Below are 55,997 nucleotides of genomic sequence, written 5' to 3'. Positions count from 1 at the left end.
TTATTGGCGGTATCGGGGCGGCGCTGAGTGGAGTGATTTGAGACGTCTTTGGCTCAAATCCGTAATGAGGGAACGGCAAAGCCGCGCGACCTACGCCACGCGCGGGAGCATCTGGAAAGATCTACGGATTTAGTCCTCAAGTTGCAACTTTGGAAAAAAAGCTCGGATTCCAAAGGCCCGAGCGACTGCGGGCCTTTGGGCGGTATGGGCCGCCGCCCATTGAGCGAAGCGAATGCAGTTGAACTTGAACTTGAACTTGAATTTGAACTTAAATTTGAATTTAAAAAGTTTGCCTTAAGATTTCCAAATCTTAAGAAGGATTCTTAAGCTGCTGCTTAACCACCTCCGCGTAGAACCTAACCCCGTTAGGGATAATTTTGTCATTAAAGTCATACTTTGGATGGTGCAAAGGCGCTAACGGCTTAACACTTCCATCCCCTTGACCCAGCCACAAATACGCCCCCGGCCTTTCCTGCAACATAAATGAAAAATCTTCGGAGGTTAAAGCCGGTTTTGGCGCGACGCTCGTCGCAAGACCCGCACTTTTAGCGGCTTGCAAGGCAACTTCCGCCTCGGCGGCAGAATTCACCGTCGCGGGATAATAACGATTATATTTTACCTCGGCCTGTAAACCGTGACCGGCGGGAACGTGCTCGGCGAGGCGGCGCAGGCTGGCTTCGATGATGTCCTGCGCGCGTAGGTCAAAACTGCGGACCGTGCCGGTGATGCGCGCTTCGGCAGGGATCATGTTGTGCGAAAAACCACCCTGAACTTGCGTCACCGTCAGCAAAGCAGGATCGGTAGGGTCGATGCAGCGCGAGATAATGGTGTTTAACTGCACCACCAGCTCGCTGGTCGCTAGCATGGTGTCCGGTGAGAGATGAGGCTGCGCCGCGTGTCCGCCGCCGCCGAAAACGCGAATGTCAAAACGATCGGCTGCCGCCATAATCGGCCCAACGCGCGTTTGCGCTTCACCTTCGGCCAGCTCCGGCCAGTTGTGAACGCCAAACACCGTGTCACAAGGAAAACGGCTAAATAACCCGTCGTCGATCATCGCCTTCGCACCCGCCTGACCTTCTTCGGCAGGCTGGAAGATAAAGTTTACCGTACCGTTAAACTCCACGCTTTTCGTCAATAACCACGCCGCGCCGAGCAGCATGGTGGTGTGGCCGTCGTGGCCGCAGGCGTGCATCACGCCGTGATTCTGGCTCACGTATTCCGGCGCGCCCTGCTCGATAATCGGCAAGGCGTCCATGTCGGCGCGCAGGCCAATACTCTTGCTGCCGCTGCCTTTTCTTAGCACGCCCACCACGCCGGTTTTGCCCACGCCTTCATGCACTTCAAGGCCGAGCTCGCGCAGAAACGCCGCCACAATGCCCGCCGTGCGGTGTTCGTTGAAGCCTAATTCGGGATGAGCGTGAAGGTCCTGACGCAGCGCTATCAGGCGCGGCAAAATTTCTGAAATCAAAGACGCATCGTCGTGAGAAACGGCGTCTTGAGGACCGGAAAGCGTGCTCATATTAATACCCCTTGGTTTTATCGATTTCGCCGATCATTGGCTGTTGAGTCTCAAAACGTTGCAGATTTGCGAGCAGAGCATTCACCGCCGTGTTCGGCTGCGTCTGGCTGGCGATGTGCGGCGTGAGCCACACCGCCGGATGTTCCCACAGCGCACTATCAACCGGCAACGGCTCGGGATCGGTAACGTCCAGCACCGCAGCGCGCAGTTGCCCGCTCTCCAGCGCGGCCAGTAAATCAGCAGCGACAAGATGCGGCCCGCGTCCGGTTTGAATCAGCGCCGCGCCATTCGGTAATTGGGCAAACAGCGCGGCGTTTAGCATCCCGCGTGTCTCATCGGTTAATGGCAACAGGCAGACCAAAATATCGCTGTGCGCCAAAAACTCGGGCAGTTGATCGGCACCGGCCCAGCCCGTAACGCCTGCTATCGCCTTACCCGAACGGCTCCAGCCGTGGCATTCAAAGCCGAAACTCTGCAACGTGTTAAGTGTAGCCTCTCCGAGCTCGCCTAGCCCCATTACGCCGATACGACGTTTGGCGGCGCTGGCAACCGGATGCACTTTCCACTGGTGTTCGCGCTGCTGCTTCAAGTACAGCGGCATATCGCGATGCAACGCCAGCGCGGCGAAAGTCACGTATTCCACCATTCCCTGCGTCAGGCCGGGTTCGACCATTCTGACCACCGGAAGCTCGGCAGGAAGCTGACTCAGGTCGAATTGATCGACACCCGCGCCAATCGAAAACAGGACGTTTAAACGCGGGAAACGCTGCGCCAGATTTTCAGGCGGCATCCACGCGACCAGATAATCGACCTCGGCAAAAATCGCCGGATCGCCCTGCGATAAATCGAGGTCGGTCCACTGAATGAAACGATAATCAGGCGCGATGTCGGCAAAAATATCTTGCCACAGCTTGCCGCGCTTGGGGTCAGACTTATAAAGGATAGTTTTCACGGCCGCTCCTAACCCAGCGCCTGGCTGGTCAAGGCAAAGTTGCGCCAGCCGTCGGGCGCGCGCAGCGGCTCGCCGTCTTTGTACATGGTGACCGGTCGGTCAACGCACGGCACGCCCAGCGACTCCAGCCATTCGCCCAGCCCGCTGTCCGCCTCAACGTCGAGACGCACGAACTCGCCCGGACATTCGCTCAGCAGTTGGGAAATCAGGATTTTCGCGTCTTCGGCGCTGTCGGCAATTACCGGCCCGATAGCGTAACCGCGACCAAACTCGCGCAGCATCGCAAAGCCCGCAGGCTGGTTATCGCGGCTCAACAGCAGGCCTTTTTCCATGCGCAGCGGGCTGGTCGGATTGGCCAGCGCGTCATAGAGCACGCCGCGCTGCATGCCGCTCGACAGGGCATCCAGCTCGATTAAGGTCGAAATATCGTCGCCGTTCAGCGCGCGAAGCTGTTCATCTACCGTCAGCTGTGGCGGCGCAATGTCAGGCAGCTCGCGGCTCTGCTGCTGGCAAATGCCGCCGGTAGCCACAAAACCGAGTTTTTCATATAACGGACGGCCTTCCGGCGTGGCGTGCAGGCGCACCGTGCTGCCGTCGAGCGTGTCAATCAGCGTGGTCATCAGCTTTTTGCCAATGCCGCGTCCCTGACAGTCAGGGCTGACGATCACCAGCCCGAGCGTGGAATAATCACTGCCCCACGGCCAGCAGATAGCGCTGCCCACGACTTGCCCTGCCGTTTCGACCACAAAACCTGTGCCGCAATGCAAAGCAAGCTGCCAGTCTTCAAGACGATGCGGCCAGACAACCTGTTGAGACAGCGTGTGGCAGGCCGGTAAATCCTCGACCGTCATGGCGCGTAGAGTAATTTCGGAAGCATTCAGAGGGTGTTGTTCAGTCATTTACATCATTCCCGGTTTGTTGATTTCGCTACCATCGTTGAAACGGTTATAACGGAAAGGGGTCGGATCGACAACCGGCGCGCGGCCCGTAACCAAATCTGACATTAAGCTGCCCGCGCCCGGACCGATGCCAAAACCGTGCGCACTGTAACCGGCAGAGATAAAAAGCCCCGGCAGTTTATCGACGCCGGAAATCACCGGAATCGCGTCGGGCGTGCTGTCAATCATGCCGCCCCACGCCTGCACGACGCGCACCGCGCCGAGCGCCGGAAATTCGCGGCGCATTGCGTCGACGCCCTCTTTCACCATCGCCTGATCGGCAGCGGGGTCCAGCACGCGGACTTTTTCGAAAGGCGATGGCGCATCAAACTGCCATTTGCCGAGCGCCTCCGGACCCTGTAAAAAGGCGCTCGGGCTGAAATGCACCTTGAGATTTTTACGCCGCGCCTGAAAGGTCGGATAGAATTTTTTGGCGTAGCGCAGACCCTGTGGACCTACCGCCACGCGGCCACGGCCTGATACCGACAGCGTGTAGCTGCCGTCGAGCTGCGGACGACAGGCAAAACCTTCCGTGTAAAGAGGCATCTTGATCACCTGCTCGATAGGCGCGGTGCGCATCGCGGTGCCGATCACGTTGCCGAGCGGCAGGTCGATGCCGTGACGACGGCAGAACATCGAGCTCCACGCGCCGCCTGCACACACTACCGAGCTGGCGCGAATTAACCCGCGTTCGGTCCAGACGCCGCTGACTCTGCCCGCCGAAACATCAAGCCCGCGCACGGCGCAGTATTGAAACACCAAAGCGCCCAATTTTTGCGCGGCAATCGCCAGGCCCGGCGCGGCCAGCGAGGGTTCCGCGTGGCCGTCGGTCGGAGAGTAAACGCCGCCGCGCCACTCTGACACGCTGCCTTCGGTCAGGGCTTTGGCGCGCGCGGCGGTGAGGATTTCGCTGCTCATGCCGTAATTTTTTGCCATCTGGCCCCACTTTTCCCAGGCATCGATCTCTTCCTGTTTTTTAGTGGCATAAACCAGACCCGTATTGCGAAAACCGAGCTCTTCGCCGGTCTCTTGCTTAAGTTCTTTCCAACGTTGCAGCGCATGAATCGACAACGGCAGCTCGCGTTCGTCGCGATTTTGCTGACGACACCAGCCCCAGTTGCGGCTCGACTGCTCCGCGCCAATCAGCCCCTTTTCGAGCAGCACGACGGAGACGCCTTTGCGCGCCAACTCATAGGCCGTGGCGGCACCGGCAATGCCGCCGCCGATCACCACCACGTCTACCGCGTCGGGAAAAAGATGGCTGTCTTGTACAAATCGAATCGGTGCGGGCATGACAGGCGGTTCCTTGTTAAATCGTATTCTTGAGAAAAAGGGGTTTATCGCGCAAGGGTTACTCGGCCAGCGGCAGGCCGACAGGTTCGCCATCCTGCTCTTCGAGCCAGCCCTGACGCAGCTCCGGCACGGCGCGTTTGAGGCGCTCGTAGTAAAGACTGCTGGTCGGTTTGTCATAATCTGCGCGACTCACCTGAGTGACCATGCGGCCGTTATTGACCACGATCACGTCATCACACACGGAACGCACGGCGTGCAAATCGTGACTGATAAACAGGAAGGAGACGTTTAACTCGCGGCGCAGCTCGGAAATCAAATCCAGCACGGCGGCGGCGACCACGGAGTCCAGCGCAGAGGTGACCTCGTCACATAAAATCAGGTCCGGCTCGGCGGCCAGCGCGCGCGCTAAATTGACGCGCTGCTTCTGTCCGCCCGACAGCCCGGAAGGTTTGCGATAGAGCACGGTGTGCGGCAGACGCACCAGATCCAGCAGCTGTTTCAGCCTCGCGTCCAGCGCCTTGCCGCGCAGGCCGTGGAAAAACACCAGCGGACGTTTCAAAATCGTGGCGATAGTCTGGCTCGGGTTCAGCGCGGTATCCGCCATCTGGAACACAAACTGGATGCGACGCAGCTCGTCGAGCGTGCGTACGTCCATGTCCCCTTTCAGATAGGTTTCATTAAAGAGAATGTAACCGTTGCTCGGCGCGATCATGCCCGCAATCGCGCGCGCCAGCGTGGTTTTACCCGAGCCGGACTCGCCGATAATACCGATCGCCTGCCCCGGATAGAGCTTGAAATTGATATCCTCGAGAATGCTGATTTTCGGCTTGCCGTTGTCATCCAGCGGCCCGTAACCGGCGGCCAAATCGCGCACTTCGAGCAGGCATTTCACCGGCTCCTGCTCGGGCTGCCACGGACTGTTGCGCGGTTTGTGCTGCGCGGCGTCAAGCAGGCTGCGGGTGTAAGGCGACTGCGGACGTTGCAGCAGCGCTTCGGTGGTGCCGTATTCGGCGATATTGCCTTTCAGCAGCACCAGAATCTTGTCAGCCATTTGTGCAACCACGGCGAGGTCGTGACTGACATAAATCGCCGTGGTGCCGCGCTGTTTCACCACTCGACGGAATGTTTTCAACACTTCGAGCTGGGTCGTCACGTCAAGCGCGGTGGTCGGTTCGTCGAGAATCACCACTTCAGGGTCGCCAATCAGCGCCATTGCCGCCATCACGCGCTGCAACTGACCGCCCGAAACCTGATGCGGATAGCGGCTGCCAATGGTTTCAGGCGAAGGCAACGCCAGCTCGCGGAACAGCGCCACGGCTTTTTTCTCGGCATCGACGCGCTTCATGGTTTTGTGAATTAAAACGGGTTCGACCACCTGATCCATTAACGTCATGGCAGGGTTAAACGAGGCCGCCGCGCTCTGCGCAATATAGGCGACCGTCGAGCCGCGAAACTGACACAGCTGCGACGTGCTGAGACGCGTCACGTCAGTGCCGGCAAGCTCGATCTCTCCGCCGCTAATTCGACAACCGTGGCGCGCGTAGCCCATCAGCGCCAGCGCAATGGTCGTTTTACCGGAACCCGATTCGCCAATCAGCGCCAGCACTTCGCCCTTCCTGACCTCGAAATTGATATCGGAAACCAGCGTGATAACGTCGTCAGCCTCGTTTTTGGCCTGCACTTGCAGATTGCGCACGTTGACCACAATCGGCATTTCAGTTTGAGTAGCCTGTGTCATATCGTGATGACCCGCTGAATGGATAGATTGAATATTCATGCCGTCTCCTCTTCAAGTTCCAGACGAATCGTGCGACGCGAAGGCAGGCTGTCGATGAACAGGTTAACGCCGATAGTCAGGCTGGCGATGGCGATAGCCGGGATAAGCACGGCGGGCGAACCGTCGAACAGCGCCTGAAGATTTTCATGCACCAGCGTGCCCCAGTCGGCATAAGGCGGTTGCACGCCCAGCCCCAGGAAGCTCAAGCCGCTCAAAAGCAGCACGATATAAACGAAACGCAGGCCGAAATCGGTGAGCATCGGGTGCAGCATATTCGGCAGCACGTCGGTCAGCGCGATATAAAGTTTACTCTCGCCGCGCAGATGAGCGGCCTGCACGTAATCCATCGAACGCAGGTTCGAGGCCATCGCGTAGGCAATTCGATAGGCGCCCGGCCAATATGTGATGACGGCGGTGACGATCAGCATCGGCAGCGAGGAGCTGAACACGGCCACAATCAGCAGCGCCATAATTTTGCCGGGCATAATCAGCAGCGCGTCGTTGATTCGGCCTAGCAGCTCTTCAAGCCAGCGGCCGGACATTGCGGCCAGCAGCGCCAGTAAGGTGCCCAAGGTGCTGGCGAGCACGGCGGCGGAGAGTGCCAGTCCAATCGAATAACGCGCGCCGTAAAGCACGCGGGTCAGCATATCGCGGCCAAGATAGTCGGTTCCGAGCAGGAAGGTTTTACTAAAGCCTTCGTTGATGCCGCCAGCGCCGAGATCTTCGACGTTATAAGGAGAAAGCCAGCCGCCAAACAGCGCCATGCAGAGCCAGAACAGGGTGATCGACAGACCGACCCGCCCGGTTATGGACAACGAGAGCCAGAAGTTCAGCGCTTTTCTCAACACTCTTACCGTTTTTCGCATCACGAATCCCCTCTGGTAACTTACTGTTTCAGCTTTGGATTAAAGGCAATGGTGGCGACATCGGCCAGCAGCAGCAGCAGCAGATAGCAGGTGCTGAACAGCATCACGCACAGCTGCACAATGGGCAGGTCGCGGTTGCTCACGGCATCGACCATCTGGCTCGCCAATCCGGGATAGCTGAAAATGGTTTCGATAATAATGACGCCGCCGAACAGATAAGAAAGGCTCAGCGAAATCGCGTTGGCGATAGGTCCGACCGCGTTCGGCAAGGCGTGGCGCAATACGGCGCGCAGCGGGCTCACCCCTTTAAGCAGCGTCATTTCAAGATAGGAACTGTCGAGCTGGTTGATGATTGCCGAGCGCGTCATGCGCGCCATTTGGGCGATAATCACGCAGCACAGGGTAAAGACCGGCAGCGCATAGACGCGCAGATAGCCTAAAAAGTCCTGATTAGGGGAACCCAGCGACATCGCCGGGAACCAGTGTAAATGCACCGCAAACACCATGACGCAGACGGTCGCGACCAGAAATTCTGGCACGGCCACCACCGACATGGTGCCAACCACCAAAATACGATCAATCAGCGAACCCCGTTTCATCGCCGCCGTAATCCCGATAATCACCGCCAGCGGCACAGACACCAGCGTAGTGATGCCTGCCAGCTGGAACGTCGCCGGAATGCGTTGGGAGACCAGCTGGCTGACCGGCATATTATTGGCAAAAGAGAGGCCAAAATCGCCGTGCAGCATGCCGCCGAGCCACACAAAGTAGCGCTGCCAGATAGGCAGATTCAGGCCCAGTTGCTCACGCAGCGCGGCCACGGTTTCAGGCGTTGCGGCCTGTCCGAGCAGCTGCTGCGCCGCATCGCCCGGCAGCAGGCTGGTGATGAAAAACACCAGCGCCGAGACGATAAACAGCGTAACTACGCCAGAGCCGATACGACGGAGAATAAGGAACAGGATAAGCTGATTCATTGCTGCCTCCGGATTACGCGGTTAACCAGACTAATTCGGTAAAGCGATAGCCCATCATCATGCCGGACGGATAGGACTCCACCCCTTTCACTTTATTGCTATAACCATCCAGTGCGCTGATAAACAGAGGAATGATAGTGCCGCAGTGGTTGTAGACCAGCTCCTGCATGTCGCCATACATCTGCTTGCGCTTGGCCTGATCGCGCTCGCCGCGCGCTGCCGTCACCAGTTGGTCAAACTGTTCGTTTTTCCAGCCGGACTCATTCCACGGTGCGTCAGACTTGTAGAACTGGCTGAACAGCATGTCGAGCGTCGGGCGCGGGTTCACCGAGCCATAGCCCATCGGGTGTTTCATCCAGTGCTGCGACCAGTAACCGTCGTACGGTACGCGGCGCACTTTAAGGTTCATCCCGACCTGGCTGCCCAGCTGTTGCAGGAACTGCGCGCCTTCGATTGCGCCTTCGATGTTATCGGTAGCGACAATTTCCAGGCTCGGCTTCACCAGCCCAGACTTCTTGAGGTAAAACTTTGCCTTGTCCAAATCCATCGGGCGCTGCGGCAGCTCTTTGTTAAAGAATGGATGCCAAGGCGGAACCGGATGGTCATTGGCGATGGTGCCATAACCCTGCACCACGTTTTTCAGCAGCATTTCGCGCGGTTGCAGATATTTCATTGCCAGCACGAAATCAGGATTGCTGGTGATAGCCGCGTCTTGACGCAAAATCAGGTCGGAATACATGCCGGATTTGCTCTCGAGCACCGAACAGCTGCCGGAACCGTTAACGCGTTTCACATCGCGCGAGCTTAACGTCGAGACAAAGTGCAGCTCGCCGGAGAGCAAGGCGTTGACGCGCGCCGCAGGATCGGTTACGCCGAGCAGTTCGACTTCATCGAGGTGCGGCAGGCCCGGTTTCCAGAAGTTTTTGTTGCGCTCGCCCACGGTACGCGTGCCCGGAGAGAACTCTTTGCAGACGAAAGGCCCCGTGCCGATACCTTTGGAGAAATCTTTGGTGCCGTCTTGCAGAATAAGGAAGGCAGGCGTGCCGAGAATTGACGGCAGGTCGAAGTTGGCCTGCACCAGCTTCAGCTCGACTTCCATCAGACCCACGGCCTTGATGCTGGCGAACTGTTTTGCCAGCGCGATGGCGGTAGAGGCCGTGGCCGGATCCTGATGGCGTGCCAGCGAGAACACGACATCCTGCGCGGTCAGCGATTTGCCGTCGTGGAAGGTCACGCCCTGACGCAGCTTGATGCTCCAGACAATGCCGTCGGAACTGGTGATCGACTCGGCGAGACCCATCTGCGGGATGAGCTTGGTGTCTAACTCGGTTAAGCCGCTATAAAACATATACTGGCGCATGTAATCGCCACTGTTGTTAGCCTTGGCCGGATCCAGCGTATCCGCTGCCGAGGAGTTAGCCGCCGCCGCGCGCAGCTTGCCGCCTTTTACCGGCGTCGCCTCTGCGGCCCATGCGCTGTTAGGTAAACTGATAATGCCCGTGCTTAAGGCTGCACCGGCAGAAAACATCTTCATCACGCCGCGACGTGAAATATTAATGTCTGCCAGTGAGTTCACTGCCAGATTTGCTGCTGACTTCGGTGTAGCTGGACCTGATTCTTTACGAAATTTGCTCATTGAAATCTCCCCGAATGCGGTATTTACCGAAAAAAGCCGTTGATGTTTGTCGATACTTTTAGAACATGTTGTTGCCTATCATTTTTATTTATAACTTTCTGTTTAAAACCCCGGACTTATAAAATGTCTTACTTATTAAATCGTTAGATTACGAAACCTTGTCTTTGGCTTTGTAATACAGGCCCGCCATGGGAAGGAACCACGGCTTGCCAAAATATCCCGGCATCGCGGCCCAATTGCTGCGCTGCCACGGATTGCTTACCGGCTGTCCGGTAATCAACGCCGCCATCACTTTGCCCATGTAAACAGACATTTGCGTGCCGTGGCCGCTATAGCCCATGGAGTAAAACAGCCCTTCGTGCTCACCGGCGCGCGGCAGGCGATCGGCGGTCATGTCGACCAATCCGCCCCAGCAATAGTCGATTCTGACGTCGGCCAGCTGCGGGAAGAGTTCGCTTAATCCCTGACGCAGCACGGCACCGCTGCGCGCGTCTGAGGTGGGATTACTGATAGCAAAGCGCGCACGGCCGCCAAAGATCAGGCGGTTATCTGCCGTGGTGCGGAAATAGTTGCCGATATTCAATGAGGTGACGTAGGTGCGATTATTTTTAAAGGACTCTTGCAGCTGGCCCGGCGTGAGTGGCGCGGTGGCGATGATAAAGCTGCCGACCGGCACGATACGGCGCTGGAACCACGAGAACGGACCTTTGTCGGAGGTGCCGGTGGCGAGCAAAACGCGGCCCGCTTCAATGTCGCCGCGCGCCGTGCTGACGCGATAACGATGGCCATCAATCTGCTGCAAGCCTGTAACCGGAGTATGTGCGTGGATCACCGCCCCTTTGGCGACGGCGGCCTGCGCCAGTCCGACACCAAATTTACCCATGTGCATCTGCCCGCCGCCTTTTTGCAGCAGGCCGCCGTGGAAGGCATCGGAGCCGATTTCGTCGCGAATGTGGCTAGCGTCAATCAGCTCGACGTTGCTGTCTACGGTACGTTTAAGCAATTCGTAGGTTTTCACTAATGAAGGAAAATGCTTGGCCTTGCTGGCAAGTTTGAGTTTGCCGGTGCGAATCAGGTCGCAGTCAATAGTTTCTTCTTTAACAACCGAGTGAACATATTCCACCGCGTCGGCATAGGCGTGATAATAAATAGACGCCTGCTCAAGGCCCACGCTCTCGACCAATGAAGCAAAGTTTTGCGCCACGCCGGTGTTGCAGTGTCCGCCGTTGCGGCCCGATGCCTGACTCAGCACCTCGCCCGCTTCCAGCACCACCACATTTACGCCAGCCTTGGCGAGATTATAGGCTGCAGACAGCCCGGTAAATCCGCCACCAACGACCACTACGTCGGCCTTTGCCGGAAGCTCGCTCGCCGCCGCGCCGGAAAATACCGGCGCCGTTGCCTGCCAAAATGATTCAAGTTTCATGCTGTGCCTCATCCAGATTTACCGTGCCGTCAACCGTCTGCCCGCAGGCGTCGGGATTAAAGTCCTACTACACCCGGCAAATCGCCGACGCTTTTAATTTCGGTATATTCGTAAGCTGCACAGGCCGGATCGTGTCCGCGATTGACCCAAACCTTGTTTTTGATGCCCATGTCGTAGCAGGTCATCAGGTCGTAACGCAGGCTTGAAGAGACGTGCAGAATATCTTCAGGACCGCAGCCCAGCTGGTCGAGCATGTATTCGAAGCCCTGCTGTCTTGGCTTGTAGGACTGTGCCTGCTCGGCGGTAAACACGGCGTGAATTGGCGCGCCCAGACGCGGCACATGGTGGGTAATCAGGTCGTCCATAGAGTTGGTCAGCAGCACCAGCGGGAACTCTTCGGCCACTTTCGCCAAACCGGCAGGCACATCAGGATGTGGACCCCAAGTTGCACAGGCTTCCATGATGCCCGCGCCGTCGCTGTCTTTATATTCCACGCCCCATTTCTTGCAGGTGCGGATCATCGCGTGACAAACGACATCGGCGTAAGGTTTCCAGGCGCCTAGAACTTCGTCGAAACGATAGCGTGCGAAATCGGTGGTGAAAGCCGGCATCTCCTCAGGGCTAACGCGATCGGCGAAAATATTTTTAGCCGCACCGGCCATGTCGAAATTGATCAGCGTGCCGTAGCAGTCGAAAGTAATGAACTTAGGTTTGAATACCGCCATGATAATCCCCTTCTCCAATAATGTTGTCGTGGTATGAAAAGTCTTAAAAATCAATCAGTACACTTTTATAACGCAGGCAGGCTTCATACGCCTGACGGCCCAAATCCTTGCCAATGCCGGAGCCGTTGAAGCCGCCGGTTGGAATAATGAAATCGCCCGAACGGCCATAGCGGTTGATCCACACGGTGCCCGCCGCCAGACGGCGCATCGCACGCAGCGCGCGGTCGATATTCAGCGTGTGAACGCCCGCCGCCAGCCCGTAAATGGCGTGATCCGCCAGCGCTAAACCTTCTTCTTCGCTTTCGAAGGTTTGAATGGTCAATACCGGGCCAAAAATCTCTTCCTGCACGGCGGCAGACTCTGCGCCTACGCCCGCTAAGAGCGTGGGTTTGAAGAAATAGCCTTCATCGGTATTCGGGAAAAATTCGCCGCCGGCCAGCAACTGCGCGCCCTCTTTAACGGCGGATTGGACGATGGTTTCAATTTTTTTCGCCTGACGCACGTCGATAATCGGCGCGTAGCGGCAGGCGCTGTTCCAGGTATTGCCGGGTTCAACGTTTTCACACAGCTCAACCAGCTTGGCGATCAGCGCGTCGGCAATGCCGGACTGCACCACCAAACGGGTGCCCGCGACGCAGGCCTGTCCGCCGTTAGCCGTGAAGCCACGGAAGATGCGCGCCGCAACGACGTCGATATCACCGGCGTCATCAAACACTAACTGCGGGCTTTTGCCGCCAAGCTCGAGGGTGACGGGTTTCATGCCGTTTAACGCGGCCTGACTCATGATTTGCGCGCCGGTGGCGGTCGATCCGGTGAAGGAGATTTTGCGCACCAGCGGATGGTTGACCAACGCGCTGCCACAGCTCACGCCACGACCTTGAACGATGTTTAAAACGCCCGCTGGCAAGCCTGCTTCAATCGCCAATTCGGCTAAACGAACGGAGGAAAACGGCGTTAATTCAGAAGGTTTCAATACCACTGCGTTGCCTGCCGCCAGTGCCGGACCCAGTTTCCATGAGGCCATGGAGAGCGGGAAGTTCCACGGCGTAATCGCGCCGATCACGCCGTAAGGCTCAGGCACCAGCATGCCGAGGCTGGCGCTGCGGGTTGGCAGCACGTCGCCGCTGTATTTGTCGCAGCATTCGGCGTAGAAACGAATCGCTTCGGCGGTAAACGGAATTTCGTGGTTTACCACGTCAAAAATGGGGCGCGTCGAGCTGACAGCTTCGAGCTGGCCGAGCTCTTCGGCGTTGGCGTCAATTAAATCTGCCCAACGGCGCAGCACTTTGCCGCGCTCACGTGGAGGACGCGTGCCCCAGCCGCTTTCGAGCCAGGACTGATGCGCGTTGGTTACTGCCAGGTCAACCAGCGCGGCGTCAGCGTCGGGAATTTCGCCGAGAAATTGTCCGTCAGAAGGACGATTCACGCGCAGGCGCTCGCCGGTGCCCTCATGGATTTTGCCGCCAATCAGGTGCCCTTTCGGCAAAAACACGTTTTTGGGATCAAAACTCAACATAGTGAATCATTCCTTTTTGATTGCCGTTTTTTAGGCAGTAACTATTCGATAAAAGCCGTTTGATAAAACATCCTCGATAACACACTTCGTTATGAGGCATTGCTTTAAGGAAAAGGTGTTATTTCCCTTTGCTCGGCAGGGAGATCTTTTATAAAAACCTGCGTGCCGAAAATAAATATTTTGTTTGCTGTCTAGTTATTCATAACAACGACTGAAAACAGCAAATTTAAAACCTAAGAGAGTTATTACTTTTCTTTTTTTTCTTAGGTATCTACTAACTACTCCATTAAGTTCTCTATTAAGCTCTCTATTAACTACTAAGCACAAAGCGTGCCATATTCTTTAAAACGGAATATGCGGAAATTGCCTGCCAAAAAACGTTTTATGCCGAGTTAAGGGTTAAAACTTCACCTTTCCGTCGCAACATTATTCAATGAAAAATAAGCGAATGAAAAATGTACATTTACTGCACCAAAGCAGGGAATCTCTGCACTTTGTTTGCACTTTTATGATCTAAACAAGAATTCACCAAAGCCATTAGCTGCATTAAAGCATTATTTTTTATGAATAAATGAGAAATGCACCGCAAAAGTTCACAGGAGTTTAACAAGCACATTAAAACGGCAGGAGTAAAAGGAGGAAACTATTAGACAGGCTAAAAATGCGGCTATCGGGGAGGTGATAGCCGCGTTCCTAAGCATTAAAGGATAAACACAGAACCTACAACATAAAGCAAAAAATAGTCGCTAAACAAACTGCTAAAACTCATACCGATAATCTTGGCTAACGCTGTCTCAAAAAAGAACAGCCTGCTTATTAATTAAGCCCGCCAATATGGAAAGATTTCATTTCAAGATATTCTTCAATACCGGCTTTCGCGCCTTCACGGCCAATTCCTGAAAGCTTTATCCCGCCGAACGGCGCTATTTCTAGTGAAACGGAACCGGTATTTAAGCCGACCATTCCAAATTCCAGTTTTTCAGCCACGCGCCATGAACGACGTAAGTTTTCGGTGAAGTAATAAGCAGCCAAACCAAATGGCGTGGCGTTAGCCAAATCGATCGCTTCCTGTTCATCGTCGAAACAAAACAGTGGCGCGACCGGCCCGAACGTTTCTTCGTTAGCAATCAGCATCGAAGAGGTGACGTCGGCTAAAACGGTAGGTTTGGCAAAGTTGCTGTCGCCTTCGGCGATGCCGCCGGTCAATAAGCGCGCGCCCTGACTTAGTGCGTCATCGATGTGGCGATTGACTTTTTCGACCGCCGCCTTGTTAATCAACGGGCCAATTTGCGTGGTTGCCTCAAAGCCGTTACCGACTTTCAGCTTGTTGGTTTCTTCCACTAGCCGCGCGGCGAACTTATCGTAAATGCCGCGCTGTACCAAAATACGGTTGGCGCAGACGCAGGTTTGGCCGCCGTTGCGGAACTTGCTGACCATGACGCCAGCGATCGCCAAGTCGATGTCGGCATCGTCAAACACGATAAACGGCGCGTTACCGCCCAACTCAAAGCTGAGGCGTTTGACCGAATCGGCACACTGGCGCATCAACAACTGGCCCACGCGAGTCGAGCCGGTAAAGGATAATTTGCGTACCAGCGGATTGCTGGTTAACTCCGCGCCGATGCCCTGCGGCATGCCGGTCACTACCTGTAACACGCCTGCCGGAATGCCCGCGCGGGTAGCAAGCTCAACCAACGCCAGCGCCGACAGCGGTGTTAAGTCAGAAGGTTTAACAATAATCGGACAACCCGCCGCAATCGCTGGCGCGCATTTACGGGTGATCATCGCAATCGGGAAGTTCCACGGCGTGATAGCGGCGGCAATGCCAACCGGTTGTTTCAACACCAGAATTCGACGGTCACGGGTTGGCGCAGGAATAGTTTCGCCATAAATCCGTCGCGCCTCTTCGGCAAACCATTTAACGAAGCTGGCACCGTAGCGCACTTCACCGCGTGCCTCTTCCAGCGATTTACCCTGCTCCGCCGTCATGATAACGGCGAGGTCTTCGGTATTATCCAAAATCAGCTGATACCATTTTTCCAGCATCGCGGCACGATCTGCTGCCGGGGTTTCGGCAAACGCTTTGCGACACGCTTCCGCGGCCTGAATGGCGTCGCGAGTGTCCTGCTCGTCCATCGCGGGAACCTTGGCAATCACCTCTGCCGTGGCCGGATTGATCACATCAATCGTCTCGCTGCTGTGCGCGTCGACCCAGCGACCGGCGATAAACGCCTGCTGGCGGAACAGTGTTGAATCCTTCAAAGGCAGTTGCGACATATTTTCTCCACTCGGGCAATCAATTCGTTTGGGTATGAATTTACTCTACCGACAACGGCGAATTTTTTGTGGGGAATGCGCAGCTCGGCGCAGCAGATTCTGCGTTATCTCTCTGACAAAAAACATTTCGTGTTTGGCGTTGGGTCGATGTGACGGCAATAACGTTAATGGGAAACTGCTGGAATCAGCCTCTTAATTTAGGAGTTAATACTTAATATCACTATTTAATTCTACTTATAAGATCAAAGCGGACCATTGATCTCTACTTAATGCACTGAATAGCATAAAACTCCAAATCCGTATCTCAGGTGAGATTTAACACCGTATTTGGCTGGCAGAAAGGATGAACCCATCGTCTAAAGATAATGCACCGCCGATTAGTGCAGGTTGAAATCAAGGGTTGACGCTAGCAGCTTGAATTTAAGCATTTAATTCGCTCAAAGCACGATAGTTGGAATCCCGCAGGGCTTTGTGCTGCTTTCACACCAGCCGCCTAAAGTTAATGGCAGACCTCCGGTAGCAGCGCCGCTGTCCGATGACCGCAAGGTACGCCGCAGGGGTTGGCAATTCTCTTAAATGGAGATGACAGTCATGAAAGAACTTACGCTGAATGACGTTGAGTTGGTGGCGGGTGGTGATTTGGCATCAGATGTGATCAGTCAAGCTCAGACTGCTTTAAACGCTTCAGGTGGTTTGGTAACTCATAACTATAAATTAGTTGTCGGGTTTACAACCTCAGCAACTAATCAGGTAATAAACACTGTGAACGATGATATTGATTTTATTACAAATCCATAATAATTGTGAAGGTTTTTACTGCGGCCTAAAATGGCCGCAGTTTTCAAATTTTTATGCTTGAGACAAATCATGCCCCCACTCTTCCGCCCCGAAGTCGCGACGCAGCAGCAGTCCCAGTGGTTGGGCAAGGCGCTGCTGCTTAAAGGCTGGCCGCCGTGGATTACCGTTTTCGTTACCTTGATTTTCATCGCCTCCCTGCTCGCCGCGCTGATTTTTGCCAGCTATGCGCGACGGATTAGCGTTAGCGCCGAAATCATTACCCAGCCGCAAACCATCAATCTGTTTTCACCCGAACAGGGCGTAATTGCCAAACTGCTGGTCAGCAACGGACAGCAGGTTAGCGCGGGTACGCCCCTGTATCAGATTGATTTAAGTCGCATTACTCAGGCGGGTAACGCCAGCACCTCAACGCTGGCCGCCATTAATAAACAGCATAACCAGCTGGACGATATAATTGCCCAGCTTGAAAGTAATAAGCGCGCCACCCTCGCTAATCTCCAGCAGCAGCTCGAGCAGTATCAGCAGGCGCAGCTGGGGCTGAATAAAATGGTCGCCTCGTCGCAGGAGGGATTAAACGCGATGCGCGCCAGTTTAGCCTCTTACAATACGTCGTTGCAGCGGGGCTTAATCACCACCGATCAGCTCAACAACCAGCGTTATCTCTATTATCAGCAGCAAAGTTCGCTGCAAAGCCTCAATGCGCAGGTGATTCAGCAGTCATTGCAAATCAGCGGCTTGCAAAGCGCCAAGGTGACCAAAGGCGCGGATTTTGATAATCAAATCTTGCAATCGCGCTATCAGCAGCAGGGATTAGATCGCGAGATGGCGCAGGCGGACGTCAGAAACTTGTTGATGATCAATGCGCCGTCAGCAGGCAGCGTTTCATCGTTAAGCGTTACGGCGGGTCAGATGGTGAACGCCGGTGACAGCCTCGCGCAGCTGGTTCCCGCCTCCGGTTCGGCGTTTTATCTCATCGCCTGGCTGCCCGATGAAAGTCGCCCGTATGTAAAACCCGGCGACACGATCAGCGTGCGCTACGCTGCCTTTCCGTTTGAGAAATATGGTCAATTTCCGGGTAAAGTGCTGTCGATTGCCGCCGCGCCAAGCACGGATAAAGAGATGATCGGTTATATCAGCGCGCCGCGCGGCAGCAATGGCGCGATTAACGGTACCTATTTCAAGGCGCTGATTGCCCTTAACGAAGCCTCGGTAAGCTGGCACGGTCAAAAATTAACCCTCACCAGCGGCATGCAGGCGCAAACCACGCTTTTTCTCGAGCAGCGGCCGCTTTATCAGTGGATGCTGTCGCCCTATTACAGCCTGAAAAACAGCGTTATGGCCCCCGCGCCTAGCAGCTCAAATGGCCCGCTAAATGAATAAGAATTTAAAGGCGCTCACCGACAAGCTGCATTTTGGCTTTCGTCGTCGCGTGCCGCAAATTATTCAAACCGAGGCCGCCGAATGCGGGCTGGCCTGCCTCACGATGATCTGCGGCTTTCACGGCCTGCACACCGATTTGCTGACTCTGCGCCAGCAGTTTGAAGTCTCAACTCGCGGCGTCACGCTGCGAACCTTAATGAGTATCGCCAGCCAGCTGCACTTAAAATCGCGCGCGTTACAGCTTGATATGACTGATATTTCGGCACTCAAAACGCCGTGTATCCTGCATTGGGATTTAAATCACTTTGTGGTGCTGGTGGCGATTCGGCGCGGCAAGCTCGTCATCCACGATCCCGCGTTTGGTCGTCGCGTGCTGAGTTTACAAGAGGTTTCAGGGCATTTTACCGGCGTGGCGCTGGAGCTGTGGCCCGACGGCGAATTTAGCCAAAAGAAAAGCCTCAACCGATTGAATTTAAGACGGATGATAGGCAATGTCAGCGGGCTGATGGGCACGTTAACCAAGCTGTTTTGCTTTTCGTTATTGATTGAGTCGGTGAATCTGTTGCTGCCCGTCGGCATGCAATTAGTAATGGATCACGTGATTCCTGCGCAAGACGCCAACCTGCTGACGCTCATCTGCCTCGGGCTGTTTTTCTTCGTGCTGTTTCGCACCGGCGTCAGCATTCTCAAGTCCTGGACCCAGTTAGTGATGAGCACGCTGATAGACGTGCAGTGGAAAGCGCGACTGTTTGACCACCTGCTCGCCCTGCCGCTGGCCTATTTTGAGAAACGCAAACTCGGCGATATTCAGTCGCGGTTTCTCTCGCTCGATACCCTGCGCACCACGCTCACCAGCAACGTGGTCAACAGTTTGATGGACGGCATAATGTCGGTCGGGCTGGTAGTGATGATGATCCTGTACGGCGGCTGGCTGGTCTGGATAGTGCTCGGCTTTACCCTGATTTACTGCCTGCTGCGCCTCGCCACTTATCCGACTTATCGGCAGATTTCAGAGGAGCAGTTAGTTAAAAACGCGCGGGCCAGCTCCCATTTTATGGAAACGCTTTACGGCATGGGCACCTTGAAAGCGTTGGGATTATCGTCGAATCGCGCCCAGCGCTGGCTGAATATGAACATCGATAATGCCAATGTGGCGGTACGGAAAACGCGCTTTGAGATGATGTTTTCGGGCTGCAACACGCTGATCGCCACGATCGACCAGATTGTGCTGCTGTGGCTCGGCGCGACGCAGGTGATTGACGGCCATATGACGCTCGGCATGTTCGTAGCCTTTAACACCTATCGCGGCCAGTTTTCTGAACGCGCCGCCAACCTGCTGAATATGCTGCTGCAACTGAAAATGCTGTCGCTGCATTCGGAGCGTATTGCCGATATTGCCTTAAACGAGGTTGAACATCACCTGCCTGAGCGAGCATTGATGCGAGCGGGAGAGGCCGCGTCGCTGGAGGTAAAAGAGCTGTCGTTTCAGTATGATGCCCTATCGCCGCCGCTAATTAAAAATCTTGATTTGCGGGTCGCAGCGGGAGAAAGCGTGGCGATTGTCGGCCCATCGGGTCAGGGAAAAACCACGTTAATGAAGATTCTTGCGGGACTCTTATTGCCCACCTCGGGCGAAATTCGGGTCAACGACTTGGATATCAGCAAGGTCGGCGTTAATAATTATCGCGCCTGTATCGCCTGCGTGCTGCAAGATGACACCTTGTTTGCCGGCTCGATTGCGGAAAACATCGCCGGATTCGAGCCTTTGAGCGAGCCGGAACACCTGATCGACTGCGCCACGCGCTGTAATATCCACGATGACATTTTGGCGATGCCGATGGGTTATGAAACCTTGGTCAGCGAATTGGGCGGCAGCCTCTCCGGTGGTCAGAAGCAGCGCCTGTTGATTGCTCGCGCGCTCTATCGACGTCCGAGCATTTTATTTCTCGACGAAGCCACCAGCCATTTGGATATCAACAACGAACGGCACATAAATGACGCCATCGCAGCATTAAAAATCACCCGCATTATTATCGCTCATCGCCCCTCAACGATTGCCTCCGCAGACCGCGTTTTCGTATTGGGAAGTTAACGCCCTCCTTTCTTTTGCCTCACTTTCAGCTCGCTAAAAATTACACTTTGTCATAACTCGATTAATAAAAAACCAGCCGCCTAAAAATAGCGCAATACCCCTATATATTTAATGTATTTAATTAGTGTTAATTTTGATCATCAAATATTTCTTATGCTTTTACCTGAATACTTAAGCTTAAGAATGATGACAATAAAACCTTCACCTCTTTTGAAAATTGCTCTATATTCAGCCATTTATCTGACAAATAATTAATAAATAAGAATATTAATCTTTTTTAATAAAACCCAAAGTCAAACTTAACAAGATAGTTTAGAGTACTTTCCGTCATCGCCTGGCGTCGAAAATTCGCGGCGCAAAAAATAATCAGCGATTACAGTTAACTTTTACTTATGTATAAATGAGCTTTTCATTTAACTAATTTTATCTATAGCAGAGGTTACCATGAAAGAACTGAACACAATGGAAGTTGAGCAGGTTGCAGGCGGCGGTTTAATTTCAAGCCTGGTAAGCAACGTGGTAAGCACTGTTAGCCCACTGGTGAGCCCAATCGTTAACACCACTATTCCTAACGCTGTTAGCGCAGTCGCGACTGGCGTTTCTGATGTGGTAAAAGCGCTGGTTTAAGCCTTTTTCAACTCATCGAGCTGAATTCCTGTCAAAGAATGACTCGAGTGAAACACACTTTTTTTGGAGATAATGATGAAAGAACTGAATAGCGTTGAAGTTGAACAAGTTGCTGGTGGCGGCCTGCTTTCAAGCCTGGTAAGTAACGTTGTAGGCACCGTGGCAAGCACCGTAGGTTCTGCGGTGACCACGCTGGCAGAAACTACGATCCCTAACGCGGTTAGCAGTGTTGAAACCGGCGTGACTGACGTGCTGAAAGCGCTGGTCTAATAAGACGCAGGCTTTTAATTCTCTACAGGCTATTAAGTCTCTACAGGCTTTTAAGTCTCTACAGAATAGATGAATTTTCGGCGGGCTGATTATCGGCCCGCTGTTTTATCTCTTACAGAGTAATGTGATGTCCGCACTTTTCCGTCAGGAAGCCGCCACCCAGCAGCAAACTCAGTGGCTCGGCAAAGCGCTGTTATTAAAAGGCTGGCCGCTGTGGGTTACAGTCACGCTGACCAGCAGCTTTATCTTGCTTCTCATCCTGTTTCTGACCTTTGCAAACTATACACGCCGCATAAACGTTAGCGCTGAAGTTATCACTCAGCCTTATACAATCAATCTGTTTTCTCCGCAGCAGGGCGTGATTGCAAAACTGCTGGTGCAAAACGGGCAGCGCGTTAAAGCGGGCACGCCACTGTACCAGATTGACGTGAGTCAGGTTTCGCAATCGGGCAATGTCAGCACCTCTACGCTCGACGCCATTAACAAACAGCGCGCACAGCTTGACGATATTATCGCCCAGCAACGCAACAATAAAATTGCGACCCTCGCGAATCTGCAACAGCAGCTCGACCAGTATAAACAGGCGCAAACCGGCTTGAATAATATGGTCGCGTCGGCGAAAGAAGGATTGGCGTCGATGGGCAAAAGCCTCGACTCCTACACCGACTCGTTGAAAAAGGGGCTGATTACCACCGATCAGCTCAACAATCAGCGCTACCTTTATTACCAGCAGCAGAGCGCCTATCAGAGCCTGACTGCGCAGGTTATCCAGCAATCTCTGCAAATCAGTAACCTGCAAAGTGAAAAAGTGACCAAGGCCGCCGATTTCGACAACGAGATTTCTCAGTCGCTGTATCAACAGCAGGGGCTGGATCGCGAACTCGCGCAGGCCAACGCCAGAAATCTGATCATGATCACCGCGCCCACCGACGGCAATATTTCGTCGCTGAGCGTCACGCCGGGCCAGATGGTGAATTCAGGCGACAGTCTGGTGCAGCTGGTGCCGCAGAGCGAGCACGACTTTTATCTGGTCGCGTGGCTACCCGACGCCAGCCGCCCGTACGTGCAGCTCGGTGAGAAAATCAACGTCAGTTATGCCGCCTTCCCTTTCCAAAAATATGGCCAATTCCCGGGCAAAATCATTTCGGTGGCCAGCGCGCCAAGCACCGCCAAAGAGATGGCCGGTTACGTTTCCGCGCCGCGTACCAGCATTGAAACCGCGGACGGCAGCTACTTTAAGGCGATTGTGGCGCTCGAGAGAGGTTCGCTCACCTGGCACGGCCAGACCTTGGCGCTTTCGAGCGGCATGCAGGCCGAAACCACGCTGTTTTTAGAAAAACGTCCGTTGTATCAGTGGATGCTCTCACCTTATTACAGCTTGAAGAAAAGCATTACCGGACCCGTTAACGGCGGGGAAAATTAATGAACAAACAACAGCTAGACGAATTAGTCGGAAAATTACACTTTAGTTTTCGCCGTAAAGTGCCGCAGATTATTCAGACCGAAGCCGCCGAATGCGGGCTGGCGAGCGTGGCGATGATTTGCGGTTATCACGGCTTGCAAACCGATTTGCTCAGCCTGCGCCAGCAGTTTGATGTATCAACGCGCGGCGTGACGCTGAAAACGCTGATGGCGGTGACCCAGCAGCTCAACCTGAAATCACGCGCCCTGCGGCTGGATATCGACGAGCTGACCGAGCTGAAAACGCCCTGCATTTTGCACTGGGACATGAATCATTTCGTGGTGCTGATTTCGGCTAAACGCGGGCGCGTCGTGGTTCACGATCCCGCTTTTGGCAAGCGCGTATTGGGGCTGCAAGAGGTCTCGGCACATTTTACCGGCGTGGCGCTGGAGCTGTGGCCCGATGCCGACTTTAGCCATAAGAAGAATGTTAACCGGCTGAATTTACGGCGGATGGTGGGTAACGTCGGCGGCATTTTTTCTACGCTGACCAAGCTGTTTTGCTTCTCGTTATTGATTGAGTCGGTGAATCTGTTGCTGCCCGTTGGCATGCAATTAGTAATGGATCACGTTATTCCCGCGCAGGACCCGAATCTGCTGACGCTGATTTGCCTCGGATTGCTGTTCTTCGTGCTGTTTCGCACGGGCATCAGCATTCTCAAATCGTGGACCCAACTGGTGATGAGCACGCTAATTGACGTGCAATGGAAGGCGCGGCTGTTCGATCACCTGCTCGCCCTGCCGCTGGCCTATTTTGAGAAACGCAAACTCGGCGATATTCAGTCGCGCTTTATCTCGCTCGACACGCTGCGCACCACGCTCACCAGCAACGTAGTCAACAGCCTGATGGACGGCATTATGTCGGTCGGGCTTATCGTGATGATGATTCTCTACGGCGGCTGGCTGGTCTGGGTTATCCTCGGATTCACCACGCTTTACTGCCTGTTCCGCCTGTCAACTTATCCGACCTATCGGCAAATCGCCGAAGAGCAGCTGGTGAAATCGGCCCGCGCCAGCTCGCACTTTATGGAAACGCTGTACGGAATGGGCACCTTGAAAGCTCTGGGTTTATCGCCCAATCGCGCCCAGCGCTGGCTGAACATGAATATTGATACCGCCAACGCGACGGTGCGCAAAACCCGTTACGAGATGCTGTTTCAGGGCGGCAATACCTTAATCGCCACGCTCGACCAAATTGTGCTGCTGTGGCTCGGCGCGACGCAGGTGATCGACGGCCACATGACGCTCGGCATGTTTGTGGCGTTTAACACCTATCGCGGACAATTTTCGGAACGCGCCGCCAACCTGCTCGACATGGTATTGCAGCTGAAAATGCTGTCGCTGCACTCTGAGCGAATCGCCGATATCGCGCTGACCGAGGTGGAACATAACGTGCCCGAGCGCGCGCTGTTGCGTCTCGGCGAACCCGCCGCGCTGGAGGTGCAAAACGTCTCGTTTCAATATGACGTGCTCTCCGCGCCCTTGATTAACAATCTGAATCTCAAGGTTGCAGCCGGAGAAAGTGTTGCTATTACAGGGCCTTCCGGGATGGGCAAAACCACATTAATGAAGATTCTGGCGGGCCTGCTGCTGCCGACATCGGGCGAGGTGAAACTCAACGGCATGGACATCAGCAAGGTGGGTGCCAATAACTATCGTGCCTGCACGGCCTGCGTGTTGCAGGAAGACACGCTGTTTGCGGGCTCGATTGCCGAGAACATCGCCAGCTTCGAAGAGCAGCGCGACCCCGAACATCTGATTGACTGCGCCAAACGCTGCAATATTCATGAAGACATTCTGGCAATGCCGATGGGCTATGAAACGCTGATTACCGAGCTGGGCGGCAGCCTCTCCGGCGGCCAGAAACAGCGCATTTTGATTGCGCGCGCGCTCTATCGTCGGCCCGGGATTTTGTTCCTCGACGAAGCCACCAGCCATCTTGATGTCGACAACGAGGCGCACATCAACGCCTCGATTGCCGCCCTCAACATTACGCGGGTGATTATTGCTCACCGTCCGTCGACCATTGCCTCAGCCGATCGCGTGATTGTGCTCGGCAGTTAACAGGCTATTTTCATTCAACATGTTAGCTGCTATTTCCGCCAGCATTTCATCCACTACGCCGCCGACGATAGCAATACCGTCGGCGATATCTTCAACCTTTATAGAAGAAAAACCGATGCGCATGTAGTGCGTTGGCCGCGTGCTTTTTTCCGATCCTGACGGCTCATCGATTGAATGCCGATCAACGGTGTTAAGGAAATAGCTTTCGCCGGGCTGAATATAGACGTCGCGCTGATAGGCGCGCTGCGAAAGCTCGCGGGTATTAATCGAAGTCGGGAATTTTAGCCACACCGAACTGCCGCCTTCCGAGCTGGCAATTTCGGCGCACGGAATAGAGTGTTTCAACGCCTGCTGGAGCGTATTCCAGCGCAGCGCGTACTCTTCATGAAAACGTTTTAACAGCGATTCGTAATAACCGCCCTTCAAAAATAGCGCCACGGTACGCTGATTATTGGCCGCCGGATGGCGAATGCTCATGCGACGCAGCGCCCGCGCCTGACGAATAAACGGCAGCGGCCCGACCAGAAAACCGACCCGCAGGCCCGGCGAAAGCAGCTTCGACAGGCTGGTGACGTAAACCACGCGGCCGTCAGTATCGATCGATTTCAGCGCACTCGATGGAAATCTTCCGAAGCGCGATTCAGTGTCGTAATCGTCTTCGATGATAATAAAATCGTGCTCCGCCGCCATCGCCAACAGTTGACGGCGGCGTGAATGTGACAACGTCACGGTGGTTGGCGACTGGTGGCTCGGCGTAACGTAAATAATGTCGCACTTTTTCATCGCGTCACTGATTATCACGCCGTCTTCATCAACAGCTAGCGGCACTAAAACTGCGCCGTGAAATAGCATCAAATTTCGCACATCGGGATAGGAAGGGTCTTCAATGCCGACCACCATGCCCGGCCGCAGCAGGCATTGAATCGCCAGATAGAGCGCGTGCTGCGCGCCGACGGTGACCAACACTTCCTGCGTGGAGGCCGTAAAACCGCGCCGTGGCAGCACGCGACGGCGAAATGCGTCGAGCAGCACGGGATCGTCTTCATCAACGTAATCCACCGTCCAGTCATACATATCATGCAGTGATAAAGAATCGCGGCTGCATTTGCGCCAGTTATCAATCGGGAAAATCCAGCGATCGTGCTGGCCGTACATAAAGGTGTACTTTTTGCTGCGCCAATCGTGAGGATGAGTAATGTGCTCCATCGCCGCCGGGTTGATCACCAGCTTGCTGTCCCAATCGACTGATGCGATAGTCGGTTGATTCTCCTGACTTTGTGGCAAGCGTGAAACGGCATCGGGAGCCACGTAAAATCCGCGTCGCTGCGCAGAAATCAGCACCCCTTCCGACGCCAACTCTTCATAAACCAGCGTCACCGTATTGCGAGAAATCTTCAGCTGTTCGGCCATCACGCGGGTCGACGGCAGCGTTTGGCCCTGCTCAAAATCTCCGCGTGCGATGGCCTCTGAAAGCTTCTCGCGCAATTTCGACTGCAATGACCCGTGCGCCTTGCGATCGAGCGTGTTAGGGACGGTTAAATTAAACATTGCGTCTGCCTCATGAAAGGGTGAAAAAGTTTTAACGTTTCCTAAACATTAGCCTGTTGATGTAGACCGATCGCCGGAAACTTCTGCACTAAATTATGCAAGATATCGGCCATTTGTCCCTCAATCTGCGCTTCGTTTTCAACTTTTGGCTGCGCGGCGACGGCGGCAAACACCTGATGCTTGAGGAAATGTCGCCAAACTACCGGCGCGGCGGCCAAAAATTCGGTAAGAATGACGTAACGCGCGCGGGTCCACACCGCTTCAAACGCCGAGCGCGCTTCACCATAATCGAAATGTTGCGCCGCTATTTCGGGCATTGCCGCGCGGGCGATTTCGGTGGCGCTAATATCGATTTCGCCATCAACAATAACCACGCCATAATCGCGGCGCGCACCTTCGACGGAAACAAAACCGCTCTGCACGTCGCGCAGTACGCTTGCTGGCAGGCGTTCACGCGCGGGTCCGTAACCACCTGCGCCCGGACCGGTCAACCGCACGATATCGCCCGGCCCGCATTTGATAACATCGATATTGCCGTGTTCGACACAGCTTGCGCTGTCTGGATTAGTTTGAAAACGCGAATTTTTGCCCGCATTGCCGCCGACCGCGCCCGCCGAGGCAAACACCGAGCGGTTGCGATTGCGCGCCGTGACCACGGTATTTGGCGCGGTGATTTCGAACTCCATAATGGTGCCCAATCCGCCGCGATAGCGCCCAGCGCCGCCACTGTCGGGTGAAAGCCCGTAGCGACGAATCAGAATCGGCACTTCGGCTTCGTTAATTTCAACAGGAGTATTTTTGAGAAACGCCGAAAGGCCGCCGGAGCCGTCTGGGCCGTCGTGTTTTGGCGTGCCGCCCGCACCACCGCCGACCGGGCCAATCGAGGCCACCACCGTGCGGCTCTGCGCGTCGACCGTTTTGATGTTCACAATCGAGTTGCCGCCCGGTGAATTGGCGGGTAATCGATCAGGCACTGCCAGCGAAAACGCCCCTAAGGTTGCGATTTGCGAGACGGCGCAGGTCAGGGATCGCATGCCAACGGCGGCGGGCGCTTCACAGTTCATCACCGTGCCGGGAGGCAAAATCGCGCGCGTTGGCCGTAGCGTTCCGGCGTTGAGCAGCAGGCGGCTGTCGAGCGTTGAGAGCACGTAGGTGACGCCGACCAGCGCCAGCGGATGACGCTCGCGTCCGCCGGTCGGCATATTTAGTGAGGACGTGAGTTGCGGATCGCTGCCAGTGTAGTCCAGCTCAAGGGTTTCGCCGCTAACGCGCAGCGTAACCGCGATACGGCAGGGATAACCGCCATCAGTATCTTCATCGGCATAGTCAGCATAGAAATATTCTCCGTCCGGAATGGTGGCGATAATATTGCGGGCCTGCTGCTCGGCGTAGTCAAGAATGCCCTCGACGCCCTGCAAGAAATCGTCGAGCCCGAAGCGCGCAATAATCTCGTGAACCTTACGTTCGCCGATATTAACCGAAGCGATTTGGGCATTAAAATCACCCCAGTTTTGATCCGGCGCCCTCACGTTAAGACGCATAATCCGTGCCACATCTTCGTTAATCTTACCGCCACTGATAATCTTCAACGGTGGAATACGCAGGCCTTCCTGCACAATTTCGGTTAACGATCGCGACAGCGAGGCCGGTACCGCGCCGCCAACGTCGGTATTGTGAATGTGTCCGACCACGAAACAGGCGATTTCGCCCTGATAAAATACCGGCTTCCAGATGTGAATATCGGGTGAATGGGTCGCAACATTACCGGCATAAGAGTCGTTGGTGATGCAGATATCGCCCTCTTGATAGTCATCGATCAGCGCTAAAACGGGCGCATAGTCGATGCCGCTGTACCACGGTGCACCAAAACTGCGCGGCGAGGCGAAGGCTAATCCGTCGCGGGTGACGAGCTGGCAGGAGAAATCCTCTGTCTCTTTCACAAAAGTTGAATGCGCGGTACGCATCAGCGTGAAGGCCATGGCGTCGGCTGCGGCGGCGCAATAGTTGGCCAGAATTTGTAGATTACGTCCATCAATTGCCATGAGGTGCTGCCTCCAGAGAGGTGATAATCAAGTTGCCGAAGGTATCAACGTCGATTTTCATGCCGGTTGGCACGCAGGTGGTGCAGTCGTCCTGCGCGATAATCGCCGGTCCGTTAAATGATTGGCCGGCCAACAGGCTGTTACGGCGTACTACCCAAACCTCTTGCTGCGCGCCGTCAACCCAGGCGCTGACCACGGATTGCGGTATTACCGGCGCGTCGCTGTGCGCCAGCTTTTGCAGATCCGGCCTTGAAGTCGGCGAGGTAATGACCAGTCGCAGATTGATAATTTGCATCGCGGCGCTGGCATCGCTATGACCGAAAATCTTCTGATGCTGCTGATTGAAAGCCTCACCCACGGCGACTAATCCCTGAGCGTTTTCATTTGATAGCCAAGAACTTTCAAGCGGAACTTCAATTTCGAATGACTGCCCGCGATAGCGCATATCCGCCGAAAATTGCAGGCGATAAGGCAAATCTGCGCCGTGTTCGCGATGCAGCCAACTTTCGGCGTCGTGCTGCAACGCCACGGCGGCCAGGGTCAACTCTTCGAGACAGGCAGGGGTAAAATCGCGATAAAGCGTGCGGATAAAATCGTTTTTCAGGTCGGCGACCAGCCCGCCTAGCGCGGAGAGCACGCCCGGTGTTGGCGGCACCACCACGCCTTTCATGTTCAGCTCGCGCGCCAGATAACAGCCCATCATCGGACCCGCGCCGCCAAAGGCGAGGAAATAGAACTCACGGGGATCAATGCCAAAGCGCGAGACCAATCCGCTGGTGTCGGTATACATGCTGGAAATCGCCAGCTCGATAATGGTTTCGGCGGTCTCTTCAATCGAAATCCCGAGCGGTTGGGCGAGTAAATCGACGGCGCGACGCGAAGCCTCGACATCGACACTCACCGCGCTATAGCCTAATGCGCCGTGGCCGAGCAGGCCACAGGCGGCAAACGCATCGGTGACCGTCGCCTGCGTGCCACCGCGCCCGTAGCACACCGGACCCGGTAATGAACCCGCGCTGTCAGGGCCGACCTGCAAAACGCCGAGACGGTCAATCCACGCCAGCGATCCGCCGCCTTGCCCTACTGAAGTCACTGAAACCGAAGGAATAAAGATTTGGAATTCGCCGATCACCTCGCCGCTGCCATATTCCGGCTTGCCGTCAACGATAACCGCGACGTCGGCGCTGGTGCCGCCAATATCCAGGCTCAACAGTTTGTTATAGCCGCACTGGTCGGCAATGTAACCCGCGCCAATCACGCCCGACGCGGTGCCCGACAAAATCATCTGCACGCATTCGGCCTTGGCCTGCGTCACGCTCATTACCCCGCCGTTTGACTTGGTAATTCGCGGCGGAACCGGCACGCCCATTTCACGCAATGCGCGTTCGAAAGCGCCGAGATAGTTGATGACTTTCGGTTGTACGTAGGCGTTGATGGTCGCGGTAATCGTGCGTTCATACTCGCGAATGATCGGCCAGATTTCTCCCGAGCAGGAGGTCAGCATGTCGGGTGCCAACTCGCCTATCCACTCCCGCACCTGCTTTTCGTTATTAACGTTTCGATAGGCGTGCAGAAGCGACACCACTATTCCTTCGCAACCCAACGCCCTTGCCTGCACCAGCGCGGCTTTTACCGATTCGAAATCCACCGCTTTGAGAATTCGCCCCTGACTGTCGGTTCGCTCTTTGATAGCAAATACCCGATCCCGGCTGATTAACGGTTCGGGACGACGCGAAAACAGGTCGTGAATGTGCGGAATTTTCAAACGTGCCAGTTCGAGTACATCTTCGAAAGCCTCGGTGGTAAACAGCGCCAGCTTGACTCCTTTACGCTGAATCACCGCGTTAACGCCTACCGTAGTGCCGTGCGTAAAATAGTGGACTTCGCGCGGGTCAATTCCGTGCAGGTCGCGCAGCTGGCCTAAACCGGTCGTAATTTCACTGCCGGGACTGTCGGGGCGCGAAAGCACTTTCAGGGTACGAATACTGTTGTCGCGCTCGTCGAGCACGGCGAAATCGGTAAACGACCCACCGATATCTACGCCAATTCGGTAAGTCATCGCTGATTTTCCTTAGCTTTCGTTTGAAGGTCAGACACTGTGGTTTGCGTAGCGGAACCTGTTGTGTGCGTAGCGGAACCTGTTGTGTGCGTAGCGGAAACAGTAGTGTGCGTAGCCAGAACAGTCATATGCGTATCGGCCAACGTTTTCGACACGCAGTTGGCCGGATTGGCGGGTGAAATTTCCATCATCATTTCGGGGCTCTTCAAGCCGTTCCACCCTGCACGCTGGTAAACCGGCTGGGCATCGCGGGTGGTCAGCAACCATTTTGGAACCTGCGTTAAATCGGGATGGGTGCGAACAACCTCAGCGAGCCAGGTGCCGAGGCCTTTGCCGCGAAAAGCTTCGTCGATGAAAATGTCCATCAAATAAGCCACGCGCGCATAGTCGGTGACAATGCGTGCAAAGCCAATCTGCTGGCCCTGATAGTAGAGGCCGAGCGCAAGTGAGTTGGCAATAGTTCGCAACAAAATCTCACGTGGCTGGCCCTGCGCCCAGTAGGATTGAACAGAAAGAAAGTGCTGGACCTTATCAATGTCCAGCCGCGCGCGATCGGTACTGAGTTCGAAACCCTCGCGCCGCCATTCGACAATCTTATATTCAACGGGATCGTATTCCCGTGCGTTGCTCTCATTCACCCATGCCATGCGGATTACCTGTCTGGTTACTGAATCAAGCCGATTAGGATTTCTGAAAACCTTGAAGTTAATTAAAACCGAGACTTTATTTAAAACCGCGACTTTATTTAAAACCGTGACTTTATATAAACCATAGAACGCTGGCCGGTGTTAGCGCCAGCCAGCGGGATTCTATGGAGCCAGAGAAGTGAGGTCGGTAACCAGAATGGATAGCTTGTAGGATCTGTCGAGGGTAAATCGTGGTTAAGCGCGAGTCAAAAGTCGCTGATAGAGCCTGTCACGGGCAATATTTTTCATTTTCACTTCGCACATGATATCGAAATCACTAAACGATAATGCCCAATCATTCAGCGTATCGTTGAAGTAAAAATCGGAGTGCGCCCGCAGTTTAGACTTCGATACGCCAAGCTCTGCCTGCTCTGGATACCCTTGTTCAGGAATCAGCCCTTCAACAGAAATCGAATAGTGCAAAACGGGCCGCACGCCGCGCCACGAGGCTTTTATCAGCGCAATGCGCGGGTCATCGTGGCGAATGAATTCGGCCTCTTTTACCCAATGATGATGAATATCCAACACGATCGGACAGAGTTCGCGCGCCTGTAATACGTCGTCGAGGGAGCAGGAAACCTCATCATTTTCGACTGTCAGCATCCGCTGCGCTTCAGGGCTAAGCCTTTCGAATGAATGTTTAAAACCCTCGAAACCTGCTTTGCCATTCATATGAATGTTGATTTTGAAGTCTTGAAACGTTTTACCGTAACCCATAAATTTGGCGCACAGCGCGTGATATTCGACGTCTTCAATCGCCCTTTCGACCACCAGCGGATTATCAGACGCCAGCACGGTATATTGACCCGGATGAAACGACAGGCGAATGTCATTGGCTCGGGCAAACTCGCCGCATTTTTCAAACAGCGGAGTCAAGTCAGGCAGCAGCGCTTTGTATAACTCCGTCGCTTCGGGCACGGTATAGAGTGGCAGCATGTCACTGCCGATACGCATCATTCGCAAATCAGGCGTGAGCTCAGCCAACGCCTCGAGATTCAAATAAAAATTGTGCAGATTGGCGTGCGAAATTTCATCGAGCAGTTTAATTCTTTCATCTTTGCCCAAACTCAAAAAACGCGTCCGCGTTGTCGCCCTAAATGGAAACGGTTGTTTAAAATCCGCGTCGAAAAATTTACACGCAAAACCCAGTTTCATCTCTTTCCCTCTTCTCATTATTTTTACAGCTTTGGAACAGTAGATTTGGAATAGTCAATTTGGAATAGTCATTAGCGCTGCTAATCCAGCTTCACCAGCTTGGTCATCAGCAGTCTAAACAGCCGCAAACGCAGGCGCATAAAACGTTGTTCGACCTTCAGTGCGGCCTTGCCCTGATTTCCAAAACGCAGCATTTTGTCTTCACGCGGTCGCCAGCTTGGCCAGCGAATTTCGCCATCAATGTGACGACTGGTGCTGTCGACGTGACGGGCAAAATTGAGCCAATACTGGCTCACAACTGCGGCAAAGGCTTTGTCCTGTGGCGTAAAAGCGCCGCCAATAATCTGTGTACTTTCAATCAGTGACATATTGTTCATGACGAAAGGGATTTCGTTGCCATGCCAAGTGCCGTTCGGGCACTGCTTGCGGGCGTTTTCAGCAACATAATCGAAATAATAGCGCCAACCGGGCGCACCGGATTTGTGTTGCCCGACCATCGCAACGTATCCCATGGTGGTGAACACCATGTCGCGACTTATCTGCCGGCCTAACTCTTTATCGTTTTTCACTTTTGGATAAAGCAGCTTTATCAAACGCAAACCAAGCGGATGCTGTTTCCTGACTCGCTGAACCACCTTGCCGACGTCGATATTAAAATAGCCCAGCACGCTAGGTTCATCACTGTTGCTGCCAATCATTAGTGGCAGCGCATGCTGCTTGCCGTGGCGAAAGACTTCGAGCATCGGCTCGGGTAATACGGCGTCGCCGACAATAGGCACGGGTGAAGTGCCGAGCTTGCCGTTCAGGTTCCAAAAACTCTCTTCCGGCAATGAACGCAGCTGCTGCGCCGTAGCGTTAGCGAGTCCAAAATGGCTGGCGACACGTTCACCCAAATCCAACGCTTTATCACGCGGAGTATCGGGCAGCGTATAGCCACTCTGCACAATCCCCTTGTTAAACAGCCCCTTGGCGAGCGGCGAGGCAAACAGTGTTAGCACGGAGCGCGCACCGGAAGATTCGCCAAACAGCGTGACATTGTCGGGGTCGCCACCAAACGCGGCGATATTTTTTCGCACCCACTGTAACGCGGCGATTTGATCCAGCAAGCCGAAATTATTGACCTTTTCGCCCTCTGGATATTCAGCGTCTAGCGCGGGATGAGCGAAAAAGCCGAGGTGTCCGAGGCGATAATTTAGCGTCACCACCACTACGCCCTGAGAGGCCAGCGGCGAACCGATGTAAGGTGAAAGTCCGCCCGATCCGATGGAGAATCCCCCGCCGTGCAGCCAGACCATCACCGCCTTCTTCTTCTCACACTTTTTCTCCTGACTCATTTTCGTCAGGCTTTCATTCGCCAGACTCTTATCCATCAGAACAGAGTCTGCTGCCAAAGCCGAATCTTGTGACTCGCGAGAATTTGACTCGCTTGAGAAATCTGACCAGACGTTGAGATAGAGACAATCCTCGCTAAACGACCCCGGATCGCCGCCGCCCACCGCCACGCAATAGTCGCGATTTTGCCAGCTCGCGGGACCGTAATTTGAAGCCGCCTTTACGCCCTGCCATTTTTCAACCGGCTGCGGCGGCCGCCAACGTAAATCCCCTACTGGCGGCGCCGCAAACGGTATTCCTTTAAAACAGGCGATCTCGTTATCCCACTCTCCTTCAACGGTACCGCTTTCCGTTACAACTTGAGGAGCCTGCTGATTGGGCATGCAATGTCCTTATGGGAAATAGTCGAAATGCGAAAATAGTCGAAAATCCAAACGAAAACGGCTGGCAAACCCTATTTTTTAGAATGCCACTTGTCGTCATCGCCTTTCTTATAAGAATGTTTGACTGCCGACCACGCCACTTTGTGGGCGGTCTCCTCGCGGCTGTCATCACCACGGCGGTCATCTTTATCTTTGTACTCATCCCACGCGCTGTTAAATGCTTCTTTATAGATATCCTGCGCGTGGGGAGGAAGCACGTTAGAAACCGAATCAGGTAGGTCGGAACGATGTTTGTAAGGCATGGTTAGCTCTCCTTTATCAGCTAGTTTGTTTCATCTCACTTAACAGTCTAGCTGCTACGCTTGAAGATAATGGAGTTTAGGAACATTCAGCCCTGTGAAAATAGAAAATTGAGTTTTTTGAAATAGTGTAAATAAAGGCAAGCTTCTTTACTTAATTTTTCAAAGCACCCATGGAAAGCATAATACCTTTCAACACACTGTAATTTATATATTTATCTAAAACACAAACTCACCAAAAGCGGGTTAATTACTCATAAAAAACCGGTTAAATCATTATAAATAGCGACTATAGAGCAAAAACCAACTAAGTGCCGTTTTTACTATCAATTGTTTATAATAACGGCTATAGTGTTACAGAAAATTACCGTTAGATTTTATAGAGGTAACTCACCCCTCATCGGATAGGCGCAATGTTTTCCCAAAGGCAAATTTGCAGTTATGCCTTTGCGAACAGCATCATTTATAAGGAAAATAATCATCATGGTGTCATCTCAGGAACAAATCAGGCAAAAATCCCGTCACAAGGAATATTCGCTCATTTTCCCTATTATCGCCCTCGTCGTTCTGATGCTTTGGGGCAACAGCAGCAACTTCGGTTTTGTTATCGGCATCAATGCAATTGCCCTGGTGGGTATTCTTGCCAGCGCCTTCAGCGTTGTCCGTCACGCTGACGTGTTAGCACACCGGTTAGGTGAACCTTACGGCTCGCTTATTTTGAGCCTTTCCGTGGTCATTCTTGAAGTAAGCTTAATCTCAGCGCTAATGGCAACCGGCGACGCCGCGCCTGCCCTTATGCGAGACACGTTATTTTCGATCATCATGATTGTGACTTCCGGGTTAGTCGGCTTTGCGCTGCTGCTTGGCGGAAGAAAATTTGCGACCCAGTATGTAAATCTCGGCGGCATTAAACAGTATTTGATGGCAATTTTTCCGCTGGCTATTATTGTGCTGGTGCTGCCCGCTGCATTGCCGGGCGGTAATTTCACCACCGTTCAGGCCCTGTTTGTGGCGGCGATTTCTGCGGCAATGTATGGCGTTTTCCTGTTAATTCAGACCAAAACGCACCAAAGTTTGTTTGTTTACGAACATGAAGATGAAGACGACTCCACGCCGCACGGTAAGCCGTCATCACATAAAAACCTGACTCACGCGCTGTGGCTGGTTGTTCATTTGGTGCTGGTTATCGCGGTGACTAAATTTAACGCTAACCCACTCGAAACACTGTTAACAGAACTGGACGCGCCCGCGCAGTTCACCGGCTTCCTGGTGGCGCTGCTTATTCTCTCCCCGGAAGGATTGGGCGCATTAAAGGCGGTATTAAAAAATCAGGTTCAGCGTGCAATGAATCTGTTTTTTGGCTCCGTTCTCGCCACTATTTCACTGACCGTGCCGGCCGTGACGATTATTGCCACCCTTACCGGCCAGCAGTTGATGTTTAGTCTGGATCCCGCGAATATCGTAGTGATGCTGGCGGTATTAATCTTGTGTCAGATCTCTTTCTCAACCGGACGCACCAACGTGCTCAACGGCACCGCGCATTTGGCCCTCTTCTGTGCCTATATGATGATTATTATGCTTTAAGATGATTATTAGGTTTTAAGATGATTATTAAGTTTTAAGAAAAAACCGGCGAGACAGAGAGTGATAATAAATAAGGCCGCCAATATTGGCGGCCTTTTCTATGGGACTTTATTAATAATGACGTTATCAGCTCATATTAATGGGCGTTAACTCATGAATAGGCGTTGAGAGCATGTTGACACAGCTCGGAACGCACGCAGTCTTCTTTCTCAAAGCGAATGATGCCGACCATCTCGTCTTCTTCGAAGCGGGATAATGCATCGCTAAGCCCTGATACCACGCCGCGCGGAAGGTCGCACTGAGTGATATCCCCGTTAACTATTACCGTCACGTTTTCACCGAGACGAGTCAGGAACATTTTCATTTGCGCTGCGGTAACGTTCTGGGCTTCATCCAGAATGACCACGGCGTTTTCAAAAGTACGTCCGCGCATATAAGCAAACGGCGCAATTTCAACCTTGCCTATTTCCGGTCGCAGACAGTACTGCATAAAAGAAGATCCCAGACGACGGACTAATATGTCATATACCGGTCTGAAATAAGGCGCAAACTTTTCCGAGATATCGCCGGGCAGGAATCCGAGGTCCTCATCGGCCTGTAACACCGGACGGGTAACAATTATCCTATCTATTTCTTTGTGTATTAAGGCTTCAGCCGCTTTCGCAGCGCTAATAAAGGTTTTACCGCAGCCAGCTTCGCCTGTGGCAAATATTAACTGCTTATTCTCTATGGCTAGTAAGTAATGACCTTGAGCTTCTGTTCGCGCCTGGATAATGGAAGTATCACGGGTATCGCGAGCCATACCAATTGATTCCAAACCGCCCATTTGCACGAGAGAAGTTACGGACTCTTCCTCACGCTGGCGGTGACTACGTGAATCACGTCTAATGACACGCTTAGCTTCACGGCGAGCCTGGATCACTGCTTTTTGTCTTCCCATAGTGGCACCTTACAGTTTGTTTCACTTAACGCAAAAGGCCAATCGGCCCGTACGATTATGTTTCACATACAGATTAGGTTTGGTCTCCTTTTAGACCACTTGAAGCCAAAGAATAACGTGAAGAGGAAAATAGCCGAGTAGCCGCTTTCTTTTCACGGGACGGCATTGTCATTAATGACAAACCTTTGACCATGACAGTCAATAAGCGAGTAATAATGCTCACTTTGCTACCAATATGAAAACCAGTGAAAGAGCCAATAGAAGAGACGGGTTGATTCGGTGAGTGGATTAGTTCAGTTAAAGAACAGGGGAGCTGAGAAATTAATGATAATGAGAATAATTCGAACTGAGTTTTTATCATTCGCTATCCCCGTTAAGTTGGCTAGTTAATTTCAGTATAACGATATCTGGAAACTTCGCTAGCGGTCTAACTTGAATGTAGAAAAAATAATTAGCAGAGTCAATAGGTCTAACGATCCTTTTTTGATCCCACTATCCGGCAATAAACCGGATAGTTTCAATAAGATGACAAAGGCGCGGATCAGGCGATCAAATTTTCCTTTCGCTCCTGATTTAAATAGCTGTGAATGCCGTTGGCTAAGGCGTTAGCCATTCGCTGCTGAAAAGCGGGTTCTTGCAGCAGTTTTTCTTCCTGATGATTGGTAATAAAAGAGGTTTCGACCAATACCGACGGAATGCGCGGCGATTTGAGTACCACAAATCCGGCCTGCTCAATATGATTGTTGTGCATCGGGTGCACGGTTTGGATATTTTCGGCCATGTGTTTGCCGAAAGCCAGGCTGCGATTAATGGTTTCCGTCTGGTCGAGATCAAACAGCGTCTGCTTTAAATAGGCATCATTGGTTTGCACATCATTATCGTAAATCGCGTCGACACTGTTTTCGCTCTGCGATAAATAGCGCGCCATCGCGCTGCCTGCCCCGTGTTCAGACAGGGCAAATACCGAGGCACCGTGAACCTGATCGTTTGTGAAACCATCGGCGTGAATGGAAACAAACAGATCGGCTTCGTGCTGGTGCGCCAAATTAACGCGATGATAAAGCGGAATAAATACGTCTTCCTGCCGCGTTAATACCGCGTGAATTTTATACTGCTGGTGCAACTGCCTTTGCAGCCGTTTAGCAATATCCAGCACCACGTGTTTTTCATAAGTCCCTTTGCCGCCAATCGCTCCGGGATCTTTCCCCCCGTGACCCGGGTCAATCATCACCAGCAGCGGACGGGTAGATTGCGGGTTATTCTTTGGAGAAGAACTTATATCTTCTGCGGGAATCGCCGCCGCTGCATTTTGCGCCACTGAAATACTAAACTGTTTGCCACCCTGCTCTTGCTGATGGCTAATGATGGCGGGCTGATTTAATTCAAATACTATTCTCGCGGTCTCAGGCGTGAAATGGGCTATTTTAGCCTCGGTAATCCATGGGAATTTCTGTTTCGTCACCACTAAAGAATGGGTTAACGACGACGGAAAGGCGGTCATCGAAAGATCTATCACCACCCGATCGGGATGGGTTAAGCGAAATACCCGCGCGTGGGTATCATTGGCGGGCAAAGTGAAATGCAGGTTCTGCCGATCGGTGCGAAAATCCAGCAAAGCCATCTTTTGAAATGCCAGGTTCTGTTGTTTAGCAAAGAGTTTAGGTGCCGCCAGCGTGATGCCCATTCCAAAGATCAGCAGTTTTCGGCGGGATTGATTAATGGTCATCGGTTACTTATTCTCCACAAACCTGATTTATTATTTTTAGTCAGTTACAACCTTGGGAACATGGGCCAATTTTGAAGCAAGCTCTTTTGCAAGACCAGTAACAAGTTAATTCTATTGTATTTATTTAATCTCTGTTTATTTCAGGCGCGGTCAATAGTCTCCCTACGTGCTCTTTTTGAGGCATCATTAAACGACCAGTTAAACAATATATTTTTCATGTAAAAAACGCAGAATCAGCGCACTGAAAAATTTTTCACTGTTATGTTGCTGCTCCAGTTCGGTTGATCTAACCGGGCGATTGTTATTTCCATCAGCGGCTGAAGCCAAAAGTTGAAAAGCGTACCCGAATAGTCCAGAAAAAAGGTCAGGATTATAATAGGTAATATCCAGTTTTAATTCCGGCAATGAGAAAAATATATCGATAAGCCGCGACATTTCACTTTTTCGCATGGCTTTATCATGCAAATAAAGCGGATTGCTACTATCTTGATCGAGCATCAAATCATGAAACTCTTGCAACGCTTTTCTATGGCTTGGCACAGTAGCGTGAGCTAAAAAATGACGATAAAATGCATAGGCAAAATCTTCGCTTTTGGATATATAGTCAAGAAAGAAGGTTTTATCCCGCATTAAATGACGAGCAAACGTTGAAGCACCCAAAATATTAAAGTTCTTTGAGATCGATCCCGACTTTAAGTATATTTCGTTTTGCAGTACATACTTATAGTTATCAAAGGTCAAATGCCCTAACTCATGAGCCAGCGCAAACTCGATAAATTCTTTGCTAGACAAATAGTCAAATAAATAAACGTTTTTATCTTTATAACTGTTATAAACAAAAGAATAGGCTCCGTCACCGAAAGCTATTTTTTCCATTGGCGTTGATAAACATCCCGAAGCCAACTTTTTCCCTGAAAGGCGATCGGCAACCACTACGATATTTTCAGTGCTGAATTCTTTAACTTTTGCCAGATAACGTTTCAATCGTGATGTAAAACGGGCGCACTGTTGCGGGTCAAAATCTTCACCAAAAAAACCGCTGAGTAAATGAGTGACGAATTCCGTGCTGACCACGCTATCAGACAGCTTGCTAGCCAGCTGCTGGGCTTTATTTTGCAACGCGGCTAAGGCTTGGTTAACTCCCTGATATAAAAAAGGGTATTTAACGGCGATTTGGCTCGGGCTTGTTGCTTTAATAATATAACTCCCGTGTATTTTATCGGCACTTTTTATGCGCTCAAACCATCTGTTAATCCAATGGTTAAACTTCAAATTCTTAGCAATATATTGGTCATAGTAGTATTGAAGACTGGACGAATATTGTTCGTGACGCGCTCTTGCTTCCAAACTATTGAGTTGCAGTTTTCTGTAATCAAAAAGTAACACCCTTAGTTTTTCCAAAAACAGTAATCGATACGATTTTTCTTCACAGGTAAGGTTTTGATCAGCATCTATCTCCTCTTTATGGGCGATAACTTTACTGGCCACCACGTCAAAGTCATGGTAGCTTTTAGCCTCAATTTTAGAAAAACGGATACCATTAATAAGCTCTCGCAACAGCATGGGGAATGTATTCCAAACGGTTGCAAATTCAACGCTTATAGCCGTGGCCTGTTTAATACAATTAAGCGTATCGAATATTAAAGGCGGGCGCAGGTCGTTAAATTGTTCGATTATTCCATCTAATGCCGCCGCCCTTTCAGGGTCAGTTGAGCGAGGGAGAGCAAGGTATCCACAGTGTTCAGGAGAAAATATACTCGTGACGCCCAACTCTGACTCAGGTAAGTTTCTTTTCTCACGAATTAAATGCTGACAGAAAATACCCCGTTGTTCATTATTCCACGGTAACCATTTTCCAACCTGATTGGGCTGACGGTAATGTAATTTCTTTTCCGCATCCGACCAGACGGCGACAATATGGCCATCTTGTGATTCATCGAACCATAAAGAATGTAGAGTCCAGCCGGTAGGGACATTTTCAATGCTGTTCAATAGTTTTTGGTAAGGATCATTGAGAGAAACCTCCAAGTCTTGAGGACGAGTGGATTTAAGGATGATGGCATTATCGCGCCAATAGCTTAGCTCTCCTTCATTCGACATCACCACTAACTGCTGATCTTCTTCAACGCCGGCCAACGCGAGTAAATAAAGGCTGTCGCTGCCCGCTAATTTTAATGCAGGGTAATAAAGTTTACCCGTGGAAGTGGTATCAGAAATCATCTCTCCATTAATAGGGGCTTCTGCCGTAGCTGGCAACGCATGCTGTTTAATAGCGCTCATTCGCTCTTGCTGATAAATTTCGATTCTCAGCTGTCGGGTATCACCCGTGTTTAACGCCGTATGCATAAGGGTAATATCGACAGGTTCAGACTGACGTAGAATCATCGCTTTTAAGGCGGCGGACGGATTCGGTAACAACAATTTGTTCACCTCATCCAATCGGTAAACAATCTGTGAATTCATGCCAATATTGAGTACAAAATAGAGAATATCGTGCAAGGGTTCTCGCCAAACCGTTGCAGGCATAAAGGCCTGCGGAATTTCGCCTATTGAAATCGAGGTATAAAGTGTAGGCGACAACAGCAGCGGCTTTAAATAGTGGTTGGCAGTCGGACAATGTTTAACACGACGCGCTAACCAAGGCGAAGACTTAAGTTCTTGCTCTACGATATGCAATGTCTGTTCGAGTTTGCCGAGTAATGGCGGCCTTTCCGCTTCATGCACTGCCGCATGAACTGCCGGTTCGGCACTATTTTCCATCAGCGACTTAAGGGCGTTTTTTATGACATTAGCGACCGTTTTAATTCCAAGCTCTTCTTCGCTGCCCGCCGGAAAAAAAGCATATAAACAAAAAGCGCCATCAAGAATTGCCGCGGCGACTTGTCCGTGGCTGATCTCGGTAATGGCATCTTTGCAATTGCCTATTGGCGTTAAATAAATAAGCTGGTTGAGGGCTCGGGTAAACCAGGACCCTTTTGTCGCCTGAGTCCGGGCGATATTAGCAGGATGTAACTCTTCTTTAGTCACTATAGGCACTGTAAGATTAACAAATTGCCGCTCGGTGATTTCTCGTGCCAACCTGTCGGCACTCTCTGCCCAATCCCCCGTTGCCGACGAATTGACAAGGTCGCCGCCGCCCTGAATATAAAAATGTAACGCGTTAATATCAGGAGTCATCTCTGGAGAGAGACGGGCGACAAACTCGCTTTTACCTAAGCCATTAATTAGAGCAAGTTGCGCCGCTGGGGTATCAGGCCAGTCGGTCGAGAGATCAAAAGCCAAAGCCTGCGTGGTGTCGCTTTGAATAGGCAGTAAAGAGATAAAATAGTGCCGTTTGGCGGTTATCCGATCATTATCCTTCCTTATTTGATTATCTTCGCTGTCTAGGTCGCAAGAAATCGTAAAGCCGATACAGACGCGGGAAACTTCAGTTTGGCGACTATCACTCATTCGGATAAAGTTTAGCTTAATGCCTGCATTGAGTTTTGAGACGCTTTTGTAGGCATTGTTGAACAGCTGCTGATCTAGAGAAGGGATATTTTGCAGGGCAAACGCATATAACTGCCGTTTCGTCTGTAAATAGTGCAGATAGGCGTCCTTACTTGCCACGATGCTGGTATTAGGATGATTGAGCTGTTCGGTTAATAAACGTCTGGCATCAATAAAGCTCAACACGAGTACCCCTTCCCGCTTCAACTGTTCAGCAAGATAATGGATGCCGCGACCTGCTGTCTGTCCGGGAATAAGAAACAAGTTTTCCAGAGCGGAACATTCATTCAGCAATTCGTCGATTGAGCTGTTAAGCAATAAATCTTGTCCTAACGCGCTGAGCTCTTTAGCCGTGACAGAAGCATCAATTTCAGTTGAGGGCAACCGCATCACGCCGAGATTAATTAATAATCCCTCTCTGGACAAACACTGTTTTTCTTTGAGATCTTGCCTATCACGCAGCAGGAAGAATGGATAAGCATATTCGAGCATACGCTGATGCCAAAATAGAATTTTGGCTAGCTGGCGCGCTTCAAGCAGGGTATTTGAAGAGTCGTGTTTGTCGTTAACGGCTTTTACAAGGTTATTTTTGACAGCGCTTTGAATATCTTGCAGCAGCGTGTTCAGTACTGCATATGTCAGCGGCCCGTGTGCGGTAATAAAATAACGCAGGCGCTGATAGCCAATATCAAGTAAGGCACTGCCTATGGGCAATGCGTTCGCCAATGCTTTAAATAGCAGCTTGCCTAATAGCGGCTCTGCCAGCGAAGAAGCGATAAGGGCTGAATGTAACTCTTCATTATGTTCAAAAGGCGAATCGGCTAAAAGCAACGTAAGGAATTTTTGCGTCTCTTCCGGCGAGTAAGCCAAACTTTCACTGTTTGCGCCCTGTTTCATCGTGAGGTCGAAACAGGAAATAAGCTCGATATAAGCCCGGTTTGCAACAGCATTATCCGCGGTTTCTAGATTGATGCCCCACGCCTGAGACTGTTGGGAAATATACCGATGAATTGTTTGCTCGATATCAGACGTCGAAAGCTGCTCTATCCAAAGATGTAATCGATGGATCATTTCAAGCAAGGTTACGGCTTTTACGGCAGCAGGCGCTGTTGATAACGTAGCTAAACAGTTAGGTGCGCTATCCGCTTTAGCGAATAAAGGCTGTGAAGTTCCTGCTTCATCCGTGGTATTTAGCTGATAGAGATAATCTTTATTGACCGTAATTATTGGCGCAGAGTCAACACTAGGTGCATCAACAGGTAATCTAGGCCGCCAAGGCGAAAAATAGGTGGGCGGTAAATCTGCTTTCGCTAAAGGAAGCGTAAAAAATTGGGCTGCCAAAAATGTCGTCATATCCCAAACGCTTCGTTCCACTTTTTCAACGATCACTCCCTTGAGAGCAGAATCATTATATTGCTTAACGGCAATATGCTTATTTTCGGCACCGTCCCCCTCTCTTTCAGGCAAATAAAATAGCGCTTTCGCGTCTTGCTGGGTATTTATAGTTAGTGGATGTTGTTCACTCACCACGGCTACAGTCGCTAATTGATGCTGGGTATCGATGTCTAGGAATAGCGCGGCGCTATTCTGCGGTGAATTTGTAATATTCTTATTATTGCCGAGCCGTTCACAACGAGATATTGCAGGATTATCCAAGGCGCTGCGATATAAAGCCGTTGATTGCGGCGCCAACCAGTAAAGTTGATTTTCGCTTCTTGGCCCGTAAAGGGGATTATGATTGGGTAAACCTATTTCCGGCGGCGCCCGGCAGGCTAAATTTTGGTTTTGACGGGGGCAGATATCGAGGAATAAATCCTGCGACTCATGCCCTATTAAGACTTCAGGCGTCTGCCAGGCTAATGATTTAGTAGGGTTTAGCTGGCGATTATCCCCTTCCATCAACGATTCACAGCTACCGGCAAGATAGGTCGCCAGCGGCAGACACGCCAAGTTGGTATGGCGACTAATCGTATGGCCCAATAGGCGACTCAACGTGGCATAGAATACGCAGAAGGCCGAGGTTGGCCCTAATAAGTAATGAACCGGCAATTTATTTTGCTGCGGATTAAGATAAAAACTTAATGCGGCCAGAGTCTGAGTTTCTGTATCTGGACACTCGACCATTTTATTAATGTCGTAGCGCTGCTGGAGTTGCTCTATAAGCTTGGTAGAAAGCTGGAAAGTGTTGTCGCCTATTTTCCATATCCATTCTGAACAGATCGAGGGAATATGAATAGAATTTTTAATATTATCCACAGTAGAGTAAAAATTAATACAACGAAGCGGCTGATCTTTGTTTTCTACCTTGGAATTCCCAGATGTTTCTACAGAAGTAATTAATGTCATCGGCAATCTCTTGTAAAAAGAATGCCGATTTTTATAACAGATACGTTAATGATTAACTTTTATATTTCGCTTATCCGTTTATCTTTTTATTCGAATTAAGCTTCTATTAGCCCCTGTCCCAGATAATAGTTTTGATCGCTTACGCCCGGCAAAGCGAAGAAAAATCCGCCGCCGACCGGACGAATATATTCCTCAAGCGCCTCGCCGTTGAGCCGCTTTTGGACGCTCAAAAAACCTTTTTCGAGGTCGTGCTGATAGCAGATAAACAGCAGGCCCATTTCAAGCTGGCCCGCGTTGGAAACGCCCAGTGAATAACTGTAACCGCGACGCAGCATCAGATTATTATCCGTTTCTTTGGTGCGCGGATTAGCGAGCCGTATATGCGCGTCGAGCGGGATAACTTTGCCGTCGGGATCTTTGCTGTAATCCGGCACGTCGTGCTCTTTACTCATGCCCAGCGGCGCGCCGGTGTCTTTGTGGCGTCCAAAAATAGTCTGCTGCTCTTGTAACGGCGTGCGATCCCAGAATTCTACGCGAAACGGAATAATACGCGCCGCCTGATAGCTGCCGCCGGTAGTCCACGCCGGCTCACCCTGATCGGCCGTGACCCAAATAGCCTTGTCCATCAGGGGCTTATCCTGCGTATCTGGATTAGCAGTACCGTCTTTAAAGCCCAGCAGGTTAATCGGCGTCTCTTTGCCCTGACTGCGCGCGGCGTGGGAAGAGATAAAACCGTCGCGACGCCAGCGTACGGCCAGCAGATCGGGGGTGTGTTTAATGATGTCGCGTAGCGCGTGCAGCGCCGTATCGGCATTATTGGCGCAAATTTGCAGCAGCACGTCGCCGTGACACAGGCTGGCGTCGAGCGAATCATTCGGAAAACGCGGCATCCGCTGGAGCTTGATAGGTTTTTGCGACTGCAAGCCAAAACGATTATCGAATAGCGAATCGCCGACCGACAAAGTGAGGGTCAGATTATCCGGATAGATTTTCGGGCCGAGAATACCGGAATCCATTGGCGGAAATTTAGGATCAACACTGGGTGCCGCGCCGCCGGTGGTAAGGAATTCAAAGCGCGCCGTCAACAAACGAAAGAGTCGTTCAAGATCCGCCTTATTGCCGGCAAGCACATCGAAAGCCACCAGCGACAGCGCTGACTGCTGCGGAGTTAAAATTCCGGCCTGATGTGGTCCATAAAACGGCTGTGCGCTGTAACGCTCATCGGGAGAAACGGTGCCGGGCGTATAGCTTGGTTTCGCACCCGGCGCCTGTGAGGCGTGGGTGGTCGCGCCGCCAAGGGCAAACGCCCCGCCCAACAATCCTGCGCCTTTCAATAGGCGACGGCGGGAAGAAGAAATTTTCGACGTGTTATTCGGGGACGATTCTACTTTTTTACTCATCATTGCCTCAACTCACCCGATGCATCCATCGGGTGAGGCGATCTATCTTTATGTTTAATCAACGCGGTGACCGCTTGTTATGCTCATCGATCATTGCTCATCGGTAGATGGTCATCGCTTAATGTTGATCTTTAATCGAGCCCAAGAACCCCGCGCAGCTTCGCTAAATCTTCAGCCAGCGTAGTAATCGGCCCTTTCATCGCGGTGCGATCGGCATCGCTCAGCTTCTCGTAATTCTCATAACCGTTTTTGGTGCGATATTTATCCAGCAGAGTATCCACGGTTTTGAAGTTGGCGTCGATTTTATCGAGCAGCGGTTTGTCAGCCTTGACCAGCAGCGGACGCAGCAGGTTAACGATTTTCTGCGCGCCGTCGAGGTTAGCACGGAAATCCCACAGATCGGTGCGGCTATAACGGTCTTCTTCGCCGCTGATTTTGCTTGAGGCCACTTCTTCAATCAGGTCCGCCGCGCCGCCCACCACTTTATTAGGTGGGAAAGTCAGGTCGGTGATACGTTTTTGCAGGTCCTGCGTGTCAGTATAAAGCTGCGTTGCCAGCTCGGCGGTGCCTTGAGTGGTTTTATCCGCAAACAGGATTTTTTCAAGACGGTGGAAGCCGGTAAATTTCGGGTCTTCGGCTTTCTTCTCGAAATCATCTTCACGGGCGTCGATGCTGCCGTCAAGGTCAGAGAACAGCTCGGCGATAGGTTCAATGCGCTCATAGTAAACGCGCGTTGACGGATAAAGCTGTTGAGCCAGTTTAAGGTTGCCCTGCTTGATGGCATCGGTAAAGGCTTTGGTATGGGTTACCAGCTCGCCAACCTGCTGAGTGACATAGACTTTATACTCGGCGATAGGGCCAACTAACGCCATCGCGTCTGGCTTGCTGCTCGCGCCTTCGCCTGCCGCCGTGACAATCAGTTTACCTTTTGGATTACTCAACAGGCCGCAGGTCATGTCATATTCGCCCGCTTCAAGATTGGCGGTCATCTTTTGGGTAAAGCCCGGCGCCACGTTTTCACGCTCTTCCACAACCATCACGCCCTTCAGAATCTCCCACTCAAGGCCCTTTTTACTGGCGTTGTGGATAACAAACTGCGTTTTGCCCGCAGGCACGGTCAGCTGCATCGGGTCACACTGTTTGTCGGTCACCGTAATCTTTACTTGTGGCACGTCTGCCGCCATCAAATTGGCGCTGAAAGTCATGGCGGGCAGTGAAAGCAGCGCCAGCTGAAGCGCTTTGCAGCGGAAAAAAACCTTACGATTTAACGCGTTACTTGAAGCGGACATAACGAACTCCCTGACGATTAAGATTTGCTGTTGTAGGTGACTGTGCGCCCATTTTAGCGCTGTGTTTTATGGCCTGCGGACGAGGTTGCGCCTTTGAGCTGTTTTTGGGTCGGTAAGAAAAAGAGAATCAAGGCCGGGATCAGGTAGAGGAAATAGACGATGACTTCGCTGACTGACGGGGCTTGCTGGTAGCCGAACATCCCTTCCAGCAGCGTGCCGAACAGCGAGTCGGTTGACAGCACGTTGCTGAGATCAAACGCCGTCGCCTGTAAGCCGTTCCAGAGTCCGGCCTCGTGGAAGGCGCGAATCGCTCCTGCCGCCAGCCCTGCCGCGACGAATAGAATAAACAGGCTGGTCCACTTGAAGAACTTGGCTAATTGCAGCTTTACTCCGCCGTAATAAATCGCAAAGCCGAGCACGATGGCGGCGACCAGACCTAACACTGCGCCGATGGGCGCTTCAATGCCGACATCCTGCTGGAATGCTGCAAGCAGGAAGAATACGGATTCGAGACCTTCGCGCGCCACGGCAAAAAATACCATCGCCACCAGCGCCCAGCCCTGTCCACGGTTGGAATTTAGCGCCTGGTCGATTGCGCCCTCAAGATGCACCTTGATCGATTTCGAGACCTTGCGCATCCAGAACACCATGTAAGTCAGGATACAGACCGCGACCACCGCGACCAGCCCTTCAAACAGCTCCTGCTCTTTTTGTGGAAACTCGCCGGTGGTTTCGTTAATAGCGATGCCCAGCCCGAGACACAGTGCGGCGGCAACAATCACGCCGCACCACACCGTGCCGAGCCAATGTCCGCGCTGGGTGCGTTTAAGATAGCTGGCGATCAGGGAGACAATCAGGGCGGCTTCGAGCCCTTCGCGGAACATAATCAGAAATGGAACAAACATAGGGATGACTCCAGCGACTTAATTGAAAATCAACGCGTCGACATCGATACCTGAGGCAAATCTGTAAAGTTAGGTAAAAATGAAAACGATTGTGATTATCATTCCATTAGGAATAAAAACAAGAGGCCAGAGTAATAATTTCGTAAATATATTATTTCTATTTTGGGAAAATTTCCGATGATTTCAGGATTTCGAGCGGGTTGCCACTTTTATTGATCCGTTACGGCTTGAAAAATAAGCCTTAACTTCTTTTATCCGTCTCTGCTGCCATTTCCGTTGCCATTAACGCTTTCGCGACATCAACAATCATTGCTCGCAGCCAGCGATGAGCGGGATCGTGGCGATAGCGCACGTGCCACGCCATTTCTACTGGAAACGTGCCGAGATCGACCGGCGCGGGCAAGACCTTAACCCGTTTATCGTTCGCCAAATGACGACAAATTTGTTTCGGCAGCGTGGCGCAGTAATCTGTTACGGCAATCATCTCCGGCACGGCGAGAAAATGCGTCACGGAGATAGCGACCTGTCGTTTAAGATTGCGCTGCTCGAGCGCCTGAAACAGCCCCGCACGCATTCTGCCCGGCGGCAAAACGTTGACGTGCTTGATGCGCTCGTACTGCTCCGAACTCATGCTGTCGCCGATTTCGAGATGATCGGCCCGCACCAGACAGGCCAGCCCTTCGTCCATCAAATGCTGCACCACCAGATTATTCGGCGGGTCCATCACCCTGCCCAGCACCATGTCCGTGGAGCCTGAAATCACGCCCGTTTCGATCAGGTCATTGCCATACGGAATAAAACGAATCCGCACACCGGGCGCAGATTCCCGCAGTCGCGCCACAATCAGCGGCATCAACACAAACTCGACATAACTGTTTGAGGCTAACGTAAACAGCCGCGTGGCCTGTGACGGGTCAAAATCCTGCTGGCCCAAAATTACATCATCGAGATTTGCCAGCGCGTTTCTTATCACCTGAACTAACTCTTCTGCCCTTTGGGTCGGCCTCATGCCGTAACGTTCACGAATAAACAGCGGATCTTGCAGCGTTTCACGCAGTCGGTTTAGCGCATTCGACAACGCCGGTTGCGTCATGCCCAGCCGCTCTGCCGCGCGGGTTACGTTGCGCTCTTCCATCAGGGTCACCAACACGGGCAACAGGTTGAGATCGTATTTCATCGAGTTATTTCCGTTATGAATATCTACGATAAGTTAAATAAATTTCTAGAATATGTCACGACAAGAGATGATGGCGGTGTTCAAAAACATCCCAAAACCTAAATCTCAGTCTAAAAATAAAGGAAAGCGTAATGAAAATTCTGATGGTTCTGACCTCGCACGACAAACTCGGTAACACCGGCAAGAAAACGGGTTTTTGGCTCGAAGAGTTGGCAGCTCCTTATTACGCTTTCAAAGCTGCGGGCGCTGAAATAACGCTGGCTTCGCCGAAGGGCGGCAATCCACCGCTGGACCCGAAAAGCAACGAGCCGATGTTCCAGACCGAATTGACCCATCGTTTTGAAGCCGATGAGCAGGCGATGGCGCAGCTGGCAACCACCGTGCCGTTGAGCAGCGTGTCACAGGCCGATTTCGACAGCGTATTTTATCCGGGTGGTCACGGCCCGCTGTGGGACTTGGCAGAAGACAAAGCGTCGATCGCGCTGATTGAAGCCTTTATTCAGGCCCAAAAACCGGTGGCGCTGGTGTGTCATGCTCCGGGCGTCTTGCGCCATGTGAAAGCTGCCGACGGTCAACCGTTAGTGAAAGGCAAGAAAGTCACCGGCTTTACCAATTCGGAAGAAGAAGCAGTACAGCTGACTAACATCGTGCCCTTCCTGGTAGAAGATGAGCTGATCAAACTGGGCGGAAATTACTCGCGCGGCGATGATTGGGCCTCTTACGTGGTGCGCGACGGCCTATTGATTACCGGACAAAACCCAACCTCTTCGGCAGAAACCGCTGAAGTGCTGATTGCAGAGCTGGCGCAGAGATAACGTTTTCGAGAGAAAGCAGTGAGTCTGTAACTCTAGACTGTAGATTTCAAATGAAAATCCCCCTGTTCAAAGGGGGATTTTTTGTTAGGTATAAAAAGTTGGTTATAAAGAGTGCTCTTTATTTCGTGTTATAGAGCGCCTCTGCATCATTAAAGCGCTTGTCGATTGAAGCGGAAGGTTTGCGACCCATCAGGCTGACAAGCACGATGCCTATCGATGCGAAAATGAAGCCTGGAATGATTTCGTACAGATCCAGCCACGCGTAGTGTTTCCACACCAGCACGGTTACCGCACCGATAATCATCCCGGCCAGCGCGCCGTTACGCGTCATGCGTGACCACGTCACGGAAATCAGGATCACCGGACCAAAGGCCGCGCCGAAACCAGCCCACGCGTAGCTCACCAGACCCAGCACTTTGTTATCTGGATTCGCCGCCAGTGCGATTGCCACGACCGCGACCACCAGCACCATCAAACGCCCTACCCAAACCAGCTCTTTCTGGCTCGCGCCTTTGCGCAGGAAAGCCTTGTAGAGATCTTCGGTAATCGCGCTCGAGCAAACCAGCAGCTGACAGCTTAACGTACTCATCACCGCCGCCAGAATGGCAGAGAGCAGCACGCCGGCAATCCACGGGTTAAACAAGATTTTTGCCAGCTCGATAAATACGCGCTCGCCGTTTTGCGTCACGTTGCCCGCTTCGCCTGGATTATTGGCGAAATAGGCGATACCGAAGAAGCCGACGGCGATAGTACCGGCGAGACACAGGATCATCCAGGTCATGCTGATACGGCGCGCATTACGAATAGTGTGGTGCGAATCGGCAGCCATAAAGCGCGCCAGAATGTGCGGCTGACCAAAGTAGCCCAAGCCCCAGCCCAGCAGTGACAGAATCGCGACCAGATTCATGTTTTTAAACATGTCGGTGTATTCAGGGCTTTTCGCATGGATAACCATCATTGACGAATCGATACCGCCTACCGCCAGAATAACGATAACCGGCGTGAGGATCAGCGCGAAAATCATCAGCGACGCCTGCACGGTATCGGTCCAGCTGATCGCCAGGAAACCACCAATAAAGGTATAAACGATAGTGGCGGCAGCACCGGCCCACAGCGCGGTTTCATAGGTCATACCGAAAGTACTTTCGAACAGACGTGCTCCGGCAACAATGCCCGATGCGCAGTAAATAGTGAAGAAAATCAGGATTACGACAGCTGAGATGATGCGCAGCAGCTTGCTGGTATCTTCAAACCGGTGCGTGAAGTAATCGGGAAGCGTTAAGGCGTTGTTGTTGGCTTCGGTATGAACGCGCAGGCGTCCGGCCACCAGTTTCCAGTTAAGATACGCGCCAAGCGTCAAACCGATAGCAATCCAGCTTTCGGAAATGCCCGAAACAAAAATCGCGCCCGGCAATCCCATCAATAACCAGCCGCTCATGTCTGAAGCACCCGCCGAGAGTGCGGTAACCAGACTGCCTAAACTACGTCCCCCAAGGATATAATCATCAAAGTTTTTGGTTCGCAAATACGCGATGAGCCCGATGAGTATCATGCCAAAAATATAGACACAAAATGTCACCAGCATCGGTGTGTTCATTGTCATGCAAATTCTCCGTGTAGTTATCTTTATCTTTCAATCACACCTTAAAAACGGCAGGTTACCCTCCTGCGTTTTCAAAAGTTGCCGCGCGAAATACAGGCCCCCTTTCCCTATCCGCAATCGTTTTGCTTTTTCCGGCGAGGGGATACTAGTGGAGCATTTTGTTCAGGCCAAGACTTTTAACGTCTTATCAACATAATGCCAACCGGAAAAAATCAACTTTGTGACATTGGGTTGCATCTTTTTTGCTGAGCCCGTTTTACAAAGTTGCACCTCTCACAACCTGCAAATAGGCTAAGCAATAATCATGCCGTTATGAAAATGTTAAATAGATCACTAATTTCAAAGTCGGCACAGTTCATGCATTCACTTAGGTTGCACTAAGTTGCAACATCATTGATAGTATCGATAAATGACTGGGTTTTACTTAAAAACGGAGTTCTCGGGAATGGCAACAACGACAATGGGCGTGAAGCTGGATGAAGCCACGCGCGACAGAATTAAACAGGCCGCACAGGGTATCGATCGCACGCCGCACTGGCTGATCAAACAGGCGATTTATTCCTATCTGGAGCAGCTTGAGACGGGCGCTGGCCTGCCTGAGCTAGCTAACGGCAACGGGGCGGATAATGAAGATGCCGCGCTGCCCGTGGTTGTTGAACATCAGCCTTTCCTCGACTTCGCCGAGCAAATTCATCCGCAGTCGGTAAGCCGCGCGGCGATTACGGCGGCCTATCGTCGTCCAGAACCGGAATCGGTAGCGATGATGCTGGAGCAGGCTCGTCTTCCCGCGCCTCTCGATACTGCCGCGCACAAGATGGCTTATGATTTGGCCGACGCGCTGAGGCACCAAAAGAGTGCAGGTGGACGCGCCGGAATAGTGCAAAACCTGCTGCAAGAGTTCTCGCTTTCCTCTTTGGAGGGCGTCGCGCTGATGTGTCTCGCCGAGGCGCTGTTGCGAATTCCTGATAAATCAACGCGCGATGCCCTCATCCGCGACAAAATCAGCAACGGCAACTGGCAGTCGCACCTTGGCCGCAGCTCTTCCTTATTCGTCAACGCTGCCACGTGGGGCCTGCTATTTACTGGCCGTTTAGTTGCGACACATAACGAAGCCAAGCTCTCGACCTCGCTGAATCGCATTATTGGAAAAAGCGGCGAGCCGTTGATCCGTAAAGGCGTCGATATGGCAATGCGCCTGATGGGCGAGCAGTTTGTGACCGGCGAAACTATCGCGCAGGCGCTGGCCAATGCCCGCAAGCACGAAGACAAAGGTTTCCGTTACTCCTACGACATGCTGGGTGAAGCCGCGCTGACCGAAAAAGATGCGCAGGCTTATCTGCTCTCTTATCAGCAGGCGATTCACGCGATTGGCAAAGCCTCGAACGGTCGCGGAATTTATGAAGGCCCGGGGATTTCGATCAAACTCTCGGCGCTGCATCCGCGCTACAGCCGTGCGCAGTACGCGCGCGTGATGGATGAGCTTTATCCGCGCCTGCTTTCCCTGACGCTTCAGGCGCGCCAGTATGACATTGGCATTAATATCGATGCTGAAGAAGCCGATCGTCTGGAGATCTCCCTCGATCTGCTGGAAAAACTGTGCTTTGAGCCAGAGTTGGCAGGGTGGAACGGCATTGGCTTTGTCATTCAGGCCTACCAGAAACGTTGCCCAATGGTCATTGACTACCTCACCGAATTGGCACAGCGCAGCCGTCGTCGTTTAATGATTCGTCTGGTTAAAGGCGCCTATTGGGACAGCGAAATCAAACGCGCGCAGGTTGATGGTCTGGAAGATTATCCGGTTTACACCCGTAAAGTGTATACCGACGTCTCTTATCTGGCCTGCGCACGCAAGCTGCTTGCCGTGCCGAATCTCATCTATCCACAGTTTGCGACTCACAATGCGCACACGCTGGCGGCGATTTATCAGCTGGCGGGCAACAACTATTATCCGGGACAGTATGAGTTCCAGTGCCTGCACGGCATGGGTGAACCGCTGTATGAAAAAGTGGTAGGCAAAGTTGCCGACGGCAAACTCAACCGCCCTTGCCGTATCTATGCGCCAGTCGGGACGCACGAAACGCTGCTGGCCTATCTGGTACGTCGTCTTTTGGAAAACGGCGCGAATACCTCTTTCGTAAACCGAATTGCCGACGCCACTCTGCCGCTCGACGAGCTGGTGGCCGATCCGGTTAAAGCCGTTGAACAGCTGGCCGCCGAAGAGGGTCAAATTGGCCTGCCGCATCCGCGTATTGCCCTGCCGCGTCATTTATATGGTGCCAATCGCGCCAACTCGGCAGGTTTAGATATGTCGAACGAACACCGGTTGGCGTCGCTGTCGAGCGCCCTGCTGACCAGCGCGGCCCATCCGCTGCGTGCCGAGCCGATGCTGGGCGAAAAGCTTTCTGAAAACGCCGCAGATGAAAATGCATTCGAAAACGTGATTAACCCTGCCGAACCGAACGATATTGTGGGTCAGGTGCGTGAAACCACTGACGCTGAAATCACGCTGGCACTCGACTGCGCGACGCACGCTGGCGCTATCTGGTTCGCCACGCCGCCGGAAGAACGTGCGGCTATCCTGCATCGCGCGGGCGAACTGATGGAATCGCAAATGCAAAATCTGCTCGGCGTGCTGGTGCGTGAAGCAGGTAAAACCTTCGCCAACGCCATCGCCGAAGTGCGTGAAGCCGTTGACTTCCTGCACTATTACGCAGGTCAGATCGAAAGTGCATTCAGTAATGATAGCCACCGTCCGCTTGGCCCCGTGGTCTGTATCAGTCCGTGGAACTTCCCGCTGGCTATCTTCACCGGACAAGTTGCCGCCGCGCTGGCCGCCGGTAATAGCGTGCTGGCAAAACCGGCCGAACAGACGCCGCTGGTCGCCTCCGAAGCCGTGCGTATTCTGCTCGAAGCTGGCGTGCCGGCCGGCGTGGTGCAGCTGCTACCGGGTCGCGGCGAAACCGTCGGCGCGCGTTTAGTTAATGACGAACGCGTACACGGCGTGCTGTTTACCGGCTCGACCGACGTTGCAGGCATCTTGCAGCGCAATATCGCCGGACGCCTTGACGCGCAGGGACGCCCTACGCCGCTGATTGCCGAAACCGGTGGGTTGAACGCAATGATTGTCGACTCTTCCGCCCTAACCGAACAGGTGGTGACCGACGTCGTGGCCTCGGCTTTCGACAGCGCGGGTCAGCGTTGTTCTGCGCTTCGCGTGCTGTGTATTCAGGAAGATATCGCCGATCACACGCTGCAAATGCTGCGCGGCGCAATGGCCGAATGTCGCATGGGTAATCCGGAGCGCCTCTCTACCGATATCGGACCGGTTATCGATGCCGAAGCGAAAGCCAACATCGAAAATCATATCGACACTCTGCGCGCCAAAGGTCGCAAGGTCTATCAGGCTGCACAGAACAACGCCGACGACAGTAAAGAGTGGTCGCGTGGCACCTTTATCAAGCCGACGCTGATTGAACTGAACAGCTTTGACGAGATGAAGAAAGAGATTTTCGGCCCTGTGCTGCACGTTGTGCGTTACGCCCGTCAGGATCTCGACAAACTTATCGACCAGATCAACGAAGCGGGTTATGGCCTGACCCTCGGCATTCACACGCGTATCGACGAAACAATCCTGCGCGTGACGGCGCGTGCCAAGGTCGGTAACCTCTACGTGAACCGAAATATGGTGGGAGCAGTGGTCGGCGTGCAGCCGTTTGGCGGCGAAGGCCTGTCAGGAACCGGACCTAAAGCGGGCGGTCCGCTCTATCTGTATCGCCTGCTGGCGAGTCGTCCAGATAGCGCCGTTCACGCGCTGTTGAATAACGATAAAGATCCGATGCCGCTGGATGCTGCCGTGCGCAGTCAGTTGCTGGCACCGCATCAGGCTTTAACGGAATGGGCGACTAAAGAAAACAACGAGTTAGCCGCGCTATGTGGTGATCTCGCCGGCTGGAGTCAGGGCGGAACGCTGCGTACTTTGCCTGGCCCGACGGGAGAGCGCAACACGTACGCCCTACTGCCGCGCGAACGCGTATTGGCGTTGGCGGACAACCCGCAGGACGCGCTGATTCAGTTAGCCGCCGCAACCGCCACGGGTTGTCGCGTGCTGTGGCCGGAGGCTGAAGTGCAGCGCGAGTTGTTCAAACGCCTGCCGAAAGCCGTACAGGATCGCATTGATTTTGCCGCCGACTGGCAGAGCAGCAATCTCGAGTTCGACGCAGTGATTTACCACGGTGATGCCGATCAGCTACGCGACCTGTGCCAGCTGCTCGCCAAACGTCCGGGCCCTATTGTTTCGGTGCAGGGTTTTGCACGCGGTGAAACCAACATCCTGCTGGAACGCCTGCTGATTGAACGCTCTTTGAGTGTGAACACTGCGGCGGCGGGAGGAAATGCGAGCCTAATGACCATCGGGTAAGGGGCAAAATTGGAGAATTTTGGGAGCTCTTTTTAAGGGCTCCTTTTTTTTAAAATAGGTTTTTTAGATTTAAATTCAAGTTCAAGTTCAAGTTCAAGTTCAAGTTCAAGTTCAAGTTCAAGTTCAAGTTCAAGTGCATGCGCTTCGCTTACTGCGCGGCGGCGCAGACCGCCTCAAGGATGTTCCTAAGCGAACACCCTTGAGAATCCCG

Annotated in this window: 38 protein-coding genes; 11 read left to right on the top strand and 27 right to left on the bottom strand. The window is 52.6% G+C overall.

Annotated elements, in window-relative coordinates:
- The first annotated feature begins 48 nt into the window (after nt 1-48).
- Nucleotides 49-327 (top strand): hypothetical protein, encoded by a 279-nt coding sequence (locus SC206_RS10500; protein WP_332736919.1) that lies wholly within the window; start codon nt 49-51, stop codon nt 325-327.
- Here SC206_RS10500 and SC206_RS10495 read toward each other — a convergent pair.
- From SC206_RS10495 to SC206_RS10440, 12 genes are all read right to left on the bottom strand, one after another.
- Nucleotides 311-1,453 carry a M20 aminoacylase family protein gene (locus SC206_RS10495; RefSeq protein WP_332736926.1) on the bottom strand — a complete coding sequence of 381 codons (1,143 nt, stop codon included), beginning with the start codon at nt 1,451-1,453 and terminating at the stop codon, nt 311-313. The two genes, SC206_RS10500 and SC206_RS10495, sit on opposite strands and share 17 nt — an antisense overlap.
- Nucleotides 1,454-1,520: 67 nt before the next feature.
- Entirely contained in the window at nt 1,521-2,471 is a 951-nt protein-coding gene (locus SC206_RS10490) for a 2-hydroxyacid dehydrogenase (protein WP_332736917.1), read from the bottom strand.
- Between the two features lie 8 nt (nt 2,472-2,479).
- Nucleotides 2,480-3,370, bottom strand: coding sequence for a GNAT family N-acetyltransferase (locus tag SC206_RS10485; RefSeq protein ID WP_332736915.1), 891 nt, complete (start codon nt 3,368-3,370; stop codon nt 2,480-2,482).
- Nucleotides 3,371-4,702 carry an NAD(P)/FAD-dependent oxidoreductase gene (locus SC206_RS10480; RefSeq protein WP_332736913.1) on the bottom strand — a complete coding sequence of 444 codons (1,332 nt, stop codon included), beginning with the start codon at nt 4,700-4,702 and terminating at the stop codon, nt 3,371-3,373. It abuts the gene before it with no gap.
- Between the two features lie 58 nt (nt 4,703-4,760).
- Nucleotides 4,761-6,440 carry an ABC transporter ATP-binding protein gene (locus SC206_RS10475; protein ID WP_332736924.1) on the bottom strand — a complete coding sequence of 560 codons (1,680 nt, stop codon included), beginning with the start codon at nt 6,438-6,440 and terminating at the stop codon, nt 4,761-4,763.
- Nucleotides 6,441-6,475: 35 nt separating this feature from the next.
- On the bottom strand, nt 6,476-7,345 hold the full coding sequence (locus SC206_RS10470; RefSeq protein WP_332736911.1) for an ABC transporter permease: 870 nt from the start codon (nt 7,343-7,345) through the stop codon (nt 6,476-6,478).
- 20 nt (nt 7,346-7,365) lie between these two features.
- Nucleotides 7,366-8,319: an ABC transporter permease gene (locus SC206_RS10465; RefSeq protein ID WP_332736909.1), complete on the bottom strand. Its 954-nt coding sequence runs from the start codon at nt 8,317-8,319 to the stop codon at nt 7,366-7,368.
- A 13-nt stretch (nt 8,320-8,332) separates the two neighbouring features.
- A complete protein-coding gene (locus tag SC206_RS10460) occupies nt 8,333-9,955 on the bottom strand; it encodes an ABC transporter substrate-binding protein (protein WP_332736907.1) in 1,623 nt (540 codons plus the stop codon).
- 148 nt (nt 9,956-10,103) lie between these two features.
- On the bottom strand, nt 10,104-11,381 hold the full coding sequence (locus SC206_RS10455) for an NAD(P)/FAD-dependent oxidoreductase (protein WP_332736905.1): 1,278 nt from the start codon (nt 11,379-11,381) through the stop codon (nt 10,104-10,106).
- 56 nt (nt 11,382-11,437) lie between these two features.
- Entirely contained in the window at nt 11,438-12,106 is a 669-nt protein-coding gene (locus SC206_RS10450; protein WP_332736903.1) for a haloacid dehalogenase type II, read from the bottom strand.
- A 43-nt stretch (nt 12,107-12,149) separates the two neighbouring features.
- A complete protein-coding gene (locus SC206_RS10445) occupies nt 12,150-13,622 on the bottom strand; it encodes an aldehyde dehydrogenase family protein (protein ID WP_332736901.1) in 1,473 nt (490 codons plus the stop codon).
- Nucleotides 13,623-14,438: 816 nt separating this feature from the next.
- Nucleotides 14,439-15,899 (bottom strand): NAD-dependent succinate-semialdehyde dehydrogenase, encoded by a 1,461-nt coding sequence (locus SC206_RS10440; RefSeq protein WP_332736899.1) that lies wholly within the window; start codon nt 15,897-15,899, stop codon nt 14,439-14,441.
- A gap of 591 nt (nt 15,900-16,490) precedes the next feature.
- On the opposite strand from SC206_RS10440, the gene SC206_RS10435 reads away from it, so the two are divergent.
- The 7 genes from SC206_RS10435 (at nt 16,491) to SC206_RS10405 (ending at nt 24,591) form a co-directional block, all read left to right on the top strand.
- Nucleotides 16,491-16,697 carry a hypothetical protein gene (locus SC206_RS10435; RefSeq protein WP_332736897.1) on the top strand — a complete coding sequence of 69 codons (207 nt, stop codon included), beginning with the start codon at nt 16,491-16,493 and terminating at the stop codon, nt 16,695-16,697.
- 69 nt (nt 16,698-16,766) lie between these two features.
- The gene (locus SC206_RS10430) at nt 16,767-18,077 is read left to right on the top strand and encodes an HlyD family secretion protein (RefSeq protein ID WP_332736895.1); all 1,311 of its coding nucleotides are present in this window, start codon (nt 16,767-16,769) and stop codon (nt 18,075-18,077) included.
- On the top strand, nt 18,070-20,169 hold the full coding sequence (locus tag SC206_RS10425; protein ID WP_332736892.1) for a peptidase domain-containing ABC transporter: 2,100 nt from the start codon (nt 18,070-18,072) through the stop codon (nt 20,167-20,169). The genes SC206_RS10430 and SC206_RS10425 overlap by 8 nt, the downstream gene beginning before the upstream one ends.
- Before the next feature lie 444 nt (nt 20,170-20,613).
- A complete protein-coding gene (locus SC206_RS10420; RefSeq protein ID WP_332736890.1) occupies nt 20,614-20,796 on the top strand; it encodes a hypothetical protein in 183 nt (60 codons plus the stop codon).
- A gap of 72 nt (nt 20,797-20,868) precedes the next feature.
- The gene (locus SC206_RS10415; RefSeq protein WP_332736888.1) at nt 20,869-21,066 is read left to right on the top strand and encodes a hypothetical protein; all 198 of its coding nucleotides are present in this window, start codon (nt 20,869-20,871) and stop codon (nt 21,064-21,066) included.
- 127 nt (nt 21,067-21,193) lie between these two features.
- Complete coding sequence (locus SC206_RS10410) at nt 21,194-22,489, top strand: HlyD family secretion protein (protein ID WP_332736886.1); 1,296 nt, start codon at nt 21,194-21,196, stop codon at nt 22,487-22,489.
- Entirely contained in the window at nt 22,489-24,591 is a 2,103-nt protein-coding gene (locus SC206_RS10405) for a peptidase domain-containing ABC transporter (protein ID WP_332736885.1), read from the top strand. The genes SC206_RS10410 and SC206_RS10405 overlap by 1 nt, the downstream gene beginning before the upstream one ends.
- Here SC206_RS10405 and pdxR read toward each other — a convergent pair.
- From pdxR to chaB, 7 genes are all read right to left on the bottom strand, one after another.
- Entirely contained in the window at nt 24,559-26,139 is a 1,581-nt protein-coding gene (gene pdxR / locus SC206_RS10400; RefSeq protein ID WP_332736884.1) for a MocR-like pyridoxine biosynthesis transcription factor PdxR, read from the bottom strand. The two genes, SC206_RS10405 and pdxR, sit on opposite strands and share 33 nt — an antisense overlap.
- A 41-nt stretch (nt 26,140-26,180) precedes the next feature.
- Nucleotides 26,181-28,181 carry a hydantoinase B/oxoprolinase family protein gene (locus tag SC206_RS10395; RefSeq protein ID WP_332736882.1) on the bottom strand — a complete coding sequence of 667 codons (2,001 nt, stop codon included), beginning with the start codon at nt 28,179-28,181 and terminating at the stop codon, nt 26,181-26,183.
- Nucleotides 28,171-30,240, bottom strand: a complete 2,070-nt coding sequence (locus SC206_RS10390; RefSeq protein ID WP_332736881.1) for a hydantoinase/oxoprolinase family protein — start codon at nt 30,238-30,240, stop codon at nt 28,171-28,173. Before SC206_RS10390 ends, SC206_RS10395 begins: the two co-directional genes overlap by 11 nt.
- On the bottom strand, nt 30,237-30,887 hold the full coding sequence (locus SC206_RS10385; protein ID WP_332736879.1) for a GNAT family N-acetyltransferase: 651 nt from the start codon (nt 30,885-30,887) through the stop codon (nt 30,237-30,239). Before SC206_RS10385 ends, SC206_RS10390 begins: the two co-directional genes overlap by 4 nt.
- A 234-nt stretch (nt 30,888-31,121) precedes the next feature.
- Complete coding sequence (locus SC206_RS10380; RefSeq protein ID WP_332736877.1) at nt 31,122-32,081, bottom strand: UV damage endonuclease UvsE; 960 nt, start codon at nt 32,079-32,081, stop codon at nt 31,122-31,124.
- An 80-nt stretch (nt 32,082-32,161) separates the two neighbouring features.
- Entirely contained in the window at nt 32,162-33,796 is a 1,635-nt protein-coding gene (locus SC206_RS10375) for a carboxylesterase/lipase family protein (protein ID WP_332736874.1), read from the bottom strand.
- 71 nt (nt 33,797-33,867) lie between these two features.
- Entirely contained in the window at nt 33,868-34,098 is a 231-nt protein-coding gene (gene chaB, locus SC206_RS10370; protein WP_332736873.1) for a putative cation transport regulator ChaB, read from the bottom strand.
- A 480-nt stretch (nt 34,099-34,578) separates the two neighbouring features.
- Here chaB and chaA point away from each other — a divergent pair, with 480 nt between their 5' ends.
- Complete coding sequence (gene chaA / locus SC206_RS10365; RefSeq protein WP_332736872.1) at nt 34,579-35,679, top strand: sodium-potassium/proton antiporter ChaA; 1,101 nt, start codon at nt 34,579-34,581, stop codon at nt 35,677-35,679.
- Nucleotides 35,680-35,830: 151 nt separating this feature from the next.
- Here chaA and phoH read toward each other — a convergent pair whose 3' ends face one another.
- The 7 genes from phoH to SC206_RS10330 all read right to left on the bottom strand — a co-directional run bounded on the left by phoH (nt 35,831) and on the right by SC206_RS10330 (nt 48,951).
- Entirely contained in the window at nt 35,831-36,619 is a 789-nt protein-coding gene (phoH, locus tag SC206_RS10360; RefSeq protein ID WP_332736871.1) for a phosphate starvation-inducible protein PhoH, read from the bottom strand.
- A gap of 541 nt (nt 36,620-37,160) precedes the next feature.
- Nucleotides 37,161-38,345, bottom strand: a complete 1,185-nt coding sequence (locus SC206_RS10355) for an N-acetylmuramoyl-L-alanine amidase (protein WP_332736869.1) — start codon at nt 38,343-38,345, stop codon at nt 37,161-37,163.
- A 198-nt stretch (nt 38,346-38,543) separates the two neighbouring features.
- Nucleotides 38,544-44,180: a hypothetical protein gene (locus SC206_RS10350; RefSeq protein ID WP_332736867.1), complete on the bottom strand. Its 5,637-nt coding sequence runs from the start codon at nt 44,178-44,180 to the stop codon at nt 38,544-38,546.
- 95 nt (nt 44,181-44,275) lie between these two features.
- Complete coding sequence (gene efeB, locus SC206_RS10345; protein WP_442976063.1) at nt 44,276-45,583, bottom strand: iron uptake transporter deferrochelatase/peroxidase subunit; 1,308 nt, start codon at nt 45,581-45,583, stop codon at nt 44,276-44,278.
- Between the two features lie 128 nt (nt 45,584-45,711).
- Nucleotides 45,712-46,869 (bottom strand): iron uptake system protein EfeO, encoded by a 1,158-nt coding sequence (gene efeO, locus SC206_RS10340; protein ID WP_332736865.1) that lies wholly within the window; start codon nt 46,867-46,869, stop codon nt 45,712-45,714.
- Nucleotides 46,870-46,922: 53 nt separating this feature from the next.
- Nucleotides 46,923-47,774, bottom strand: a complete 852-nt coding sequence (gene efeU, locus SC206_RS10335) for an iron uptake transporter permease EfeU (RefSeq protein WP_332736863.1) — start codon at nt 47,772-47,774, stop codon at nt 46,923-46,925.
- Between the two features lie 241 nt (nt 47,775-48,015).
- Nucleotides 48,016-48,951 carry a LysR substrate-binding domain-containing protein gene (locus SC206_RS10330; protein WP_332736861.1) on the bottom strand — a complete coding sequence of 312 codons (936 nt, stop codon included), beginning with the start codon at nt 48,949-48,951 and terminating at the stop codon, nt 48,016-48,018.
- Between the two features lie 131 nt (nt 48,952-49,082).
- Here SC206_RS10330 and SC206_RS10325 point away from each other — a divergent pair, with 131 nt between their 5' ends.
- Complete coding sequence (locus SC206_RS10325) at nt 49,083-49,766, top strand: type 1 glutamine amidotransferase domain-containing protein (protein ID WP_332736858.1); 684 nt, start codon at nt 49,083-49,085, stop codon at nt 49,764-49,766.
- 118 nt (nt 49,767-49,884) lie between these two features.
- On the opposite strand, the gene putP is transcribed toward SC206_RS10325, so the two are convergent.
- On the bottom strand, nt 49,885-51,369 hold the full coding sequence (gene putP, locus SC206_RS10320) for a sodium/proline symporter PutP (protein ID WP_332736856.1): 1,485 nt from the start codon (nt 51,367-51,369) through the stop codon (nt 49,885-49,887).
- Between the two features lie 445 nt (nt 51,370-51,814).
- Between putP and putA the strand changes: the two genes are divergently transcribed.
- Complete coding sequence (putA, locus tag SC206_RS10315) at nt 51,815-55,786, top strand: trifunctional transcriptional regulator/proline dehydrogenase/L-glutamate gamma-semialdehyde dehydrogenase (RefSeq protein WP_332736854.1); 3,972 nt, start codon at nt 51,815-51,817, stop codon at nt 55,784-55,786.
- Nucleotides 55,787-55,997: the final 211 nt, after the last annotated feature.

It is taken from the genome of Rouxiella sp. T17, assembly GCF_036663475.1.
Taxonomy (GTDB): Bacteria; Pseudomonadota; Gammaproteobacteria; order Enterobacterales; family Enterobacteriaceae; genus Rouxiella.
Note: the sequence above shows the minus strand (reverse complement) of the source record. Positions and strands in the feature narration are given on the sequence as shown.

Excerpts from the sequence above, each read along its gene's own strand:
- SC206_RS10485 (WP_332736915.1), bottom strand. The coding sequence starts at position 3,370 with ATGACTGAACAACACCCTCTGAATGCTTCCGAAATTACTCTACGCGCC.
- SC206_RS10480 (WP_332736913.1), bottom strand. The coding sequence starts at position 4,702 with ATGCCCGCACCGATTCGATTTGTACAAGACAGCCATCTTTTTCCCGAC.
- SC206_RS10475 (WP_332736924.1), bottom strand. The coding sequence starts at position 6,440 with ATGACACAGGCTACTCAAACTGAAATGCCGATTGTGGTCAACGTGCGC.
- SC206_RS10470 (WP_332736911.1), bottom strand. The coding sequence starts at position 7,345 with ATGCGAAAAACGGTAAGAGTGTTGAGAAAAGCGCTGAACTTCTGGCTC.
- SC206_RS10465 (WP_332736909.1), bottom strand. The coding sequence starts at position 8,319 with ATGAATCAGCTTATCCTGTTCCTTATTCTCCGTCGTATCGGCTCTGGC.
- SC206_RS10460 (WP_332736907.1), bottom strand. The coding sequence starts at position 9,955 with ATGAGCAAATTTCGTAAAGAATCAGGTCCAGCTACACCGAAGTCAGCA.
- SC206_RS10455 (WP_332736905.1), bottom strand. The coding sequence starts at position 11,381 with ATGAAACTTGAATCATTTTGGCAGGCAACGGCGCCGGTATTTTCCGGC.
- SC206_RS10450 (WP_332736903.1), bottom strand. The coding sequence starts at position 12,106 with ATGGCGGTATTCAAACCTAAGTTCATTACTTTCGACTGCTACGGCACG.
- SC206_RS10445 (WP_332736901.1), bottom strand. The coding sequence starts at position 13,622 with ATGTTGAGTTTTGATCCCAAAAACGTGTTTTTGCCGAAAGGGCACCTG.
- SC206_RS10440 (WP_332736899.1), bottom strand. The coding sequence starts at position 15,899 with ATGTCGCAACTGCCTTTGAAGGATTCAACACTGTTCCGCCAGCAGGCG.
- SC206_RS10435 (WP_332736897.1), top strand. The coding sequence starts at position 16,491 with ATGAAAGAACTTACGCTGAATGACGTTGAGTTGGTGGCGGGTGGTGAT.
- SC206_RS10430 (WP_332736895.1), top strand. The coding sequence starts at position 16,767 with ATGCCCCCACTCTTCCGCCCCGAAGTCGCGACGCAGCAGCAGTCCCAG.
- SC206_RS10425 (WP_332736892.1), top strand. The coding sequence starts at position 18,070 with ATGAATAAGAATTTAAAGGCGCTCACCGACAAGCTGCATTTTGGCTTT.
- SC206_RS10420 (WP_332736890.1), top strand. The coding sequence starts at position 20,614 with ATGAAAGAACTGAACACAATGGAAGTTGAGCAGGTTGCAGGCGGCGGT.
- SC206_RS10415 (WP_332736888.1), top strand. The coding sequence starts at position 20,869 with ATGATGAAAGAACTGAATAGCGTTGAAGTTGAACAAGTTGCTGGTGGC.
- SC206_RS10410 (WP_332736886.1), top strand. The coding sequence starts at position 21,194 with ATGTCCGCACTTTTCCGTCAGGAAGCCGCCACCCAGCAGCAAACTCAG.
- SC206_RS10405 (WP_332736885.1), top strand. The coding sequence starts at position 22,489 with ATGAACAAACAACAGCTAGACGAATTAGTCGGAAAATTACACTTTAGT.
- pdxR (WP_332736884.1), bottom strand. The coding sequence starts at position 26,139 with ATGTTTAATTTAACCGTCCCTAACACGCTCGATCGCAAGGCGCACGGG.
- SC206_RS10395 (WP_332736882.1), bottom strand. The coding sequence starts at position 28,181 with ATGGCAATTGATGGACGTAATCTACAAATTCTGGCCAACTATTGCGCC.
- SC206_RS10390 (WP_332736881.1), bottom strand. The coding sequence starts at position 30,240 with ATGACTTACCGAATTGGCGTAGATATCGGTGGGTCGTTTACCGATTTC.
- SC206_RS10385 (WP_332736879.1), bottom strand. The coding sequence starts at position 30,887 with ATGGCATGGGTGAATGAGAGCAACGCACGGGAATACGATCCCGTTGAA.
- SC206_RS10380 (WP_332736877.1), bottom strand. The coding sequence starts at position 32,081 with ATGAAACTGGGTTTTGCGTGTAAATTTTTCGACGCGGATTTTAAACAA.
- SC206_RS10375 (WP_332736874.1), bottom strand. The coding sequence starts at position 33,796 with ATGCCCAATCAGCAGGCTCCTCAAGTTGTAACGGAAAGCGGTACCGTT.
- chaB (WP_332736873.1), bottom strand. The coding sequence starts at position 34,098 with ATGCCTTACAAACATCGTTCCGACCTACCTGATTCGGTTTCTAACGTG.
- chaA (WP_332736872.1), top strand. The coding sequence starts at position 34,579 with ATGGTGTCATCTCAGGAACAAATCAGGCAAAAATCCCGTCACAAGGAA.
- phoH (WP_332736871.1), bottom strand. The coding sequence starts at position 36,619 with ATGGGAAGACAAAAAGCAGTGATCCAGGCTCGCCGTGAAGCTAAGCGT.
- SC206_RS10355 (WP_332736869.1), bottom strand. The coding sequence starts at position 38,345 with ATGACCATTAATCAATCCCGCCGAAAACTGCTGATCTTTGGAATGGGC.
- SC206_RS10350 (WP_332736867.1), bottom strand. The coding sequence starts at position 44,180 with ATGACATTAATTACTTCTGTAGAAACATCTGGGAATTCCAAGGTAGAA.
- efeB (WP_442976063.1), bottom strand. The coding sequence starts at position 45,583 with ATGATGAGTAAAAAAGTAGAATCGTCCCCGAATAACACGTCGAAAATT.
- efeO (WP_332736865.1), bottom strand. The coding sequence starts at position 46,869 with ATGTCCGCTTCAAGTAACGCGTTAAATCGTAAGGTTTTTTTCCGCTGC.
- efeU (WP_332736863.1), bottom strand. The coding sequence starts at position 47,774 with ATGTTTGTTCCATTTCTGATTATGTTCCGCGAAGGGCTCGAAGCCGCC.
- SC206_RS10330 (WP_332736861.1), bottom strand. The coding sequence starts at position 48,951 with ATGAAATACGATCTCAACCTGTTGCCCGTGTTGGTGACCCTGATGGAA.
- SC206_RS10325 (WP_332736858.1), top strand. The coding sequence starts at position 49,083 with ATGAAAATTCTGATGGTTCTGACCTCGCACGACAAACTCGGTAACACC.
- putP (WP_332736856.1), bottom strand. The coding sequence starts at position 51,369 with ATGACAATGAACACACCGATGCTGGTGACATTTTGTGTCTATATTTTT.
- putA (WP_332736854.1), top strand. The coding sequence starts at position 51,815 with ATGGCAACAACGACAATGGGCGTGAAGCTGGATGAAGCCACGCGCGAC.